This window comes from Kitasatospora sp. NPDC001095 (assembly GCF_053598615.1).
In genome coordinates this window covers 1-43,172 of sequence record NZ_JBSFKQ010000060.1, presented here as the reverse complement: position 1 = coordinate 43,172, position 43,172 = coordinate 1, and the positions used below count along the sequence as shown (strand labels likewise).

41 protein-coding genes and 1 riboswitch are annotated in these 43,172 nt (G+C 74.0%); of the genes, 24 read left to right on the top strand and 17 right to left on the bottom strand.

Annotated features, from left to right (window positions below; all coding sequences use genetic code 11):
• Positions 1–85 precede the first annotated feature (85 nt).
• Positions 86–1,291 carry a cytochrome P450 gene (locus tag ACWDBB_RS32100; RefSeq protein WP_449792923.1) on the bottom strand — a complete coding sequence of 402 codons (1,206 nt, stop codon included), beginning with the start codon at positions 1,289–1,291 and terminating at the stop codon, positions 86–88.
• A 498-nt stretch (positions 1,292–1,789) separates the two neighbouring features.
• Between ACWDBB_RS32100 and ACWDBB_RS32095 the strand changes: the two genes are divergently transcribed.
• Both ACWDBB_RS32095 and ACWDBB_RS32090 read left to right on the top strand, forming a co-directional pair.
• Entirely contained in the window at positions 1,790–2,596 is an 807-nt protein-coding gene (locus tag ACWDBB_RS32095) for an SDR family NAD(P)-dependent oxidoreductase (RefSeq protein WP_449792922.1), read from the top strand.
• Entirely contained in the window at positions 2,593–3,681 is a 1,089-nt protein-coding gene (locus tag ACWDBB_RS32090; protein WP_449792921.1) for an S-adenosylmethionine:tRNA ribosyltransferase-isomerase, read from the top strand. The genes ACWDBB_RS32095 and ACWDBB_RS32090 overlap by 4 nt, the downstream gene beginning before the upstream one ends.
• Before the next feature lie 115 nt (positions 3,682–3,796).
• Here the strand turns inward: ACWDBB_RS32090 and ACWDBB_RS32085 are convergent, their stop codons facing one another.
• From ACWDBB_RS32085 to ACWDBB_RS32055, 7 genes are all read right to left on the bottom strand, one after another.
• The gene (locus tag ACWDBB_RS32085) at positions 3,797–7,480 is read right to left on the bottom strand and encodes a SpoIIE family protein phosphatase (protein ID WP_449792920.1); all 3,684 of its coding nucleotides are present in this window, start codon (positions 7,478–7,480) and stop codon (positions 3,797–3,799) included.
• Between the two features lie 81 nt (positions 7,481–7,561).
• Positions 7,562–8,050: an Imm21 family immunity protein gene (locus tag ACWDBB_RS32080; protein ID WP_449792919.1), complete on the bottom strand. Its 489-nt coding sequence runs from the start codon at positions 8,048–8,050 to the stop codon at positions 7,562–7,564.
• 194 nt (positions 8,051–8,244) lie between these two features.
• Positions 8,245–9,435 (bottom strand): alpha/beta hydrolase family protein, encoded by a 1,191-nt coding sequence (locus tag ACWDBB_RS32075; RefSeq protein WP_449792918.1) that lies wholly within the window; start codon positions 9,433–9,435, stop codon positions 8,245–8,247.
• Positions 9,436–9,616: 181 nt separating this feature from the next.
• Positions 9,617–10,435 carry a hypothetical protein gene (locus ACWDBB_RS32070; protein ID WP_449792917.1) on the bottom strand — a complete coding sequence of 273 codons (819 nt, stop codon included), beginning with the start codon at positions 10,433–10,435 and terminating at the stop codon, positions 9,617–9,619.
• A 413-nt stretch (positions 10,436–10,848) separates the two neighbouring features.
• Positions 10,849–11,913 carry a serine hydrolase domain-containing protein gene (locus ACWDBB_RS32065; protein ID WP_449792916.1) on the bottom strand — a complete coding sequence of 355 codons (1,065 nt, stop codon included), beginning with the start codon at positions 11,911–11,913 and terminating at the stop codon, positions 10,849–10,851.
• Positions 11,914–12,099: 186 nt separating this feature from the next.
• Positions 12,100–12,513: an HIT family protein gene (locus ACWDBB_RS32060; RefSeq protein ID WP_449792915.1), complete on the bottom strand. Its 414-nt coding sequence runs from the start codon at positions 12,511–12,513 to the stop codon at positions 12,100–12,102.
• Positions 12,514–12,750: 237 nt separating this feature from the next.
• Positions 12,751–13,446 carry an MSMEG_1061 family FMN-dependent PPOX-type flavoprotein gene (locus tag ACWDBB_RS32055; RefSeq protein WP_449792914.1) on the bottom strand — a complete coding sequence of 232 codons (696 nt, stop codon included), beginning with the start codon at positions 13,444–13,446 and terminating at the stop codon, positions 12,751–12,753.
• 312 nt (positions 13,447–13,758) lie between these two features.
• Here ACWDBB_RS32055 and ACWDBB_RS32050 point away from each other — a divergent pair, with 312 nt between their 5' ends.
• From ACWDBB_RS32050 to ACWDBB_RS32000, 11 genes are all read left to right on the top strand, one after another.
• Positions 13,759–14,073 carry an antibiotic biosynthesis monooxygenase family protein gene (locus ACWDBB_RS32050; protein ID WP_449792913.1) on the top strand — a complete coding sequence of 105 codons (315 nt, stop codon included), beginning with the start codon at positions 13,759–13,761 and terminating at the stop codon, positions 14,071–14,073.
• Between the two features lie 142 nt (positions 14,074–14,215).
• A riboswitch (FMN riboswitch) is annotated at positions 14,216–14,343 on the top strand.
• A gap of 225 nt (positions 14,344–14,568) precedes the next feature.
• On the top strand, positions 14,569–15,324 hold the full coding sequence (locus ACWDBB_RS32045; RefSeq protein WP_449792912.1) for a riboflavin synthase: 756 nt from the start codon (positions 14,569–14,571) through the stop codon (positions 15,322–15,324).
• Positions 15,321–15,968 carry a nicotinamide mononucleotide transporter family protein gene (locus tag ACWDBB_RS32040; protein ID WP_449792911.1) on the top strand — a complete coding sequence of 216 codons (648 nt, stop codon included), beginning with the start codon at positions 15,321–15,323 and terminating at the stop codon, positions 15,966–15,968. The genes ACWDBB_RS32045 and ACWDBB_RS32040 overlap by 4 nt, the downstream gene beginning before the upstream one ends.
• A 5-nt stretch (positions 15,969–15,973) precedes the next feature.
• On the top strand, positions 15,974–17,263 hold the full coding sequence (locus tag ACWDBB_RS32035; protein ID WP_449792925.1) for a bifunctional 3,4-dihydroxy-2-butanone-4-phosphate synthase/GTP cyclohydrolase II: 1,290 nt from the start codon (positions 15,974–15,976) through the stop codon (positions 17,261–17,263).
• A 119-nt stretch (positions 17,264–17,382) separates the two neighbouring features.
• Positions 17,383–17,856 carry a 6,7-dimethyl-8-ribityllumazine synthase gene (gene ribH / locus ACWDBB_RS32030; protein ID WP_449792910.1) on the top strand — a complete coding sequence of 158 codons (474 nt, stop codon included), beginning with the start codon at positions 17,383–17,385 and terminating at the stop codon, positions 17,854–17,856.
• A gap of 102 nt (positions 17,857–17,958) precedes the next feature.
• A complete protein-coding gene (locus ACWDBB_RS32025) occupies positions 17,959–18,231 on the top strand; it encodes a phosphoribosyl-ATP diphosphatase (protein WP_097238956.1) in 273 nt (90 codons plus the stop codon).
• Between the two features lie 56 nt (positions 18,232–18,287).
• The gene (hisG, locus tag ACWDBB_RS32020) at positions 18,288–19,136 is read left to right on the top strand and encodes an ATP phosphoribosyltransferase (protein ID WP_449792909.1); all 849 of its coding nucleotides are present in this window, start codon (positions 18,288–18,290) and stop codon (positions 19,134–19,136) included.
• A 151-nt stretch (positions 19,137–19,287) separates the two neighbouring features.
• Positions 19,288–19,728, top strand: a complete 441-nt coding sequence (locus ACWDBB_RS32015) for a PH domain-containing protein (protein ID WP_449792908.1) — start codon at positions 19,288–19,290, stop codon at positions 19,726–19,728.
• Between the two features lie 331 nt (positions 19,729–20,059).
• Positions 20,060–21,403, top strand: a complete 1,344-nt coding sequence (locus ACWDBB_RS32010; RefSeq protein WP_449792907.1) for a hemolysin family protein — start codon at positions 20,060–20,062, stop codon at positions 21,401–21,403.
• Positions 21,400–22,446, top strand: a complete 1,047-nt coding sequence (locus ACWDBB_RS32005) for a hemolysin family protein (RefSeq protein WP_449792906.1) — start codon at positions 21,400–21,402, stop codon at positions 22,444–22,446. The genes ACWDBB_RS32010 and ACWDBB_RS32005 overlap by 4 nt, the downstream gene beginning before the upstream one ends.
• 106 nt (positions 22,447–22,552) lie before the next feature.
• Entirely contained in the window at positions 22,553–23,539 is a 987-nt protein-coding gene (locus ACWDBB_RS32000; protein ID WP_449792905.1) for an NAD-dependent epimerase/dehydratase family protein, read from the top strand.
• A 59-nt stretch (positions 23,540–23,598) separates the two neighbouring features.
• Here the strand turns inward: ACWDBB_RS32000 and ACWDBB_RS31995 are convergent, their stop codons facing one another.
• Positions 23,599–25,761: an AAA family ATPase gene (locus tag ACWDBB_RS31995; RefSeq protein WP_449792904.1), complete on the bottom strand. Its 2,163-nt coding sequence runs from the start codon at positions 25,759–25,761 to the stop codon at positions 23,599–23,601.
• A gap of 322 nt (positions 25,762–26,083) precedes the next feature.
• Complete coding sequence (locus ACWDBB_RS31990) at positions 26,084–26,740, bottom strand: uridine kinase family protein (protein ID WP_449792903.1); 657 nt, start codon at positions 26,738–26,740, stop codon at positions 26,084–26,086.
• 211 nt (positions 26,741–26,951) lie between these two features.
• Between ACWDBB_RS31990 and ACWDBB_RS31985 the strand changes: the two genes are divergently transcribed.
• Positions 26,952–28,115 (top strand): acyl-CoA dehydrogenase family protein, encoded by a 1,164-nt coding sequence (locus tag ACWDBB_RS31985; RefSeq protein WP_449792902.1) that lies wholly within the window; start codon positions 26,952–26,954, stop codon positions 28,113–28,115.
• Between the two features lie 75 nt (positions 28,116–28,190).
• Here the strand turns inward: ACWDBB_RS31985 and ACWDBB_RS31980 are convergent, their stop codons facing one another.
• The gene (locus tag ACWDBB_RS31980; RefSeq protein ID WP_449792901.1) at positions 28,191–28,709 is read right to left on the bottom strand and encodes a hypothetical protein; all 519 of its coding nucleotides are present in this window, start codon (positions 28,707–28,709) and stop codon (positions 28,191–28,193) included.
• Positions 28,710–28,938: 229 nt separating this feature from the next.
• Here ACWDBB_RS31980 and ACWDBB_RS31975 point away from each other — a divergent pair, with 229 nt between their 5' ends.
• The 5 genes from ACWDBB_RS31975 to fxsA all read left to right on the top strand — a co-directional run bounded on the left by ACWDBB_RS31975 (position 28,939) and on the right by fxsA (position 33,698).
• Positions 28,939–29,379 (top strand): Lrp/AsnC family transcriptional regulator, encoded by a 441-nt coding sequence (locus tag ACWDBB_RS31975; protein WP_045694655.1) that lies wholly within the window; start codon positions 28,939–28,941, stop codon positions 29,377–29,379.
• 50 nt (positions 29,380–29,429) lie between these two features.
• Positions 29,430–31,037: an amidohydrolase gene (locus ACWDBB_RS31970; protein ID WP_449792900.1), complete on the top strand. Its 1,608-nt coding sequence runs from the start codon at positions 29,430–29,432 to the stop codon at positions 31,035–31,037.
• Between the two features lie 42 nt (positions 31,038–31,079).
• Entirely contained in the window at positions 31,080–31,271 is a 192-nt protein-coding gene (locus ACWDBB_RS31965) for a hypothetical protein (protein WP_449792899.1), read from the top strand.
• A 146-nt stretch (positions 31,272–31,417) separates the two neighbouring features.
• Positions 31,418–33,037 (top strand): apolipoprotein N-acyltransferase, encoded by a 1,620-nt coding sequence (gene lnt / locus ACWDBB_RS31960; protein WP_449792898.1) that lies wholly within the window; start codon positions 31,418–31,420, stop codon positions 33,035–33,037.
• A gap of 82 nt (positions 33,038–33,119) precedes the next feature.
• Positions 33,120–33,698: an FxsA family membrane protein gene (gene fxsA / locus ACWDBB_RS31955; RefSeq protein ID WP_449792897.1), complete on the top strand. Its 579-nt coding sequence runs from the start codon at positions 33,120–33,122 to the stop codon at positions 33,696–33,698.
• A gap of 212 nt (positions 33,699–33,910) precedes the next feature.
• Here fxsA and ACWDBB_RS31950 read toward each other — a convergent pair whose 3' ends face one another.
• From ACWDBB_RS31950 to ACWDBB_RS31940, 3 genes are all read right to left on the bottom strand, one after another.
• Positions 33,911–34,285, bottom strand: a complete 375-nt coding sequence (locus ACWDBB_RS31950; RefSeq protein ID WP_049655293.1) for an RNA polymerase-binding protein RbpA — start codon at positions 34,283–34,285, stop codon at positions 33,911–33,913.
• Positions 34,286–34,597: 312 nt separating this feature from the next.
• A complete protein-coding gene (locus ACWDBB_RS31945) occupies positions 34,598–36,211 on the bottom strand; it encodes a hypothetical protein (RefSeq protein ID WP_449792896.1) in 1,614 nt (537 codons plus the stop codon).
• A 105-nt stretch (positions 36,212–36,316) separates the two neighbouring features.
• A complete protein-coding gene (locus tag ACWDBB_RS31940) occupies positions 36,317–36,511 on the bottom strand; it encodes a hypothetical protein (protein ID WP_392879911.1) in 195 nt (64 codons plus the stop codon).
• Positions 36,512–36,908: 397 nt separating this feature from the next.
• Here ACWDBB_RS31940 and ACWDBB_RS31935 point away from each other — a divergent pair, with 397 nt between their 5' ends.
• The 4 genes from ACWDBB_RS31935 to ACWDBB_RS31920 all read left to right on the top strand — a co-directional run bounded on the left by ACWDBB_RS31935 (position 36,909) and on the right by ACWDBB_RS31920 (position 39,626).
• Positions 36,909–37,325 (top strand): ankyrin repeat domain-containing protein, encoded by a 417-nt coding sequence (locus ACWDBB_RS31935; protein WP_449792924.1) that lies wholly within the window; start codon positions 36,909–36,911, stop codon positions 37,323–37,325.
• Between the two features lie 24 nt (positions 37,326–37,349).
• Positions 37,350–37,865 carry a GNAT family N-acetyltransferase gene (locus tag ACWDBB_RS31930; RefSeq protein WP_449792895.1) on the top strand — a complete coding sequence of 172 codons (516 nt, stop codon included), beginning with the start codon at positions 37,350–37,352 and terminating at the stop codon, positions 37,863–37,865.
• A gap of 52 nt (positions 37,866–37,917) precedes the next feature.
• On the top strand, positions 37,918–39,006 hold the full coding sequence (locus ACWDBB_RS31925) for a serine hydrolase domain-containing protein (RefSeq protein ID WP_449792894.1): 1,089 nt from the start codon (positions 37,918–37,920) through the stop codon (positions 39,004–39,006).
• 119 nt (positions 39,007–39,125) lie between these two features.
• On the top strand, positions 39,126–39,626 hold the full coding sequence (locus tag ACWDBB_RS31920) for an NUDIX domain-containing protein (RefSeq protein ID WP_449792893.1): 501 nt from the start codon (positions 39,126–39,128) through the stop codon (positions 39,624–39,626).
• Positions 39,627–39,633: 7 nt separating this feature from the next.
• Here ACWDBB_RS31920 and ACWDBB_RS31915 read toward each other — a convergent pair whose 3' ends face one another.
• The 3 genes from ACWDBB_RS31915 to ACWDBB_RS31905 all read right to left on the bottom strand — a co-directional run bounded on the left by ACWDBB_RS31915 (position 39,634) and on the right by ACWDBB_RS31905 (position 42,002).
• Entirely contained in the window at positions 39,634–40,284 is a 651-nt protein-coding gene (locus ACWDBB_RS31915; RefSeq protein ID WP_449792892.1) for a vitamin K epoxide reductase family protein, read from the bottom strand.
• Between the two features lie 88 nt (positions 40,285–40,372).
• Positions 40,373–41,176 (bottom strand): DsbA family protein, encoded by an 804-nt coding sequence (locus tag ACWDBB_RS31910; protein ID WP_449792891.1) that lies wholly within the window; start codon positions 41,174–41,176, stop codon positions 40,373–40,375.
• A gap of 151 nt (positions 41,177–41,327) precedes the next feature.
• Positions 41,328–42,002 carry a hypothetical protein gene (locus ACWDBB_RS31905; RefSeq protein WP_392879896.1) on the bottom strand — a complete coding sequence of 225 codons (675 nt, stop codon included), beginning with the start codon at positions 42,000–42,002 and terminating at the stop codon, positions 41,328–41,330.
• 201 nt (positions 42,003–42,203) lie between these two features.
• On the opposite strand from ACWDBB_RS31905, the gene ACWDBB_RS31900 reads away from it, so the two are divergent.
• A complete protein-coding gene (locus tag ACWDBB_RS31900) occupies positions 42,204–43,082 on the top strand; it encodes a CHAD domain-containing protein (RefSeq protein WP_449792890.1) in 879 nt (292 codons plus the stop codon).
• Positions 43,083–43,172 lie beyond the last annotated feature (90 nt).

The window sequence follows — 43,172 nt, the reverse complement described above, 5'->3', positions numbered from 1 at the left end:
GCACCTCGGAGGTGCGCGGGCCGACGTGCGCGGCGATGCCGGAAGCGGGGTGGCGGCAGGCCGGCGCCGTGGCGTGGGGGCACCGTCACCAGGTGACGGGCAGCGCCAGCGGATAGCGCCAGATCGACGTGGTGTTCCACGCCAGCTCCGCGGCCGGCTTCGCCAGCGCGATCCTGGGGAAGCGCTCCAGCAGGGTCCCGAGGGCGACTTCGAGTTCGGTGATGGCCAGCGGTTGGCCGAGGCAGTGGTGCGCGCCCCAGCCGAAGGTCATGTGGGAGGGGCTGGTCCGCTCCAGGACCAGCTCGTCAGGCCGGTCGAACCTGCGGCCGTCCCGGTTGGCGGTCAGGTAGGAGACGTGCACGATGTCCCCCGCCGGGATCGTCACCCCGCTCAGCTCCACGTCCTCAAGGGCCACCCGGGGGATGCCGACGCCCTTGCGGAAGGGGATGAAGCGCAGCATCTCGTGGATCACCTGGGTGAGCATCTCGGGCCGCTCGCGCAGGAAGGCGCGCACGTCGGGCCGGGTGAGGATGGTGTACGAGAGGTTGCCGAGCTCGTACGTCGTGGTGTCCTGGCCGGTGATCAGCAGGACCATGGCCATCACGGTGAGTTCCTTCTCGTCGAGGACCTCGTCGCCGTCGCGGGCCGTGGCCAGGGCGCTGATCAGGTCGTCACCGGGGTTCCTGCGCCGTTCGGCCGTCAGCTCGGCGAAGTACGCCCGCAGGTCGGCTTTGGCCCGCACCGCGTCCGGCTTGTTGGCCAGGCCCACGTTCATCATCGTCCGGGCGTTGGCGCGCAGTTGTGCGCTGTCGGCCTCGGGGATCGCCAGGACCTCGCAGATCGTGATCAGCGGGAGCGGGTGGGCCAGGTGCTCCATGAGGTCGGCCGGGGAGCCCTGGTCCCGCATGCGGTCCAGCAGCTCGTCGACCACGTGCTGGGTACGTTCCCTCATCCGCTCGATGTGGTCGGATGTGAAGCCCTTGGACACCAGGCTGCGCAGGCGGGCGCTGGCAGGCGGGTCCATGACGTTGATCGCCTCGGCCTGGACGATCGGCTCGGGAGTCATGCGCGGAAAGTCCCGGCCGACGACGGCGTGCCGGCTGAAACGCCGGTCGGTGGTCACCGTACGCACGTCGTCGTACCCCGTGACGAGCCAGGCCGCCCCCTCGCCGTAGGGGAGGCGGATGCGGCTGACCGGTGCCTCGTTCATGAGCTGCCGGAGCGTCGGGTCGAACTCGAGGGCCTCGGCGAAGTCGAACGGGCAGTTCCGTGGGCTGGAGTCGGTGGACATGCGGACCTCCAGGTCTGGGCCGTGCAGGCCGGATGGGAAGGTGGATGGAACGGGCGGAGCACCGGTACCCGCTCGGTCGGCCGTGCACACCGGTGAACGCGCGGGACCGCCGGTAATTCATCCGGGCTGATCAGCGGCAGGAGCGCCGGTACCCCGCGGACGGCGATCCGACAGCGGACGATCCGGCGATCACGGCCGCCGGGTACGGCGTCCCCGTCCGGCCGACCCGGCCCGGGCGGCCCTGCCCTCCACGCACGATGTCGCCCTGGCCGCCGGGCGCCGGCCCGCCGCGGCATCGACCACGTCCTGCACCGGTCTCGGCGGCGCCGCCGACGCCGACACCAGGCCCGCACCACCCACGGCAAACGCCGAGGCCACAGTCCCGGAACCGAACCCCGTCACATGGGACACCGTCGCAGTACTAGGCCCAACGGACGACGGGGTCCCCGGCCCGGTGGCCGATCCGCCGCCCGAGCCCGCGGCGCGATCGTGGGGGGCATGAACGCAGCACAGTGCACCGCCGCACCGCACGCCGCCCCCGTCGCCCTGGTCACCGGAGCCTCTCGCGGCCTCGGTCTGGCCCTCGCACACGCCCTCGCCGCCGACGGCTGGCAGCTGGTGATCACCGCCCGGGACGCGGCCGAACTCGCCGCCGCCGAGGCCGAACTGGCCGTCGTCACCAAGGTCGTCGCCCTGTCCGGCTCCGTCGTCGACGACGACCACCGCGCCCACCTGACCGAGGCCACCGAGGACCTCGGCGGCGTGAGCCTGCTGGTCAACAACGCCGGTACGCTCAACGGCGCCCCCGGCCCCGGCAGGGAGCCGCTGCCCCGGCTGGCCGACTTCCCGCTGCCGGACCTGTTGGAGACCTTCGAGGTCAACGTGCTCGCCCCGATCGCCCTCACCCAGCTCGTCCTGCCCCAGCTGCGCGCCCACGCCGGCGCCGTGCTCAACATCAGTTCCGACGCCGCCGTGGTGCCCTACCGCGGCTGGGGCGGCTACGGCGCCAGCAAGGCCGCCCTGGACCTCGCCAGCGGGGTACTCGCCCGGGAGGAGACGGAGTTGCGGGTCTGGGCGGTGGACCCGGGGAACATGCGCACCCGGATGCTCCAGGAGGCCAGCCCCGGCGAGGACATCTCCGGCGAGCCGCTGCCCGAGCAGGTGGCGCCGGTCCTGCTCGGCCTGCTGCGCGACCGCAGGCCCTCCGGGCGCTACCGCGCCGCGGACCTGGCCGCTCCGTCCGCGGACCTGGCCGGCCCCGCCGCGGACCTGGCCGTCCCCGCCGAGGACCGGGGCGGGCGATGACGGTACCCACCGACCTCGACCCCGTCGACCTCCCCCTCGGCTCCGACCTCGTCGTCCCGCCCGAACTCTCCGCCCGCGCACCGGCCGAGGCGCGCGGCACGGCCAGGGACGGCGTCCGGATGCTGGTCGGCCGGCGCGCCTCGGGCGGACTCGAGCACCGCCGCTTCACCGACCTGCCCGAGGTGCTGCGCCCGGGGGACCTGCTGGTGGTCAACAACTCGGCCACCGTCCCGGCCGCGCTGCCCGGCCGGCTGCCCGACGGCACCCCGGTCGTGCTGCACCTCTCCTCAGCCCAGCCGGACGAATCAGGAGCCCACCTGGTCGAGTTGCGCCGGGTGGTGCCGGGGGAGGCGGCGGCCCACTACCCGCCCGAGGAGTCGCCGGCCCGCCCGGGCCTGCGGGTCTCGCTGCCCTCGGGCGGGGCGGCGGTGCTGACCGGGCCGTTCACCGACCGCCTCTGGTACGCCGAACTCGTCCTGCCGGAAGAGCTGTTGCCGTACCTGGAACGGCACGGCCGGGCGATCCGGTACGGCTACGTGGACCGTGACTGGCCGATCGAGGCCTACCGGACGGTCTTCGCCACCGTCCCCGGCAGCAGTGAAATGCCCAGTGCCGCCCGCCCGTTCAGCTCCGAGATGGTGGCCCGGCTGGCCGGCCGGGGCGTGCTCCTCGCGCCGGTCACCCTGCACACCGGGGTGTCCTCGCCCGAGGCCCACGAGGTGCCGTACGCCGAACGGTTCCACGTCCCGGCCGCCACCGCCCGCCTGGTCGGCCACGTCCGGGCCGGGGGTGGCCGGGTGATCGCCGTCGGCACCACCGTGGTCCGCGCCCTGGAGTCCGCGGTCGCCCCGGACGGAACCGTCCAGGAGGCCCGCGGCTGGACGGAGTTGGTCGTCACCCCGGAGCGCGGCGTGCACGCCGTGGACGGACTGCTCACCGGCTGGCACGAGCCCCGGGCCTCCCACCTGCTGATGCTCGCCGCCGTCGCGGGTCGCCCGCTGCTGGCCTCCTGCTACCGCGAGGCGGTCCGACACCGCTACCTGTGGCACGAGTTCGGTGACGTCAACCTGCTGCTGCCGGACTGATCCGGGCCGCTCAGCACGGGTGGGACCGGGCCGGCGGCCGTCGCGGCGGCCCGACGTCCGTCCGTCGTTCACGCGGCGGCCGAACACGCGGGCGGCCGTTCACGAGGGCGGCCGTTCACGAAGGCGGTGTGACCCCCGGGGGCAGCTCCAGCTCGAACCAGACCACCTTGCCGTCCGGGGTCCGGCGGCTGCCCCAGCGGTGCGCGAGCTCGTTGACCAGGTGGATGCCCCGCCCGCCCTCGTCCTCGCTGCGGGCGCGGCGGATCCGCGGCACCTCGGGCTCCTGGTCGGCGACCTCGACGGTGAGCACCCGGTGGCAGTACAGCCGCAGCTGGGTGGGTGATCCGGCGTGCACCAGGGCGTTGGTGATCAGTTCGCTGGTGAGCAACTCGGCCCAGTCGGTGAGTGCTTCGAGCCCCCAGGCGGCCAGCGTCTCGCGGGTGAAGCGGCGCGAGTGGGCGACCATCGCGTGGTCGCCGGTGAGCGGCAGGGTGGCGATCCGGTCCGCGCCGCGCGGGCGGACCTGCGCCATGATGACGGCGATGTCGTCCTCGCCGGTGGTCTCGGTGAGCCGGGTCAGGACGGCGTCGCAGGTCTGCTCCAGTGAGCCGCGCCGGTCGGCGACGGTCCGGCAGAGCAACTCCAGCCCCTCGTCCAGGTCCTGGCCGCGGCGTTCGACCAGCCCGTCCGTGTAGAGGGTCAGGATGCCCTCCTCGGGGAGGGGGAATTCGGCGCTCTCGAAGGCGACTCCGCCCACCCCCAGGGGCGTGCCGGACGGCAGTTCGACCAGGTACGCCCGCCCCTCGGTGTCGGCGACCAGGGGCGGCAGGTGTCCTGCGCTGGCCGCGGTGCAGCGGCGGTCCACCGGGTCGTACACCACGCAGACGCAGGTGGCGAACTGTCCCTCGCCGACCGCCGCGGTCGCCTCGTCCAGGCGGTACAGCACCCGCGCCGGGTCCAGGTCAAGGGTGATCAACGTCCGTGCTGCTGTGCGGAGTTGGCCCATGGTCGCGGCAGCCCGAATGCCGTGGCCCATCACGTCGCCGACGATCAGTGCGACCCGCCCGGAGGTCAGCGGCACCACATCGAACCAGTCGCCGCCGACCTCGCTGACCACGCTGCTGGGCAGGTAGCGGTAGGCGATCTCCAGGCCGAGGGTGCGGTGCACCTCCTGGGGCAGCAGACTGCGCTGGAGGGTGAGCGCGGTGTCCCGCTCGCGGCGGTAGAGCCGGCCGTTGTCGATCGCCAGCGCGGTGCGGGCGGCCAGCTCCTCGGCCAGCGAGCGGTCCGCCGGCCCGAACGGCACCGGGTTGCGGGTACGGACGAACTCCGCGCCGCCCAGCACGTGCCCGCGCGCCACCAGCGGCACCATCAGGTACGAGTGCACCCCGGCGTCCAGGCTCGGCTGCACCCGGTCCGGCGAGGCGACGATCCGGCGCACCTCCTCCTCGGTCACCTCGGCGACCAGGATCGAACGCCGGGTGCGCAGGCTCTGCGCGTACAGGTCGGCCGACTCCGAGGTCTCGCCCACCAGGTCGGCCGCCCCCTGCAGGTTGCCGTCCTGGCCGGTGCCACCGACCGCCACCGCCCGCATCAGCACCGGGCCCGCCGCCGGGACCGCCCCGGGCTCCTCGCCGCTGAGCACCGCCTCGCGCAGGTCCACGGTCGCGAAGTCGGCGAAGCGCGGGAGCACCACCTCCACCAACTCCCGGGCGGTGCGGTGCAGATCGAGCGTCGTGCCGATCCGGTTGCTGGCCTCGTTCAGCAGCGACAGCCGCTGCTGGGCGGCCCAGGCCTCGTCCAGCGCCCGCTGCTGGGCGGCGGCCGCGTCCCGCTCGCGGGTGAACAGCAGCGCGTTGTCGATCGACACGGCCGCCCGCACCGCCAACTCCCCGGCCAGCGCCACGTCGTCCTCCTCGTACGGGCGCTCGACCAGGGTGCGGTAGAAGCCCGCCACGCCGACCGCGGCGCCGCGCGCGATCAGCGGGACCACCATGAACGACAGCACGTTCTGCTCCCGTACGGCTGCCGTGCGCACCGGGTCCTCGGCGAACCAGGCCATCCCCTCCTCGTCCATCCGCGGCACCAGTACCGGCTTGCGGTGAGCCAGGCTCCACGCGTACGGCGAACCGGGCAGGAAGCGGTGCAGGTTGCCGGTGCGATTGATCGGCGCCATGGTCGAGCCGGGCACCGAGTGGAAGGCCATCCGCCGCAGCAGCGCCGAACCGTCCGCCGGGGCGGTCGCCTCGCGCTCGCCCCGGACCAGATCCTCCAGCACCTCCACCACCACCGTGTCCGCCAGCGTCGGCGTCGCCACCTCGGCCAACTCCTCGGCGGTCTGGGCGAGATCGAGCGTGGTGCCGATCCGGGCGGAGGCCTCGTTGACCAGTGCCAGACGCTCCTGCGCCGCCTTGGCCTCGCGAAGCGCCTGCTGCCGGGCCAGCACGGTCTGGTGCTGGCGCAGGTACAGCCGGGCGTTGTCGAGCGCGACGGCCGCGCGCGAGGACAGCTCGTCACCGAGCGTGATGTCCGCCGCCGCGAAGGACTCCCGCGCGCCGCGCCGCGAGTACACCACCATGCCGAGCGTCGTCCCGCGTGCCACCAGCGGGGTGATCCGCACCGAGCGCGGGCGGTCGCCGAGGTAGGCCTGGCGGTGGCTCTCGTCGATGCGCTCGCCCAGCATCGGCAGCTCCCAGGACGGCACCACCACCGTGCGCCCGCCGGTCAGCGCCCGGGCGTACGGGGAGTCCGGCAGCAGCTCGTACACGGCGTCCACCGGCAGCGCCTCGGCCGGGTAGAGCGCGTCGGCGGAGGCGATCGCCAGACGGCGCACCCGCACCGGGGCGTCCGGCGCGGGCGGCTCGACGCTCAGGCCGGCCACCAGCTCCTCCAGCCCGAACACCGCGCTGATGTCGGCGACCCTCGGCACCATCGCGTCGACCAGCTCCCGGGCGGTCTGCCGCAGGTCCAGCGTGGTGCCGATCGAGGCGGTCGCGTCGACCAGCAGCGACAGCCGCTCCTGGGCGCGGGCCGCCCTGGCATCGGCGTGGAACCGCTCGGTGATGTCGATGACCGTGGCGCACACCCCGAGCACCCGGCCGCCACGGTCCTTCAACCGGAAGTAGGAGGCCGACCAGGCGTGGTCGTGGTTCGGATCACCCGGGGTGCGGCCGTGCGCGAGGTCGTCGACCACCGGCTCGCCGCTCTCCAGTACCCGGCGCATCACCGCCTCGGACTCGGGGCCGTTGATCCTCGGCAACACCTCGGTGAGCCGCCGGCCCAGCGGATCCTTCGTGCCCAGGCCGTTCGCCTCCGCCAGCGCTTCGTTCAGCCGGACGAACCGCAGATCGGTGTCGAACACCGCCATGCCGACCGGGGACTGGGTGAAGAACCCGTCCAGCAGGGCCAGGTCGGCCTGGAGCCGGTGCAGCGTGGTCACCTCGGAGGCGATCGCCAGCACCATCCGGGCGCCGCCCGGGCCACGGATCGGATGGGTGCGGAACTCCAGGTTCACCAGGTGCCCGTCCCGGTGCCGCACCGGGAACACCCCGGACCACGACCGGCCCGCCAGGATCTCCTGGAACAGCCCGAGCACCTCCGACCGCTGCTCCTCGGCAGCCAGCAGCGTCGCCGCCCGGGCACCCACCGCCTCCTGCGCGGGGTGTCCGAGCAGCGCCTCCGCGTCACTGCTCCAGTGCAGGATCCGCCCGTCGGCGTCGATCAGCGCCGTGGCGATCGGCACCATCAGCAGGGCGTCCTGCTGCGGTTGCCCCGCGCGCTGCGCGTAGTCGTCCACCATGGCCAGAGAACCGTCCCAGAAACCGTCCGGAGATCGTTCCCACCAGCCCTGCCATCTTCGCACGCGGCTCCGGGCGACCGCTCACCGTGGCAGCAGCCGCTCCAGGAGGAACTCCTGCCACCGCTCGGGTTCGGCCCGCAGCGACTGGACCAGGTAGCGCCCGGGCGGCACCTCGACGGTCAGGTACTCGCCGCTCTCCAGGGCGTCCGTACCGTCCTGGAACACGTCCACGAGCAGGTACCGCCCGGCGGCCAGCTCGAGGACCGGCCCGTCCTCCCAGATCCCGGAGCGCAGCGCCTCACGCACCAGCGGCCGGACGGCGTCCGAGCACTCGGCGAACAGCGGCCGCACGAACACCCGCTCCTCCGCCAGCCACCCGACCGGCAACGGCTCCCCGCCCAGCACCAGCACGTCCCCGTGCCCGGGCACCGGATGGCCGACCGCGTACTCCGCGGCCGCGTTCACCACCGCCTCCTCGCAGCCCGTCCAGCCCTCGACCGCACCCTCGGGACACAGCACGAAGAACCCCGAGTCGGTCCCGTCCAGCCAGCCCTGCTCCACCGTGATCACGCGGGCATCCTCGCACGTCACCGCCACCACGGGCCGGGCCGGGCCTGCCCGGGCCGGTGGCAGCACCGACGGCGGGGCCCTACGGGGGAAGGGAGCGGATGGGTGCCGCAGACCGCGGAGCGGCCCGACTCCGGGGCCCGAGCGTCGGCGGGGCCGCCGGCGCTCGGGCCGACGACCCCGCCAGGGGGTGTCCGTCACCGGGTGAAGCGCACCTCCGGGTTGGCGGTGCTCGGGCCGTCGAGCAGCGGCTGCGGGACGCCCTTCAGTTGGAGGTCGAGGAACGCCCCGACGTACTGCCGGGTCAGGGCGACGGCGCGCTGACCGGCGATGGTGGTGTCCGGGCCCTTGGGGATGCCGAGCCCGTCGAAGAAGATCGGGAAGTCGGTGAAGCTGCCGTGGTCGGTGCCGTCGATGGTCAGCCAGCGCTTCCAGCCGTCCAGCCGGGGCCAGCTCTTGATCCAGCTGTCGTCCTCGGCGCCGTCGGGGAGCGGGTGGCCGACCATCAGGTACGGCTTGCCGCCGATGCCGGACTCGGGCACCAGGTAGTCCATGCTGCCGTCCAGGTCCACCCCGGCCCGGATGCGGTCGTCGGTGAGCAGGGCCGGGACGGTGGCGGCGCCGCCGGCGGAGTGCCCGGCCATGGCGATCCGGTCGCGGTCGATCAGGTGGGCGTGGCGCCAGGCCGGGTGCGGGCGGTCGGTCAGCTGGTCGATGACGAAGGAGACGTCCTTGGCCCGGCTCGCGTCCAGGCCCGCCCAGGCCTCCTGGGTCCTCAGTTTCCCGCACAGGTCGCAGGGGAGCGTCCGCCCGTCGGGGAAGGTGGTTCCGGTGTTCTCGTAGGTGTGGTCGACCAGTGCGACGACGTAGCCGCGGCTGGTCAGGTCCTCGGCGAGGCTGCTGAGCGAGGCCCGGGGCATGGTGAAGCCGGGCGACAGGACCACCAGCGGGTAGTGGCCGCCCTGTGGCCGCGCCCCGGTCTCGGCCCACGTCCGGGTGCCGGACACCGCCTCGGTCGGGATGGTGTTGCCCGGCAGCTTCCCGTCGAGCAGCGCCCGGGCGGCGGCGGGTGTCATGTACGGGGCGGGGGTGCCCGTCCCGGCGTGCGCGGGGTAGTACATCGAGACCATGAGCTGGCGCGGACCGGCGGAGGGCACCCACGGGTCCGGACGGTTCCGGTCCACCAGGTGCAGGACCTCCTGCCCGACCGCGAACGGTCCCGTCGGGCGGGGGAGTTCGATCCGGGTGGTGACCTGGCCGGTCGGTGCGGCCGAAGCGGTGGCGGTGGCGGCGGGCGGCGCGGCCAGGGCGGGCGCGGCAGCGGCGAAGGACAGTGGCAGCGCGAACAGCAGGGCCGCCGCGGCGGCGGTCGTACGAAGTCGGCTCATGTCAGTGACGGTAGGCGGCGGGAAAGGGAGTTGACCTCCACTCAGCGGTGTACTGATCCCTTCCGGGATGGGTCCATGGCGCCCCTTAGGGGTGGCCTTGGGGAGCGGCGGCTCAGGCGGGGGCATCCGAGAGGGCGGTCGTCCAACGGCGGTCGTCCGAGGGCGGTCGTCCGTCGGTGGGTCAGCCGGGGGAAGCCGTCCGTAGGTCCTCCAGGAAGTCCGCGGCCGCACGGGCGTTGGGCACCGGGAAGGTGAGCGGCAGGCCGGCCGAGTGCGTCCGGATCTCCAACTCGCCGAGTCCGGACACCCGGGCCGAGCGCACCTCCGTCCACCGGTGGGCCTCCGTCGCGGCGAGCGGGTGCGGTGGCCGGTACACCAGCCCGTGGGCCGTGACCGTCAGCCGCCCCCGTCCGAAGCGGACGCTCCCCTCGGTGCGCAGCGTCTCGTGCAGCGCGGCCCGGAACCCGGGGGAGAGACGCTCCTCCAGCTCCCGGAACAGCCCGCCCAGCCCGCGCAGGTGCGCCAGCACCAGCGGCTCGTCCGCGCCCGCCGGCCATATTCGCCCGGACTCGTGCACCCCGCGCGGCCCTCCGGGGGAGTACTCCGTGGCCTCCACCGCGGACCAGGGCAGCGACTCCTCGCCGCCACCGGCCGAGATCAGCACCAGCCCGCCTTCGTGGACCCGTACGGACCGCAGCCCGCACGACGGCCGCAACCGTTCGTACCCCGTCACCGCCACCACCGCGACAGCGGCCAGCAGGGGCGCGGGCCACCAGTCGCCGAGTGTCAGGCAGATCGCCAGGGAGAGGGCCACCCCGCAGGAGCGCAACCACACCCGTGCCGACCGGGACAGCGGCCGGAAGCGCCGGTACACCCGCACCACCGGGCCGAGCCGACCGGCGGAACCGGCAGGGCCGGCCGAACCGGCCGGGCCGGCCATCTCGGCCGCGTCGGTGGCGCCGGCCGACCACACCCGCGTCGGCGACCACGTCACCGCCATGTCGGCCCCCTTTCGCTCGGTGGATTCCCCTGTCGGAACCGCGACTGACGGATCCCCAGCAGCGACCGCCCGCCGCCCCTGGCGGCAGTGCCAATCAGCACCTTTTGGCCCGAATCGCCCCCGCCATCATCGCGCCCCGGCCGAGAGCTCCCGTCACCGGGGTGGTGACGAACGGGACCGGCGCCTCCCTGGCCGGGCGCCAACGCCTGCCGGGGCACCAACCCCCACCCGGATGCCAACGCCCGCCCGGGCCGCAGCACAACCGCCGGCAGCACAACCGTCACACCGAGCTCCTTCCGCTCCACGGGCCCCTCGGGGGAGCCGCAACCATAGGATGCTCAGGATCGACTCCTCGCCGGGCCCGGCGACAGTGCCGATCGGCACATCCGGCGCAAGGGCGGCCCCCCGCGCCCTCACCCCGCCGGCGCGAACCCGTTCTGCAGCCTGCGTAGCAGCGCCGTGCCCACCGGATCGGCCGACCGGCGGGTGTTGACCAGCACCACCACGCCGACCTGCTTCTCCGGGTCGAAGGCCACGAACGAACGGAACCCGCCCGTGCCCCCGTTGTGCCAGACCTGGAGGTGTCCGCCCTGCTGGGTGTGCAGCCGGTGCCCGAGCCACCCCAGGTGCGTCCAGGCGAACGGGTTGACCCGGTGGCGGGTCTCCCGGGTGAGCGCGATCGCCGGCGACAGCGGTGCGTCCGGCGAGCGTTCGGCGGCCAGTTGGGCGCGCAGGAACACCACCAGGTCGGCGGCGGTCGACCGGAGCCCGCCCATGCCGGGCACGGCCGCGAAGCTCCATTGCGGCACCGGCCGGCCGCCCGGGGTGTGCCCGTGCGCCAGCCGCGCGGACCGCTCCCCGTCCGGCCGCACACAGGTGTCCACCAGGCCCAGCGGTGCGCAGACCTCGCGCGTCACCAACTCCTCGTAGCCGACGCCGGAGCGCTGGGCGAGGGCCAGGCCGAGCAGACCCGCGCCGAGGTTGGAGTAGCGGAAGCTCCGCCCGGGGGCTGCCCGCAGCCGTGTCCGGGCGAGCCCGTCGAGCACCCGCTCGACGGTGCAGTCGGCGTACGGATCGGCCTTGTTGGGGGACAGCAGCGACTGCCTCACCATGCCTCGGGGCAGCCGGGGGAGCCCCGAGGTGTGGGTGGCGAGGTGCCGCAGGGTGATCGGCTGCGGGCCCTTGGCCGGGACGACGGCCCGCCCGTCCGAGGCCCCGGTGAGCACCTCGGAGAGCGGCTCGTCCAGCCGGACCGTACCGTCGAGGGCCAGTCGCGCGAGCACCAGAGAGGTGAACACCTTGGTGACGGAGCCTGTGTCGAACAGCGTGTGCGGCCCGGGCACCCCGCCGTTCGGCCCCGTCCGCCCGGCGCCACGGATCTCCACCTCGCCGCCGGCCAGCCCGGCGACCACCGCCCCGACGTGTCGGTTCGCGAGCCGGTCGGCCGTCTGCTGCACGAGGCAGGCGAGTTCGTTCATGGTCGCGAGCCTAGGCGCCCCGACCGGCCGGATCGTCCGCCCGGAAAACGATATCCACCCCCGCCGATGCTCCCGCGGACGTACGCCCCGCCGGAGCCCGTACACCCTCGGCGCCTCGCCCGTCCCCCTCCGGTCCCCCTGTCGGTCCTCCTCCGGTACCCCTCCCGCACCCCCCTCGCTCCTCGCTCAGTCCTCCAGCGCCGCCCGCAGCCGGGCCGCGACCTCCGCCGCCCCCGCCTCGTCCGGGTACCGCCGCCGCGGCCAGAAGAACCCGCGCAGTCCGTCCTTCGGATTGCGCGGCACCACGTGGACGTGCAGGTGCGGCACGGACTGGCTGATCCGGTTGTTCGCCGCCACGAAGGTGCCCGCGGCCCCCAGGCCGCGCTCGACGGCCGCCGCCACCCGCTGCACTCGCAGGAAGAACGGCCCGACCTCGGCGGTCGGCAGGTCGGCCAGCGTCGGGTGGTGGGCGCGCGGAACGACCAGGACGTGCCCGGGGAAGAGCGGCCGACGGTCCAGGAAGGCCACCGCCGCCTCGTCGTCCAGCACCCGGTGCGCCGGCTCCTCACCCGTCACGACCGCACAGAAGACGCAGTCCATCCGTCCATTCAAACCACCGGCGGCAGTCCCGGCACCCCCGCAAACCCCCGGGGAGCCCGCTCCCCCTGTTCGGCTGCCGCCCGGGTGCGGCCGCCCCGGTGCCGGGCGCACGGTGGCGCCGGGGGCCGACGGCGGGCGCATCGAGCGTCCGCGAGGAGGCCCCGCGAGAACGTGGCCCGGATGTCGGGCAAGTTCGGGATCCACCCACCCCCGCCACCCCCGCGGCCGCCCGCTGCCTCACTCGTACCGGTACAGCAGAGCCTCCCGCTCGTACCGCTCGATGATCTCCAGCGTCAGTGACTCGTCCCGCAGGTGCGAGAGCGTGACCTCCGCCGAACTCGGCTGCGCGTCCGCGGCGGGCCAGTTCTCCGGTTTCCACGCCGAGGACCGCAGGAAGGCCTTCGGGCAGTGCCCGTACACCTCCTCGACGGCGACCACGATCGCGCTGCGCGGCGGCTTGCCGACGGCCGTCAGCTGCCGCAGCAGCTCCGGGTCGGTCGAGACGCAGGCCCGCCCGTTGACCCGCAGCGTGGCGTCCCGGCCGGGGACGACGAAGAGCAGCCCGACCCGGCCGGTCTCCAGGATGTTGTGCAGGGTGTCCAACCGCTTGTTGCCGGTGGCGTCCGGAATGGCCAGGGTGTACTCGTCGAGCACCGAGACCAGCCCGGCCGGCCCGCCGCGCGGGGAGACGTCGCAGCGCCCGGCGGCGTCCGAGCTGGCCAAGAACACCAGCGGGGAGCAGGCGATCAGGCGCCGGGCGACGTCGTGCAGGTGGTCGACCTGCTTGCGGCGCGCCTGGTCGCTCGGCTGCTCGTAGACCTCGCGCAGCTGGGCGGGGTCGCTGAGCGCGCCCGCGTGGAGGGCGTCGAACAGGCTGCCCGGCAGGTTCGGCACGGTGGTTGACGAAACGGCAGATTCCGGTGTGGTCGTCATACCGGGAATGTAGTCGAGGCCGCCCGGCGGTCCCCGTCCCGCCGGTGCCCCCGCCACCTCCTGCGCCCGCCGCCGCCCTTCGCGAAATCCTCTCCCCACCCCTCCCCACCAGCGGTTTTCCGCTCATAATGGGGGCCAGGGACCACTGGGTCGGAGCCCACCACGTCAGCGACCAGCAGATCAGGGACCAGCAGGTCGGCGACCAACAGATCAGCGATCAACAGGCCGGCGACCAGCCGGTCAGGGGGACCACCGGGCCAAGGGCCAGCGGGACCGGGTGAGGGACGCCAGCCGCAGCCGGAGGTGGTGGTCGTGATCGTCAGAATCTGGACCGGGCAGGTCCTGGCCGGGCGCATCGAGGAGTTCTGCGCGCACCTGGCCGCCCAGGTGATCCCGCAGCTCGGGCGGACCGACGGCTGCTTCGGCGGCGAGCTGCTGCGCTCGCTGTCCGAGGACGGGCGCAGGGTGCTGGTGCTGAGCCGCTGGCGCGACGAGGAGGCCCTGCGCGGGTACGCGGGGCCGATGTGGCGGATCCGGCCGGTCTGGTCGGAGGGCGAGTTGAGCTACCTCGCCCACCCGCCGGAGGTCACCCACTTCACCTCGATCGCCGACCCCGCCTCCCCATGAGCACCCGCCCACCCCGGGGCGCCGGCCGCACCTCGCTGCTTGCCGCGCATTCCCCGCGGGTCCGTGAAACAGGCCACAGCACGAGGGTCTCCCTGCCGTTGCGCCGCCCGTGGCACAATGACGGCATCAAGCAGTGACGTTCAGCGCACTCCGGGGTCGGTGAAAATCCGAACCGGCGGTTACAGTCCGCGACCCGTCCGCAGCCAGCGGCCGGTTGACCAGGTGAAATTCCTGGACCGACGGTTAAAGTCCGGATGGGAGGCGTGCGCGGGCGGACGAAGAGCAGTACCCGTGGGTCCAGCGGCAGGAGACTGCCTCCAGGGCCCCCGGTCAGGTGAACGACGGGAGCGGTGTCTCCCGTGCCGGGTGAGCGATCTCCCGGCGGCCTCGGCATCCCCGGTGACGGGTCGTGCCCCGGGCCCGTGCGCCGGTGCCCGTCCGTGTCATCTCCCATGCCGCCCCGGAGTCCGCGCCCCAAGCGCGAGGAGAACCCGGGTGTTCACCGGCATCATCGAAGAGCTCGGCGAGGTCGTGTCGATCCAGGAGATCGGCGACTCTTCCCGGATCCGTCTGCGCGGGCCGGTGGTCTGTACGGGTGCCAGGCACGGCGACTCCATCGCGGTCAACGGCGTGTGCCTGACCGTCGTCGACAGCCCGGACGAACTGGCCGCCGGCACCGGCGAGTTCAGCGCCGACGTGATGGCCGAGACACTGCACCGCTCCAGCCTCGGCGAGTTGGCGCCCGGCTCCCGGGTCAACCTGGAGCGCGCCATGGCGCTCGGCGCCCGGCTGGGCGGCCACCTCGTCCAGGGCCATGTCGACGCCACCGGGCGGCTGTTGAGCCGCGAGCCCGGCGAGCGCGACGCGGCGGGCAACCTGCGCTGGGAGGTGCTGCGGTTCTCGCTGCCCGAGAGCATCTCCCGCTACCTGGTGGAGAAGGGCTCGATCACCGTCGACGGCGTCAGCCTCACCGTGGTGGAGGCCGAGAAGGACAGCTTCACCGTCAGCCTCATCCCGACCACCCTCGCGCTGACCACGCTCGGCGCCAAGGGCGTCGGGGAGGGCGTGAACCTGGAGGTGGACGTGCTCGCGAAGTACGTCGAGCGCCTCCTGGAGTCCCGCACCCTGCCCGGTCTGCCCCACCTGTCGGACCTGCCCGACCCGTCCGGCGCGTCCGACCAGCCCAACCAGTCCGACCAGTCCAACCCGTCCGACCTCCCGGTCGGCGGAACCCCGGGGGAGTCCCAGTGAGCTGGCTCAGCGGCGAGGCGTTCACCGTCCTCGGCGAACACGTCAAGTGGGCCGACATGATCGGCAACATCCTCGGCCTCGGCGGGCTCGCGCTCGGCTGGCGCCGCTCGGTCTGGAGCTGGCCGGTCCAGCTGCTGTCCGGCGCGGTGCTGATCGCCGCGTACCTCGGCGGCCACGTCCCCGGCCTGATCGGCAAGCAGCTGATCGTGATCGCCACCGCCTCCTGGGGCTGGGCGCAGTGGCAGCGGGGCCGCCGCGAGGGCGGCACGATCGCCGTACGGTTCGCGCGCTGGCCCGAGCGGCTCGTGCTGGTGGCGGGCACGGCGGTCGGCACGGTCGCGCTCGCCCTGCTCTTCACCTCCTTCCCCAGCCTGTCCTGGAGCCCTTGGTCGGACGCCTACATCTTCGTCGGCACGCTGGCCGCGATGGTCGCCCAGGCCCGCGGCTGGGTGGAGTTCTGGTTCGCCTGGATCGCGGTCGACGCGATCGGCGTCCCGTTCGCCTTCAACAGCGGCTACACCTTCTCCGGCCTCACCTACTCCGTCTACTTCGTCCTGGTGCTGTTCGGCCTGCGCTCCTGGTGGCTGAGCACCCGTGAGTCGCGCGCCAAGTCCGCCTCCGTCCCCCAGGGAGCCACGGCATGACCGAGATGACCGAGAACCCGTCCAGCAGCGGCGCCACCCGGCCCGAACCCCAGTCCGAGCCCGAGCTCGTCCTCGACCCGGTCGAGCGCGCGATCGCCGACATCGCCCTCGGCCGTGCCGTGGTCGTGGTCGACGACGAGGACCGGGAGAACGAGGGCGACCTCGTCTTCGCCGCCTCCGCCGCGACCGCCGAGCTGATGGCCTTCACCATCCGCTACAGCTCCGGCGTGATCTGCGCCCCGATGACCGGCGAGGAGCTGGACCGGCTCAGGCTCCCGCCGATGACCCAGGTCAACGAGGACCGCAAAGGCACCGCGTACACCGTCTCGGTGGACGCCCGGGAGGGGGTCGACACCGGCATCTCCGCCGCCGACCGCGCCCGCACCGTACGGCTGCTCTCCTCGCCCGGCACCGAGCCCGGCGACCTCACCCGCCCCGGGCACGTCTTCCCGCTGCGCGCCGTCGAGGGCGGCGTGCTGGTCCGCCCCGGCCACACCGAGGCCGCCGTCGACCTGGCCCGGCTCGCCGGGCTGCCGCCGGCCGGCGCGATCGCCGAGGTGGTCAACGACGACGGCACCATGGCCCGGCTGCCCGAGCTGGTCGCCTTCGCCCGCGAGCACGGCCTCGCGATCATCTCCATCGAGGACCTGATCGCCTACCGCCGCCGCACCGAGCTGCACGTCGACCGGGCCGCCGTCACCGCCCTGCCCACCGCGCACGGGGAGTTCACCGCCGTCGGCTACAAGGGCACCATCGACGGCGTCGAGCACCTCGCGCTGGTGGCCGGCGGGCTGGACGGGGAGGGGCGGCTGCCGCAGGACGAGGACGTCCTGGTGCGGGTCCACTCCGAGTGCCTGACCGGTGACGTCTTCGGCTCGCTGCGCTGCGACTGCGGCCCGCAGCTGGAGGCCTCGCTGCGGCGGGTCGCCGAGGCCGGGCGCGGCGTGGTGCTGTACCTGCGCGGCCACGAGGGCCGGGGGATCGGCCTGGCGCACAAGCTGCGCGCGTACGAACTCCAGGAGCAGGGCCGGGACACCGTCGACGCCAACCTGGACCTCGGCCTCCCCGCCGACGCCCGCGACTACAGCATCGCGGCCCAGATGCTGGTGGACCTCGGCGTCCGCTCGCTCACCCTGCTCACCAACAACCCGCGGAAGCTGACCGCGCTCACCGACCACGGGCTCAAGGTCAAGGGGCGCGAAGCCGTCGAGATCGCGCCCGGCGAGCACAACGTGCGCTACCTGCGGACCAAGCGCGACCGGATGGGCCACGACCTGCCCGGCCTCGGTTCCTGAACCGACCCCGACCGGGTCCGAACCAATCCCGACCGCGCCTGAACCGACCCCGACCGGGTCCGAACCAATCCCGACCGAAGACAGCCAGCGACAGACCGCACAGACAGGAATTACGAGACATGAGCGGCCACGGAGCCCCCCAGCTGACCATCGACGGCGCCGCCGACCTCAAGGTCGCCGTCGTCGCCGCCCAGTGGCACGACACCGTGATGAACGGCCTGCTGGACGGCGCCCACCGCGCGCTCAAGGAGCTGGGGGTCGCCGAGTCGGCCGTGCTGCGGGTGCCCGGCACCTTCGAGCTGCCGGTCGCCGCCAAGCGCCTCGCCGAGCGCGGCTACGACGCCGTGGTGGCCCTCGGCGTGGTGATCCGCGGTGGCACCCCGCACTTCGACTACGTCTGCCAGGCCGCCACCTCGGGCCTCACCCAGGTCAGCGTGGACACCGGCGTCCCGGTCGGCTTCGGCGTGCTGACCTGTGACAACGAGGAGCAGGCGATCGACCGAGCGGGCCTGCCGGGCTCCGCCGAGGACAAGGGCCACGAGGCCGTCACCGCCGCCGTCGCCACCGCCGTGGTGCTGCGCGCCGCGCCCTGACCCCGGCCGCCCCGGTCCCGGAGCGTGAAACGTCCACTGGATTGTCCACGCTCCGGGACCGTTTACCATCTGTCCGCCCGCACGCCGTAAGGTGGCCCCATCATGGCTTCGAAGACATTCGAGGAGCTCTTCGCCGAGCTCCAGCAGAAGGCCGCCACCGGCGACCCCTCGTCCTCCCGTACCGCGCAGCTCGTCCAGCAGGGCGTCCATGCGATCGGCAAGAAGGTCGTCGAGGAGGCCGCCGAGGTGTGGATGGCCGCCGAGTTCCAGTCGGACGAGCAGACGGCGGAGGAGATCTCGCAGCTCCTCTACCACCTGCAGGTGATGATGATCGCCCGCGGCCTGACGCTCGACGACGTCTACAAGTACCTCTAGACCCCCCGCTCGCCCGAGCTCACCCATCCTCCCAACAGGTAAGGAAGCAACCTCCCATGCTGCGCATCGCCGTCCCCAACAAGGGTTCTCTCTCGGGTCCCGCGGCGGAGATGCTCCATGAGGCCGGCTACCGCCAGCGGAAGGATCCCAAGGAGCTCGTCCTCGTCGACCCGAACAACGAGGTGGAGTTCTTCTTCCTGCGTCCGCGTGACATCGCCGTCTACGTCGGCTCCGGCCGCCTCGACGTCGGCATCACCGGCCGCGACCTGCTGCTGGACTCGCACTCCAACGCCGAGGAGGTGCTCGCCCTCGGCTTCGCCGGGTCGACCTTCCGCTTCGCCCGTCCCGAGGGCGTGGCCGTCGAGGACGTCAAGGGCCTGGAGGGCCTGCGGATCGCCACCTCGTACACCGGCCTGGTCGAGCAGCACCTGGCCGACCACGGCGTGAAGGCGACGGTCACCAAGCTGGACGGCGCGGTCGAGACCGCGGTGCAGCTGGGCGTCGCCGACGTGATCGCCGACGTGGTGGAGACGGGCACCAGCCTGCGCAACGCCGGCCTGGAGGTGTTCGGCGACCCGATCCTGGTCTCCGACGCGGTGGTGATCCGGCCCAAGGGCGCGGGCGAGGACGCCCGGGTGGAGCAGTTCCTGCGCCGCCTCCAGGGCGTGTTGGTGGCCCGCCGGTACGTGCTGATGGACTACGACATCCGCGCCGAGAAGGTGGGCGCCGCCGTCGCGCTGACCCCGGGCCTGGAGTCGCCGACCGTCTCGCCGCTGCACACCGAGGGCTGGGTCGCGGTGCGCTCGATGGTGCTCCGCAAGGAGGCCCAACAGATCATGGACGACCTGTGGGGCATCGGCGCCCGGGCCATCCTGGTCACCAACATCCACGCCTGCCGCCTCTGACCTGCCCGCGCGCCCCGCGCCCCCCGGTGACCGGCGCGCCCGGGTGACCTGCCCGCCGGTCCACGGGTAAAGAACGGTTCAATGGGCGGGGACGCCGACCGCGTCCCCGCCCCTCGTGCTGCCGCAACCAGATCCACCCCGGAGACCCCACGTGTCCACGCCGCCCGTCCAGTTCCCCGTCACCTGGGCCCCGCGCCGCACCCGCGCCGTGCTGCTCCCGGTCTGCGTGCTGCTGGTGGTGCTGTTCTCCGCGATGGCCGTGCTGCTCCCGGAGAACTGGCAGCTGAACGACCGGATCATGATGACGGCCAGCGGGGTCCTGTTCGCCGCCGTCGGCCTGATGCTGGCCCGCCCGCGGGTGAGTGCCGACGCGGACGGCGTGACCGTGGTCAACTTCGTCCGCCGCCGCCGGCTCGCCTGGGCCGAGATCGTCCGGGTCAACCTCCGCCAGGGCGACCCGTGGGCCACCCTCGACCTCTCCGACGGCACCTCGCTCGCCGCGGTGGGTATCCAGCCCGGCGTCGGCAAGGCCCAGGCGATCGCGGACGCCCGCGCGCTGCGCGACCTGGTCGAACAGCACGCCCGGGCCTGAGCCCGCACCCGGCTCCGAGCCCGGAACCGAGCCGGGCCTGAACCCGGGCCTGAACCCGGGTCCGAGCCCGGAAGCGAGCCCTGATCCGGGCCCGGAGCCTGATCCGGGCCCTGATCCGCCTCCCACCTGCGGTTCCGTGGCCCCGGCGGGCCGCACGGCCTTCTTTCGCCATCCGGGTATGGTCTACGCTGGTAAAAACGGGGCAAAGTCCGCCTTGCCCCGAATCGAGTGCCCGAACCCGACCTGAGGAGTGACACTCCCCCTCGATGGACGATCCGTCCGGTAGTACCTGCGCCGCCTCGCTTCCGACCTCCGGAAGGCAGGCGGCACTGTGATCACCGCCTGGCTGCTGTTGCTCGCAGCCGTTCTCCTGATCCTCGCCAACGGCCTGTTCGTGGCCGCCGAGTTCGCCTTCGTGACCGTCGAGCGCAGCGAGGTGGAGCGCTCCGCCGAGGCGGGCGACGCCAAGTCCCGCCGCGTCGGCAGGGCCCTGCGGCACCTCTCCTTCGAGCTCTCCGGCGCCCAGCTCGGCATCACCGTCACCTCGCTGGTGGTCGGCATGCTCGCCGAGCCGGCCCTGTCCACCCTGCTCGCACCCGTCATGTCCGCCATCGGCGTGCCCGACTCGGCCGCCCGCGGGGTCTCCGTGGTCGTCGGCATGGTGCTGGCCACCGTCGTCCAGATGGTGATCGGCGAGCTGGTGCCGAAGAACTGGGCGATCTCCCGCCCGCTCCAGGTGGCCCGCGCGGTCGCCGCCCCGCACATGGCGTTCTCCTTCGCCTGCCGCCCGCTGATCAGCTTCCTGAACGGCGCCGCCGACCGGACCGTCCGGGCCTTCGGCATCGAGCCGCAGGAGGAGCTGGGGCACGCCCGTACCCCGGACGAGCTGGTTTCGCTGGCCCGCCACTCGGCCAAGGCCGGCGCGATAGACGAGGAGTCGGCGACCCTGTTCGTCCGCACCCTGGCCCTGAGTGAGCTGACCGCCGAGTCCGTGATGACCCCGCGCGTGGACGTGGCCGCGCTCCAGCGCAACGCCACCGCCTCCGACGTCATCAACCTGACCCGGGCCACCGGCCTGTCCCGCTTCCCGGTCTACACCGGCAGCCTGGACGAGGTCACCGGCATCGTCACGCTCAAGGACGCCCTGTCCGTCCCGGCCGACCGGCGCGGCCTGGTTCCGGTCGGCGAGCTGGCCTCGCCGCCGCTTCTGGTGCCCGAGACGCTGCCCGCCGAGCGGCTGCTCGACCGGCTGCGCCGGCTCCAGCCGATGGCCATCGTGGTCGACGAGTACGGCGGCACCGCCGGCGTCGTCACCGTCGAGGACATCGTGGAGGAGATCGTCGGCGAGGTGCAGGACGAGCACGACCCCGAGGACCACCCCGAGCTGCTGCCGCTGCCGCCCGTCGACGGCCTGCCGGTCTGGGAGGCCGACGGCCGCGCCCGGATCGACCAGCTGGAGCGGATCGGCCTGAACGCCCCGGACGGGCCGTACGAGACCCTGGCCGGCCTGGTCTCCGACCTGCTCGGCAAGCTCCCCGAGGTGGGCGAGCGGGCCGAGCTGCCCGGCTGGCGCTTCACCGTGACCGGTGTCGACCGCCACCGCACCACTGCGGTCCGGGTGGAGCGCACCACCGCGCCCGCGCTGTTCGACGAGGACCGGGAGGAGAGCCGGTGACCGCCCTGCAACTGGCCGTCGCGCTGCTGCTCCTGCTCGGCAACGCCTTCTTCGTCGGCGCCGAGTTCGCCGTGGTGTCGGTGCGCCGCAGCCAGATCGAGCCGCTCGCCGAGGCCGGGCACAAGCGCGCCCGCACCGTGCTGCACGCGCTGTCCAACGTCTCCGCGATGCTGGCCGCCGCCCAGCTCGGCATCACCGTCTGCTCGCTGGGCCTCGGCGCCCTCGCCGAGCCGACCATCGCCTCCCTGCTGGAGGGCCCGTTCCACGCGATCGGTGTCCCGTCCGGCCTGATGCACCCGCTCTCGTACGGGATCTCGCTCGCCGTCGTGGTCTTCCTGCACATGGTGATGGGCGAGATGGTGCCGAAGAACATGGCCATGGCCGGCCCCGAGCGGGCCGCGCTCTGGCTCGGCCCGCCGCTGGACCGGCTGGCCCGCTGGCTCACCCCGGTGATCCGTGCGCTGAACGCCTTCGCCAACGGCGTCCTGAAGCTCTTCCGGGTGGACGCCAAGGACGAGGTCGAGTCGGTCTTCACCACCGAGCAGCTGATGTACCTGCTGGCGGACTCCCGGGACGCCGGCCTGCTCGACGAGAGCCGCCAGGAGCGCCTGGAGGACGCCCTGGAGCTGGGCCGCCGCCCGGTCACCGAGGTGCTGCTCAAGCCCGAGCAGCTGGTCACCGTGGACACCAAGGCGACCGCCGCCGAGGTCGAGGAGCTGGCGCTGCGCACCGGCTTCTCGCGCTTCCCGGTCACCGACGGGGACCCGGCCGGCCACGGCTACCTCGGCTACGTCCACCTCAAGGACATCCTCGACGTGGACGACCCGTCGGCGCCCGTCCCGGCCCGCCTGTGGCGGCCGATCACGGTGCTGCGCGGCAGCCTCCCGCTGGACGACGCCCTCGGGGCGATGCGCCGGGCCGCCTGCCACCAGGCCGCCGTGCTGGACCAGGACGGGCGCACGCTCGGCGTGGTCATGCTGGAGGACGTGCTGGAGGAGCTGGTCGGCGAGATGCACGACCCGGACCACCGCGCCACGGCCTGACGACCGCCCTCGCGCGGGCCCTCACCGACGAGCGTCCGCCCCCGGCGATTCTGCTGACAGCAGGCAGCCGTTCCATGCCCACCACCCTGGCACCAGGGTGGTGGGCATGAGACTTCTCCTGCTGGGTGGAACCAAGTTCGTCGGACGGGCCGTCGCGGAGGAGGCGCTGGCCAGGGGCTGGGAGGTGACGGCCCTCAACCGCGGCACGCGGCCCGCGCCCGAGGACGTCCGGCAGCTGACGGGCGACCGCACCGCCGAGGACGGCCTCGCGGCGCTCGGCGCGGGGGAGTGGGACGCGGTGGTGGACACCTGGTCCTGGGCGCCCGCGGCGGTGCGCGACAGCGCCCGCCTCCTCAACGGCAGGGTCGGCCACTACGCGTACGTCTCCAGCCGGTCGGTGTACGACTACCCGCTGGTGCCAGGAGCCGGCGAGGCGGCGCCGGTGGTCGACTCCTCCCCGGACCTCACCGGTGAGGTGCCCTACGCCGAGACCAAGCGCGGCGCGGAACTGGCGTTGGAGGCGGAGTTCGGCGGGGGGGCGCTGCTGGCCCGCGCCGGGCTGATCATCGGCCCGTACGAGGACATCGGCCGGCTGCCCTGGTGGCTCAACCGGATCGCCGAGGGCGGCCCGGTGCTCGCCCCGGGCCCGCACGAGCTCCCCCTCCAGTACATCGACGTGCGCGACCTCGCGGCCTGGACCCTGGACGCCGTGGTCGCCCGGCTCGGCGGCCCGTACAACCTGGTCGGCCCGTCCGGCCACGCCACCATGGGCGCGCTGCTGGAGGCCTGCGTACGGGCCACCGGCTCGGACGCCGAACTGTGCTGGACGGACCCGGAGCGGATCCTCGCGGCTGGCATCGAGCCGTGGACCGAGCTGCCGATCTGGCTGGCGCCCGGCGAGCTGTACGACTTCCTGCACACCGGCTCGGTCGAGCGCGCGCTGGGTGCCGGGCTGCGCTGTCGCCCGGTCGCCGAGACCGTCGAGGACACCTGGGCCTGGCTGCGGTCGATCGGCGGCAGCGCGCCGCAGCGGGCCGACCGGGCCACGGTCGGGCTGGACCGGGCGCGGGAGGCCGCGCTCCTCCAGGGCTGAACGGTTTGCCCGCCCGCTTGCCCGCCCGCCCGCGGCCGCCGATCGGCCCCGGCCGTCGCTCAGCCCCGGCCGTCGATCAGCTCCCCGTACGCCTGGACCAGGTCCGGCAGCCGCAGGGTGGCCAGGTCCTCCCGGCCCGGCGGCTCGCGCAGCAGCGACAGCCGCAGGTCCCGGTACGCGCAGGACTTCTCGTACAGGGTGCGGATGAAGCGGCCGTTGCCCAGCTCGTCGATCCAGCCCTCGCGCACGACGTGGGTGCAGATGCTGGCCAGTTCCTCGGCGGCGTCCTCGTCCCAGCCGTCGCCGTCCCGGCCGGCCAGCGCCGCGCCGATCGCGGTCAGCTCGTCGGGGCGGTAGCTGGGGAAGTCGACCCTGGTGGTGAAGCGGGAGTTGAGGCCGGGGTTGGTGGCGAGCAGCCGGTTCATCCCCTCGGGGTAGCCGGCCAGGATCACCACCAGCCGGTCCCGGTTGTCCTCGGCGCGCTTGAGCAGCACCTGGAGCGCCTCGTCGCCGTACGCGTCGCCCTTGGTGTAGCCGGAGTTGGAGAGGCTGTACGCCTCGTCGATGAACAGCACGCCGTCCAGTGCGGAGTCGATCAGTTCGTTCGCCTTCACGGCGGTCTGGCCGAGGAACTCGCCCACCAGGTCGGCACGTTGGGCCTCCACCAGGTGCTCGCCGGAGAGCAGCCCGAGGGCGTGGAAGACCCGGCCGAGGATGCGGGCCACGGTCGTCTTCCCGGTGCCCGAGGGGCCGGAGAAGACGAAGTGGCGCTTCGGCGGCTGGACCGGCAGGCCCTGTTCGGCCCGCAGCCGGGACATTCTCAACTGGGCCGACAGCGCCCGTACTTGGCGCTTGACCGGCTCCATGCCGACCATCAGCGAGAGTTCCGTCAGGGCCGCGTCCAGCTCCCGCTCGTCGCCGCCGGCCCGGGGCTCGGGCACGGCGGCGGCGCGGGGCTGCGCCCGGCCGACGGCGGGCAGTGACGGTGGTACGGCGGCGCCGCCGGGCAGGGCGCCCGAGCCGGAGCGCTCCCCGGCGGCCCGCGGCGCGCCGTCGGCCGGCGAGCCGTCCAGCAGGGCGCCACCGGTCAGGCCGCCACCGTTCAGGGCCCCGTCCGCCGGGGGGCCGTCGACCGGTCCGGCGTCCACCAGCCCGGCGTCGACCAGTCCGGCCTCCGACAGGGTGGCGTCCACCGAGGGCCCGCCGTCGGGGAACCCGCCGGTCGGCACGGTGTCGTTCGACACCCCGCCGCCGGAGGCGGTCGCGCCGCTCGGCCCGCCCGTCGCGTCCCCGAACTCCCCGCCGTACCCGGGCAGTCCGGCGAACCCGGCCTCCTCCGGAAACCCGGCGCCGACACCCGGCCCGCCCGGTCCCGCGGCGTCGCCCGCACCCGGGCGCCCGCCCGTCGGCAGCCCGTCCGCGAGCACGTCGGCGAGTCCGTCCGCCAGCCCGTCCTCGGCCGAGATGGCCGCCAGCCGGGCCGCGGCGTCCATGAACGCCGGATCCGCCCGGTGCACCGCCCGGTAGAGCGGCAGTGCCGCGGCGCTGCGCCCGGCCCCCTCGTACGCCCGGGCCAGCCAGTACCGCAGCTCCTTGCGCTGCGGCTGCTCGGAGCGGCAGCGGGCCAGCGAGGCGGCCAGCGGGGCCTGCGCCTGGGCGCACATGTCGAGGCGCACCCGCGCCATGCCGGCGAACAGCCCGGCCTCGATGCCGAGCAGCGGGTCGTCCAGCAGCCGGTCGGTGTCCCGGATCAACTGCTCCCAGTCCTTGAGCAGGTAGGACCGGCAGGCGTACAGGAAGCGGGCGGACGGGTCCTCGCCGGGTGCCGGGCACTGCTCCAACGCCCCGTCCAGCTCGGCCAGGTGGCGGCCGTCCAGCCAGTGCGAGGCGTGTGCCAGCGCGAGGTCGCGGGCGTCCTCCAGCACCGGCTGGACCCACCAGCCCAGCCAGTACCAGGAGCTGAGCGGCCGTCGGTGCAGCCGCCGCTGCTCGCCGAACCGCTTCTGGTGGCGGTACATGGCCAGCAGGGCGGCCGAGGTATCGCTGCGCAGCGCGTGCAGTCCGAGCCAGGCGTCGGCCATGCCCGGGTCCAGCCGGACGGCGGCCCGGAACTCCTCCTCGGCCCGGGTGTACGCACCGGCCGTGTACGCGTCCATGGCGCGCAGCCAGGCGCGGTCGGCGAGCCGGTCCGGCCCACCCGCCGTGCTGTCGGAACTGTCCACCGTCGTCACTCACGCCCCCCGCGGTGCGGCCGGGGCTCGGCCGGCGAGTCGCCTGCGCCCAGCCTGGCCGGTGGTCGTCGACCCCCTGTCGCGCATATGCGCCTGCCAGGAATCGTACCGGCGCGGGGCTGATCCGGAAGGGTGCCGTACAGGGTCAAATGTGAACGCGCGAGCGGCTCTTGAGCGCTCGGACGAGGAAACGGGCGGTGGGGGAGCGAGTTTCGGAAACGGACCGGACGGCGCCCCCGGCTCACGGGGGAACAAGCCGAGGACGCCGGGTCCGAGGCGGCCGGAAGCCGTGGTTCCGGCGGCTGGGGAGAACCTAGATCCTGGCGACGTCGCAGGTCAAGGCGATGGTTGAATGTTCACCCACGGTGCCCGGGGCGATCCGGCCGGTCACCCCGTCGACCCGCGTCGCGGCGTACGGACGGCTCGGATCGGCGGCGAAATGCGCCGATTCGGCCCGGGCCCAGCCCGCCCAGAACTCGGCCAGATCCGGACCGTCCCGCTCCTCGCCGCGCCGCCGGGCCGAGGCCGCGTCCAACTCCATCCAGACCACCCGGGCCAGCCAGGGCCGCACCGCCCGCCGCCCGGCGCCGACCCCCTCCACCAGCACCACCGGGGCGGCCGGCACCCGCGCCGTGCCCGCGAAGCGGCGCAGCGTCCAGTCGTACACCCGGTACTCGGCGTCCCGCCCGGCCGTCAGTGGCTCCAGTACCTGCTCGCGCAGCCGTCCGGTCCAGCCGAAGAGCTCGCTGTGGGTGGCCAGGTCGTCGAGATGGACCACCGGGGCCCCGCCGAGCGCCGCCGCCAGCCGTCCGGCGAAGGTGGTCTTGCCGGAGCCCGCGTGCCCGTCCACCGCGACCAGCCGCACCGGCCCGCAGGAGGGCGGCAGCGCGCGCAGCTCCGCCGCGAGCGCGGTCAGCCGGTCGTCCGGAGCGGGCCGGGGGAGGGGCGGAAAGGGTTCGGATGCAGCCACAACGTCAACCCTACGGTGCCGTAGCCCGCCACTGCGGACAGATCATCTGTGCAGGTCGTGACGCCGACGCGGGTTTCGGGCATACTCGCCTTCGCCACGACTGTGAACGGCCGTTCACCGCAACCCGGTGCCGGTCGGTCCGACCAGCCACACCCCCGCCGGGTCAGCCGACACCTCGGTCCGGCGCCCGATCGAGGAGGCGACCACCGCCATGACCCCCTCCCCTGTGAAAGCCGTGGAGCGCCAGCTGCCCAGCGAGGAGGCCCGCGAGCTGCTGAGCCTCACCCGCGACCTGGTCCAGCGCGAGCTCCAGCCCCGTGCGGCGGAGGACGAGGCCGCGGGCCGCTTCCCGCGAGAGGTCTTCCGCACCCTCGGCGAGGCCGGCCTGCTCTCCCTCCCGTACGACGAGAAGCACGGCGGCGGCGAACAGCCCTACGAGGTGTACCTGCAGGTGCTGGAGGAGCTCGCGGCCGGCTGGCTGGCCGTCGGCCTCGGCGTCAGCGTGCACACCCTCTCCTGCCACGCGCTGGCCACCTTCGGCACCGACGAGCAGCGCGACACCTGGCTGCCCGCCATGCTCTCCGGCGAGCAGCTCGGCGCCTACTGCCTCTCCGAGCCGCAGTCCGGCTCCGACGCGGCCGCGCTGCGCACCCGCGCCGACCTCGACGGCGACGCGTACGTGGTGAACGGCACCAAGGCCTGGATCACCCACGGCGGCCGGGCCGACTTCTACAGCGCCCTGGTGCGCACCGGCGGCGACGGCCCCAAGGGCATCAGCTGCCTGCTGGTCCCCGGCGACCAGCAGGGCCTCTCGGCGGCCCCGCCGGAGCACAAGATGGGCATGCGCTCCTCGCCGACCGCGCAGCTGCACTTCGACGGCGCCCGGGTGCCCCGCGAGCGGCTGATAGGCGAGGAGGGGCAGGGCTTCCAGATCGCGCTCGCCGCGCTGGACTCCGGTCGCCTCGGCATCGCCGCCTGCGCGGTAGGCGTCGCCCAGGCCGCGCTCGACCTCGCCGTCGACTACGCCCGCACCCGGCGCCAGTTCGGGCGCCCGATCGCCGAGTTCCAGGGCCTGTCCTTCATGCTCGCCGACATGGCCACCCAGATCGAGGCCGGCCGCTCGCTCTACCTGGCCGCGGCCCGGCTGAAGGACGCCGGTCGGCCGTTCTCCAAGGAGGCGGCGATGGCCAAGCTGTTCTGCACCGACGCGGCGATGCGGGTGACCACCGACGCCGTCCAGGTGCTCGGCGGCTACGGCTACACCCAGGACTTCCCGGCCGAGCGGTACATGCGCGAGGCCAAGGTGCTGCAGATCGTCGAGGGCACCAACCAGATCCAGCGGCTGGTGATCGGCCGCCACCTCACGAAGGCCTGAGGCCTTTCCTCCACACGGCCTCCGGCCGTCACTCCAGGGTGCGGAGTGACGGCCGGAGGCGTTCCCGGTGGCGTGTCAGCTCGCCTTGGCGGTGCGGCCGGCCAGCGCCGGACGGCGGCGGCGCTGCTCCGGGATGGCGGCCCGCAGCGCGGCGACGGTCGGGACGGCGGGCGCCGCCGGAGCGGGGGCGACCGCGGCGAGCCGCACCGGCCGGTGCGCGACCGCGTGCGAGAACGGCTGCGTCCGCCAGTCCAGCCCGCTCGGGAGCTTGAACAGCGCGTCGAACCGGGCCGGCTCGGCGTCCTCCGGGACCTCGACCTCGGCCAGGTCGTCCGTCGGCGTGCCGGAACCCGGGCAGATCGCGGGGGAGAAGGGGTTCCAGGCGGTCGGCAGCAGCGCGTGCTGCGGCAGCCGCTCCTCGTCCGCGACCAGGGCGATCGGGCGGCGGCACTCGGGGCAGTCGACCCGGAAGATGTCCCAGTTCTCCGCCTCGCCCGGGTCGGTGCCCGGCATGTGGTCGACCGCGAGGCCCTCGCGGTCGGTCATATCGTCGGTCTCGTCGGCGCCCAGCACGCGCTGGTCAGTAGCAGGCATGAGGATCCCCCTAGGATCGGGCCCGGCGTGGTCATCCAGGGCCACAACCAGCAATTCCCTGTGATCCGGACTCATAACCCTGCGCTCCCGTGCACCGTGATGCACCGGGTGTGTCCTTGGCCACACCGGATGCCACATTCGCCCGGCATGTGCCCGCCCGGCACCTGCGGTCCTGTCCTGTGCCACCGCGTGCGCCCCCCGTGCTCCCGACCGGGTAGGTTTGCGCACTGTGGAGGATCTCGACCAACGCATCGTCCAGCTGCTCCTCGAAGACGGCCGGATGAGCTACACGGACCTGGGCAAGGCCACCGGCCTGTCCACCTCGGCGGTGCACCAGCGGGTGCGCCGCCTCGAACAGCGCGGGGTGATCCGCGGCTACACCGCGATCATCGATCCCGACGCCGTCGACCTGGCACTGACCGCGTTCATCTCGGTCAAACCCTTCGACCCGAGCGCCCCGGACGACACCCCCGAGCGGCTGGCCGGCCTGCCCGAGATCGAGGCCTGCCACAGCGTCGCCGGCGACGAGAACTACATATTGAAGGTCCGCGTCGGCGCCCCCGGCGACCTCGAGGACCTCCTCGCCCGCATCCGCAGCGCCGCCGGCGTCTCCACCCGCACCACCGTCGTGTTGTCCACCCCGTACGAGGCGCGCCCCCCGAAGCTCTGAACCGCGGGCCGGTCTCCGCGGAGGAACCGGTGACGTGCAGACTTGGCCGCATGACCGAACGCAATCTCCGGACCGTCCTGCTGCGCGGCGGCGCCGTCTACAGCCCCGCCGACCCCTTCGCCACCGCGATGCTCGTGGAGGGCGAGCACGTCGCCTGGGTCGGCAGTGACGGCGCCGCCGAGGCGTACGCCGCGACCGCCGACGAGATCGTCGAGCTGGACGGCGCCCTGGTCACCCCCGCCTTCGTGGACGCCCACGTGCACGCCACCGCCACCGGTCTGGCACTCACCGGTCTGGACCTCACCGGCAGCCCCTCGCTGGCCGCCGCCCTGGAGGCCGTCACCGCTTTCGTGGACGCCCGGCCCGAGCCCGGCGGGGTGCTGATCGGCCACGGCTGGGACGAGACCGGCTGGCCCGAGGGCCGCCCGCCCACGCTGGCCGAACTCGACGCCGCCGCCCGCGGTGCCGCGCTCTACCTCTCCCGCACCGACGTGCACTCCGCGCTCGCCACCACCGCGCTGCGCAGCCTCGCCGAGGGACTGGCGGAGGCGCCCGGCTTCGATCCCGAGGGCCCGCTCACCAAGGACGCCCACCACGCCGTCCGGCAGACCGCGCTGGCCCACCTCACCCCCGAGCAGCGCCGCCGCGCCCAGCGCGCCACCCTGGCCCGCGCCGCCGAACTCGGCATCGGCGCCCTGCACGAGTGCGCCGGCCCGGAGATCTCCTCGGAGACCGACCTGGCCGCCCTGCTGGCCCTGGCCGCCGAGCACGAGGGGCCCGAAGTCTTCGGCTACTGGGGCGAGTTGGGCGGCATCGACACCGCCCGCAGGCTCGGCGCGGTGGGCGCCGGCGGAGACCTCTTCGTGGACGGCGCGCTCGGCTCGCACACCGCCTGCCTGCACCAGCCTTACTCCGACGCGGAGCACACCGGCACCGCCTACCTGACCGCCGAGCAGGTCGCCGACCACGTCGCCGCCTGCACCGAGGCCGGGCTCCAGGCCGGCTTCCACGCCATCGGCGACGCGGCCGTCGCCGCGGTGATCGAGGGCGTCCGGGCGGCCGGCGCCCGGGTCGGCGCCGACCGGGTCAAGGCCCTGCGCCACCGCGTCGAGCACGCCGAGGCCCTGGACGACGAGGCCGTCGCCGCCTTCGCCGACCTCGGCCTGACCGCCTCCGTCCAGCCCGCCTTCGACGCCGCCTGGGGCGGCCCCGAGGGCATGTACGTCCAGCGCCTGGGCGCCGAGCGGGCGGCCGCCCTCAACCCGTTCGCCGGGCTGCTGCGGGCCGGCGTCCCGCTGGCCTTCGGCTCGGACGCCCCGGTCACGCCGCTCGACCCCTGGGGCACCGTACGGGCCGCCGCCTTCCACCAGACCCTGGACCACCGGATCTCGGTGCGGGCCGCCTTCACCGCCCACACCCGGGGCGGCTGGCGCGCCATCGGCCGGGACCAGGACGGCGTCCTCGTCCCCGGCGCGGTCGCCAGCTTCGCGATCTGGGCGGCCGGCGAGCTGGTCGTCCAGGCCCCGGACTCCCGGGTGGCCGGCTGGTCCACCGACCCGCGCTCCGGTACCCCCGGCCTGCCCGACCTGACCCCGGGCCACCCGCTGCCGACCTGCCTGCGCACCGTGGTCCGCGGCCGCACGGTGCACCAGCGGTAGACCCCGTGGAGCGGCGGGCCGCCGAGTCCTAGGTTGACCACCATGACCGAACCGGTGCCCGCCGACTTCACCGTCCCGCGCGACCTGCTCGCCCCGGAGTTCGGCCTGGAGCCCCTGGGCGAGCGGCACAACGCCTCCGACCGCGCCCACCTGGACGCGCCGCTGTACCGCGCCGTCTCCGACTGGCTCACCGACCGGTGGCCCCCACGGGAGTTCCGCTACGCCCCGCGCTGACCCCGGATGCCGTACCACCGGTCACTCCCGGGTCCGCGCCGACCGGTGGGACGGCCGTACCACCCTCACCTCACGGGGCACCGACGTTCCGGGGTACCTTCTTCGCACAGCGTCCGAACAGCAAGCCCCAGGAAGATGGTGCGCCGGTGGCCACTCCCGTCACCCAGGAACGGTCCGAGGCCGTCCCCGAGCCGCAGGAGCCGGCGCCCCGACCGAGCCGCGGAGCCCGCGCGCTCGCCAAGGTCCGCGCCGGGCTGCCCCGCACCGGCCTCGCCGCGCTGGCCGGCCTGCTGCTGGCCCTCGCCTTCCCGCCGTACGACCTGTGGCCGCTGTCGCTGCTCGGCGTCGCCGCGCTCTCGCTGCTCACCCGGGGCCGCACCTTCCGCCAGGGACTGTGGACCGGCTTCGTCTTCGGCCTGCCGTTCTTCCTGATGCTGCTCAGCTGGCTGCGGGTGGTCGGCTGGGACGCCACGATCGGCCTGTCCGTCGTGGAGGCGCTGTTCCTGGCCCTGCTCGGCGGCGCGCTGGCCGTCACCTCCCGGCTGCCCGGCTGGCCGCTCTGGGCGGCCTGCCTGTGGATCACCCAGGAGTGGGCCCGGGACCGACTGCCGCTCGGCGGGTTCCCCTGGGGCCGGCTCGCCTTCGCCAACACCGCCACCCCGTACACCCCGCTGGCCGCGCTCGGCGGCGCCCCGCTGGTGACCTTCGCGGTCGCCCTGTCCGGCGCCCTGCTGGCCTGGGCCGCGCTGCGCCTGCGCGGGCCGGCGAAGGCCCCGAAGGCCGCCGCGCTGGCGGCGCTCGGCGCGGTGGCCGCGCTGCTGGCCGGCTACCTCGTCCCGGTGCCCACGGCCGCCGCCGACACCGTCAAGGTCGCCATCGTCCAGGGCAACGTGCCCAACCCGGGCATGGACTTCCTGGGCCGCCCGATGATGGTCCTCAACAACCACGCCTCGGCCACCGAGCGGCTCGCCGCCGACATCAGGGCCGGCAAGGTCGAGCGCCCCGACATCGTGATCTGGCCGGAGAACTCCTCCGACCTCGACCCGTTCAGCGACCCGCTGGCCCGCAGGCGGATCGACGAGGCGGTCAAGGCGATCGGCGTGCCCACCTTGGTCGGCACCCTGGTGGACGGACCGGACGCGCAGCACGTCCAGAACGAGGGCATCGTCTGGGACCCGGTCACCGGCCCCGGCGCCTCCTACACCAAGCAGCACCCCGTCCCGTTCGGCGAGTACGTCCCCTTCCGCGCCCAGCTGATGACGGTGATCACCCGCCTCCAGCGGGTCGCCCGGGACTTCTACCCCGGCGACCACAACGGCGTGATGCAGCTCGGCCCGGCCCGGATCGGCGACGTGATCTGCTTCGAGGTCGCGTACGACGAGATCGTCCGCGACACCGTGGACAGCGGCGCCCGGGTGCTGGTCGTCCAGACCAACAACGCGACGTACGCCAAGACCGGCCAGCCCGAGCAGCAGCTGGCGATGAGCCGGCTGCGGGCCGTCGAGCACGGCCGGGCGGTGCTGATCGCCGCCACCAGCGGCATCAGCGCGGTGATCGCTCCGGACGGCAGCGTCCAGCAGCGCACCGAGGAGCTGACGGCGGCCGAGCTGTCGGCCACCGTCCCGCTGCGCGACGGCACCACGGTGGCCGACCGGGTCGGTGCCGCCCCGGAGTGGACGCTGGCCCTCGGAGGCCTGCTGGCCTGCGGCGCGGCCGTGCTCATCGGTCGCCGCAAGAAGGACGCTGCCGGAACACCGGCCGAGTAGGAATCGTTGGACCAGGTGGTGCCGTAGCCGGCCCGGACCTCCCGTGCGGCGCGCAGAGCACCGCCTGGAGTGGATTCGTACCGTGACCCAGCAAGCTACCCCCACCCGTCCGGCCCCGCGTAGCAGGCTCCGCCGGGTGCTGCCGCTGCTGATCACCGCCTGGCTGGTGCTGGAGATCTGGCTGCTGGTCCAGGTCGGCTCGTGGCTGGGCGGCTTCACCGTCCTGCTGCTGCTCATCGGGGGCGCCCTGATCGGCGGCTCGCTGATCAAGCGGGCCGGTCTGAAGGCGTTCTCGGCGGCGGTCGAGCAGAGCAAGAACCCGCAGTCCGAGCAGCCGCAGACCGGCACCAGCATGACGGTGCTGGCCGGCGTGCTGCTGATCGTCCCCGGCTTCCTGTCGGACCTGGTCGCCCTGACCCTGGTCCTCCCGCCCACCCGGGCGCTGTGGCGGGCGGTCGGGCGCCGGGTCGCGGACAAGGCGCTGCGCAGCGCCTCGCCGGCCGGCGCCGACCCGTTCGCGGACGCGATGCGGCTCCAGGAGCAGCTGCGCATCCACCGCCCGGACGGGAAGGTGATCCAGGGCGAGGTCGTGGACCAGGACTCCGGCCCGCGCGGACCGCAGGGCCCGGACACCACCTACCGCCCGCCGATCTCGGGCTGATCCGACCCGTTCCCACCGGGCCGCCCGGGGCGCACGCCGCCCCGGGCGGCCCGTCCTTCGCCCGGCGACGGCTCCCGGCCCGTGCCGGACAGCCGACCGGGACCGGACAGCGGCGACCGGGAGCGGACAGCGGACCGGCCGGGCAACGCGAAAGGGACCCTGGTCACCAGGGTCCCTTTTCGCGTCCTCCCGCTCGGGGCGGGAGCGAGGTGTCAGGCGCTCTTACGGGTGTCCCGCGGGTGCACCGCGAGGTTCATCCCACCGGAGCGGAGCACGGCCAGCCGTTCGGCCAGCACCTCCTCCAGCTCCTCGCGCGTCCGGCGCTCCATCAGCATGTCCCAATGGGTGCGCGTCGGCTTGATCTTCTTCTCCTCCGGCTCGTCGCCGTCGAGAAGCGCCGCCTCCTGGCCACAGAAGCGACATTCCCAGGTCGCGGGGATCTCCGCCTCGACCGAGAAAGGAACCTCGAAACGGTGTCCGTTCTGACATGCGTACTCGACGGTCTGGCGGGGAGCCAGATCGATACCACGGTCGGTCTCGTAGCTAGTGGCCCCGAGTCGCGTGCCGCGGAGAGCTCGCTCGCTCATGAATCGTGCCTCCCGGGCTTATGGCCCACAGGACTAGTGGTCGCTGTTCTTCGTCGTTCGGTCAACGCTCGGCTTCCGACGAAGATTCCCGTCCCGGGACATGCGTCGTCTGTAGTGCCGCCCCTGTTTGTACCCACCTGCGCCCGATTTGTCACATCTGACCGGTGATATCACCCCAGGTGTCACCTATTTCACAACTGGTGATCGGGCGGACTTTCCGTGACGAGCCTACCGGGACGGGTTTCGACGGCGAGGGCCGCCCCCCGGGCGGAGGCCGGAGAACCGGCTCCGGGAGGCGGGTCGGCCTGGTGGTCAGGAGATCGGCCGTGGGCGGATCATCGGCTCGCCCTTGGCCAGCTCGACCGGGTGGGCCGCGGCGGCCGGGTCGGCCGCGGGGACCGTCGGCGGGTGCTCCGGGCGGGGCGGCACGGCGGCGGCCTCGGTGCGGGTGTCCCGGTGCGGCAGCAGGGCGATCACCGCGTCCCGCAGCGGCGCCGGGGCCTCGTCGTCCAGTGGGTCGACGGTGGCGGGCACCTGGAGCCGGACGGGGGCGCCGTTGCCGATCCGGGCGTAGCCGCGGCCGATCGGGGCGTGGGCGGCGGGGGCGATGTCCAGTGGCGCGCCGAGCGCGTCGTGCGCCTCGTCGGGGCCGGCCGGGCCGAGCACCACCCGGGCCCGGGTGGTGGCGCGGACGGTGGCGGTGATCCGGTCCCGGGCGTCGAGGTCGTCGGCGACCACCACGGTGACCCGGGCGGCCCGGCCGTGCCGCAGCGGGAGCTCCAGCAGGTCCTGCGGGTCGGGGCGGCCCTCGGCCCGGGCGAGCTCGCTCAGCTCGGTCGGGTGGTCCAGCAGCAGCCACAGCGGCCGGGTGACGTCCTCGGGCGGGGCGCTGCCCGCGTGCCGGGCGGCGTTGAGTGCGGCCAGCCGGCGCTCGGTCTCGCCGACGGCCCAGTCCAGGGCGGCGAGCGCGCCGTGCAGGCTGGTCTCCACGGTGTGCACGCCGGGCCGGTTCACCAGGCAGGCGTGCTCGCCGGTGCCCGCACCGTCGACCACCACCAGGTCGGCGTACGGGAGGGCCTGGAGCGCGACCGAGCGCAGCAGGCTGGAGGTGCCGTAGCCGGCGACGCCGAGCACCAGCAGGTGCGGCTCGGAGGAGCGCGGGCCGGTGCGCCAGACCACCGGCGGCTGCTGGACCGTGGCACCGCCCCGGGTGACCGGGATGGTCCGGGCGGTGCCGTCCTCGTCGGTGAAGCCCAGCACGATCTCGCCGGGCGCGGCCACGAAGCGCTGGGCGGCGATGTCGGCCGGGAGCGGGGCGAGCGCGACGATCCGCAGCCGGTTGGACTCCTCGTCCCAGTCGAAGCGGTACTCGCGGGCCCGGCCGGCCTTCCCCTGGACCACCTGCTCGATCCGGGCCCGGGCGGTCGGCTCGGTGTCGGTGAAGTAGGCCGGGTAGCTCATGTCCAGCCGGGCGAGCCGGCCCTCGCGGTCGAACTCCCACGCGCTGAAGGCGTTCTTGTGGCTGCCCGTGAAGTGGTACAGCGGGTTGGCGTCCTCGGGGCCGCACAGGTACGGGGTGAGTGCCGCGTAGAGGGCCGCGAGCTTGACGTCGGCGACGTCCGGTGCGGGCGGTGCGGGCGCCGCCTTGGGGGGCCGGCCGGCCCAGGCGGCGCTGGCCATCAGGGCGATCAGGGCGAACAGCAGGCCGTGCGGCAGCAGGTAGACGCCGATCAGCAGGGCGGCGGTCAGGAACAGCGTCGGACCGCGGCGATCCTTCGGGGTGTCCTGCCAGCGGGCCTTGGCCCAGTCGACGTGGTGGCGCAGGCCGCGGCCGATGACGGAGAGCGGGGCGAACATGTCGGAGGCGTGGTCCCCGGCGGTCCGGGCGATCGCGCGGCCCTTGCTGAAGTTGCGGTGGAGCGGCATTCCTTGACTCCCCGGGCGGTGGGACGGGTGGGGTGGCGCGGGTGCGGAACGACGGGGCCCGGGGCGGTGGGACCCGCGCCCGGGCCGGTACGGGGGAGGACGGGGCTAGAACTTGATGCCGCTGAGCAGGCTGGCGAGACTGGCGCCGCCCGCGGTGATGCTCGGTGCGATCGAGGAGCCGGCGATGTAGAAGCCGAGGAGGGAGCAGACGATGGCGTGGGAGACCTTTAGTCCGTCCCTGCGGAAGAAGAGAAAGGCGATGGTGCCGAACAGGACGATGCCGGAAATCGAGAGGATCACGTTCCGCTCCTCAGGAAGGGGGACAAGCAGGGGTGCTACGGAAAGTGCACTAATCGTGACAAAAAGTAATAGATGATGGAACGGCGCAAATGGGTGGTTCTGCCGTTCAATACCGTTCCGGCGGCCGGGCCGCGGTATGCGGACCGGCCGGGGTGGGGGCCGGGCGTCGCGGGGATTCGGTGTGCCGAGACATTCCCGGGCGGCGGGCGGGAAGTTTCCGGGGGGTCCGGGAAGTTCGCTCGAATGGCTGCGCGACGCGCGCGGTCGCGTGTCGTGGCGGTCGCGGGCCGTCATCCGGATTCCGGACGCCCGCTGGTCCGCGCCGGCAGCGGCCGTTACCGTGCCCTGGGTGCAGTCCCTCCGACCGCCCGACGATCCGACCGGAAAGGCCGCCGCCATGACCGACGCCGCCAGCCGACAGCCCGCCGACGCCCCCGACGCCGAGGTGATCGCGCTCGCCGGGAAGCTCTTCGACGCCGCCCGGGCCGGGGAGACCGACACGCTGTCCGCCTACCTGGACGCCGGCGCCCCGGCGGACCTGACCAACGGCCGCGGCGACACCCTGCTCATGCTGGCCGCCTACCACGGCCACGCCGCCACCGTGGCGGAGCTGCTCCGGCACGGCGCCGACCCGAACCGTGCCAACGACCACGGCCAGACCCCGCTGGCCGGCGCCGTCTTCAAGGGCGCCACGGACGTGCTCGACGTCCTGCTGGCCGGCGGCGCCGACCCGCGGGCCGGCTCCCCGAGCGCCGTGGACACCGCGCGGATGTTCGGCAAGGACGACCTGGTCGCCCGGTTCGAGGTCGGCTGAGCGGGGACCGTAGGCTCTTCGAGCATGAGCACCAGCACCACCCAGGACATCGGCACCGTCGAGTTCCGCATCACCGGCTACGCCCACCCCGACGCCCAGGCCCTGTCGGCGGAGGTGCAGCAGGAGTACGTCCGCCGCTACGGTGACCCGGACGAGACCGTCATGCACCCCGAGGACTTCGAGGCGCCGGCCGGACTGTTCATGATCGCCTACCTGGACGGCCGCCCGGTCGCCTGCGGCGGCTGGCGGGCCAAGCAGGCCGGCCCGGACGACCTGCGCGACGGTGACGCCGAGGTCAAGCGGATGTTCGTGATCCCCGAGGCCCGCGGCCGCGGCCTGGCCCGCGCGGTGCTGCGCCGCCTGGAGCGGACCGCGGTCGAGGCCGGGCGGGGCCGCTTCGTCCTGGAGACCGGCACCGAGCAGCCCGAGGCCGTCGCGCTCTACCAGTCCGAGGGCTACGCCGCGATCCGGAAGTTCGGCATCTACAAGGACCACCCGCAGAGCATCTGCCTGGGCAAGGAGCTGACTCCGGCGGTCTGAGCCCCCGCCGCGCGGGGAAGGCTTCCCTCGGCCAGGGGCGAGGAGGGGACGGATGAGTCGGCGAGCACCTGGACCCGGGGCGCCCGGAGCGGACCGGCTCCCCGGCCTGGCCGCGCCCGGCGGGGAGCTGGACCGGCTGGTCGGGGACGGCGTCCGCACCGTCGGGGCGGGTGCCGTCTGGGCGGTCGGCGATGCCGGCGGCACGCTCGGCGGGGGTGCCCACGGCGTGCTCGGCCAGGGCCCGTACGCGCGGCTGCGACCCGGGCCGGACACGCTGTACGATCTCGCCAGCCTCACCAAGGTCGTCGCGCTCTGGCCCTGCGCTGGGGTGCTGTGGCAGTCCGGCCGGCTCCCGCTGGACGAACCGCTCGGCCGCTGGTGGCCGCCGGCCGCCGGGCGCCCCGCCGGGGCCGTCACGGCCCGTCAACTCCTCGCCCACACCGCGGGGATGCTCCCGTACACCCGCTTCGAGCAGCTCTACGGGCGGAAGTCCGCGGCGATCCGGGCCGGGGTCCTCGCCGCGCCGCTGCACCGGACGCCGGGCACGGTCGTGGAGTACACCGACCGGGCCGCCGTCCTGCTCGCCCACCTGGTGGAGGACCTCGGCGGCGCGCCGCTGGACGAGCTCGCCGCGCGCCTGGTCTGGGCGCCGCTCGGCATGGCCGACACCCGCTACGGTCCGCTCGACGCGGCGCTCGCCGTTCGTACCGCGCCCACCGAGTACGAGGAAGCGGCCGGCACCCACCTGTGCGGCGTCGTCCACGACCCCTCCGCCCGGCTGCTCGGCGGGGTCTCCGGCAACGCCGGGGCCTTCTCCACCGCCCGCGACCTCGCCCGCTTCCTCACCGCGGTGCTCGCCCCGCCGCCCGGGCTCCGCTGGGGCGGGGCGTGGATCGAGGAGTCGCTGCGCGAGCAGACCGGCGGCCTGCTCCCCGCCCGCGGCCTGTCCTGGCTGTACGCCCCCGGCACCGACCCGGCCGAGGGCACCTTCGTCCACTACGGCTTCACCGGCACCGGCTTCTGGGTCTCCCGGCGGCTCGGCCGCTGGGCCCTGCTGCTCACCAACAAGGTGCACTACGACCGGGGCATCGAGCGGCTCACCGAACTGCGCAACGCCTTCCGGCGGGCCGTGTTCGGCTGACGCGCGTCCGAGGCAAGCCGGCGGCACCCATTCGGGTGGATTCGGCGCGAACCGCCGTTTCGCGGAGGGGGATTGCGGCAGATTGTCCTCCGAGAGCGGCAGTCGGCGGAGGAGGCGCGATGACGGACACCTGGGCACTCTCGGAGCAGGAGTGGCTCGCCGGGCTGGTGCGCGCCTACGTCGGGTGCAGTGTGCTGCTCACCGACGAGGCGGGCAAGATCCTGCTGCTGAAGGCCAGTTACCGCGACCAGTGGCAGTTCCCCGGCGGCGGGATGGACCCGGGGGAGGGTCCCGCCGAGTGCGCGGCCCGCGAACTGTACGAGGAGACGGGGCTGTTGGCCGGTCCGCTGCGGCTGCTCGTCGTGGAGTGGCGCGACGCGATCCCCGACCAGGGCGAACACGCCCACCCCGCCGTGCAGTTCATGTTCGACGGCGGAACGGTCGCGGCCGGCGCGGTGATCCGGGCCCAGGCCGAGGAGATCGCCGACCACGGGTACTTCACCCCGGCCCAGGCGGCCGTCCTGCTGCAGCCCGGTGCGGCACGCCGGCTCACCGCGGCCCTGGAGGCCCGGCGGACCGGCGCCGCCGCGCTGCTGCACTCGCCCGGGTACGTCGGGTGAGGGCCGGTCAGAGCAGGGTGCTCCAGTAGTACCAGAACCGGTTGAGGATCAGCAGCGCGATCACCGCCGCCCACAGCACCGGCAGCGCCCAGTGGTACCGGGCCGCCTCCCGGACGGCCGCTCGCAGCCCCGGGCCCACCGGGATCACGCCCGAGCGCAGGTTGTGCAGCGTGGTGTACCAGAACAACACCACCACCGTCGCCCACACCACCATGCAGTACGGGCAGAGCGCGCCGATGTCGTACAGCGCCTGGTAGATCAGCCAGTGCGCGAACACCACGCCCACCGCGGTGCCCGCGTTCAGCCCCAGCCAGAACCAGCGCCGGTACGCGGCACCGGCGACCAGCCCCGCGCCGATCGCCGCCAGCGCGCCGAAGGCGGCCAGCCCGAGCAGCGGGTTCGGGAAGCCGAAGACCTCCGCCTGCTCGGTGCGCATCACCGAACCGCAACTGATGATCGGGTTGATGTTGCAGTTGGGGACGTAGGAGGGGTTCTCCAGGAGGCGGAGCTTGTCGAAGGTCAGGACGGCCGAGGCGGCCAGCCCGACCAGCCCGCCGAGGAACAGCAGGAAGGCGTAGGCCCGGCCGGCGGCGACCGGGGCCCGGCCGGCGTCGTCGGGGGCGGAGCGGGACGGGTGCACGGTGGTAGCAGCGGACATGGCAGCACACTCCGATGGCTGGCTGGGAGGAGCCGGCCCGGCCGGGAGTCGGCCGGGCCGGGTGGTGCCGTACGTGCGGGGCCGCGGCCTACTGGAGGCCGGCGGCCTGCTTCACCTGCGCGGTGAACTGCTCGGGCGAGACCGAGGCGTTGCCGGCGAACAGGTTGATCTGCTTGCCGTCGACCTTGACGGTCGGCGTGCCGGTCACCCCGCTGTCGTTGAACGCGTCGGAGACCTTGGCCGCCCACGGGGCGTAGGTCCGGTCGGTGACCGCCTTCACGAAGGCGTCCGTCTTCAGGCCCGGCACCTGGCCGGCCAAGTCCAGGATGTGGTTGACGTCGCCGAAGGCGTCGCTGCGCTCGTCCGGCTGGTTGGCGTACAGCACGTCGTGGAACGCCTTGAACTGGTCCACGCCCTCGTTCAGCGCGGCGCCGACGGCGGCCAGCGCGGTGCGCGAGCCCTTGCCGCCGAGGTTCTTGTCCAGGAAGGCCGCCAGGTGGAAGTCCACCTTGATCTGGCCGTCCTCGGTGAGCTTCTTGACGGTCTCGCCGTTCGCCGCCTCGAAGTGCTTGCAGACCGGGCAGCGGAAGTCCTCGTAGATCTCCATGGTGTGCGGGGCGTCCGCCTTGCCGTAGGTGACCACCGTGCCGTTCGGGCCGGAGGCGTTGGCGGGCACGACCAGCGGAGCCGAGGCGGCGGCGGAGGACTTGTCGTTCTTGTCCGAGGCCGAGCCGATCGCGACGGCCACGCCGCCCGCGAGGGCCAGGACGACGACGGCGGAGACCGTCACCACGATCCGCTGACGACGCTTGGCGGCCTGCTTCTCGCGGCGCTGCGCCTCCTGGATCCGCTCACGGGCACTGACGCGCTTCTTGTTCTTGTCCTGCGACATGGGGAAGTCAACTCCTGTACGCGGCGCGCGGGTGCGCGCGGGGAGCCGCACCGGGTGCGGCTTGGTCGGTGAACGCGGGAGTCGTGCGCACTGCCTGCGGGCGTGCCGGGGCCGTTCGGCCGGGTACGGGGGGATCAGCCGGGAGAGGTGATCAGCAGGCAGGCGCGAAGGCGGGCGGGCCGCGCCGGGGCGCCGGGCTCAGCACCACGTCCTCGCGGCGCGGCCGGGCACGGTCCGACTCCGGCAGCGGCACCCGCAGCACCGGACGCACCGGAGCCGGGACCAGCAGGACGACCAGGGCGTGCAGCGGGGCGGCCAGCGACTGGCGCAGTGCGCACAGCGCCCGGGCCAGGCCCGACAGGGCGGCGTCGCCCATCCGCAGCCAGGCCGAGGCGGCCAGGGCGATCACCACGTGCACCAGCAGGAGCAGCAGCTGGGTCGCGGCGGGGGCCAGCTGCCCGGCGTGGCCCAGCGGGCCTGCCAGCAGTGAGCCGTCCACCGAACCGCCGCCACAGACCAGCAGGTTCACCCCGCGTGCGGGCACCTGACCGGTCAGCACCGGCGAACAGCCGGCTTGGCCCAGGTTGAACGTGGTGTTGAGCAGCAGCTCGACCGGCACCATCACGCCGGAGATGTGCAGCATCCGCCGCTCCCCGCCGGCCAGCACGGCGGCGACCAGGAAGACGACGGCACCGGCCGAGGCCACCAGCGTCAGCGGCAGCGGGCGGCCCGTGATGACGACCTGGCCCAGCGCGGCCATGGGCACGGCGAGCGCGGTGAACACCGCGGCCCGCAGGGCCCTGGTCGTGGGGGAGGAGGTCGTCACGCTCCGGAGTATGTCATGGGGTCCGCGCCCGGCACGAGGGCCCGTAGGTCCCTGGTGCGGCTGACGCGCGCTCAGTAGCCTGCGAGGTCCGCCACGAGTTCGGCCGGGGATCACCCGCCGGGTTGCCGCCCGGTCGACAGCGGCCGTCCGCGGATTAGTCTGGAAGACGTTCCCGCTGACCCGACGAGGGGGCGAGCGCGCATGGCGAGACCCGATCCCACGGTGGGGGAGGTGCTGCTGGCCCGCATCGGGGCGCAGACGGCGGAACTGGCCGGCCTGGACGACGCCGTCCGGGCGGACGAGCCGGACGCCGTGCACCGGATGCGGGTCGCCTGCCGCCGGCTGCGCAGCGCCCTGCGGACCTTCCGACGGCTGTTCATCCCCGGTGCCACCGACGAGCTGGTCGCCGACCTGCGCTGGCTCGCCGCCGCCCTCGGCGCGGCACGGGACCGCGAGGTGCTGGCCGAGCGCCTGGCCGCCGAGGCCCGCGAGCTGCCCGCCGAGTGCGAGCCGCAGCGGGTCGCCGCCGCGCTGGAGCGGTGGGGCCGGGCCGAGTACCGCGAGGTGTGGCCCGAGGTGGTCGCCGCCCTCGACAGCCCCCGCCGCCGCGCCATGGGCGAGGCCCTCGCCACCCTGCTGGCCGACCCGCCGCTGCGACCGCGCGCCGCCCGCAGCGCGGTCCCGGAGCTCTCCCGGATCGCCGCCCGCGAGCAGCACCGCACCGCCGAGCGCGTCCGCACCGCCCTCGCCGCCGCCCCCGCGGACCGGGCCGTCGCCCTCCACCAGGCCCGCAAGGCGGCCAAGCGCGCCCGCTACGCCGGCGAGACCGCCGCCGCGGCGATCGGCGCCCGGGCCGAGCGCTACGCCCGGCGGATGAAGGCCGTCCAGGACGTCCTGGGCGAGCACCAGGACGCGGTGGTCGCCGCCGGCACGCTCGCCGCCCACGCGGCGGGCAGCGGCGAGCCGTTCGGCTACGGGATCCTGTACGGCCGCCAGCTGGCCACCGAGGAGGCCGCCCGGCGACGGCTGCCGGACGTCTGGCGGCGGGCGGGCAAGCGCAAGCTGGCCCGGTTCGGCTAGCCGGTGACTTCGCACATGGGGTTTTAGGTCTCCAGCCAGCGGGGTCGGGTTTCGTCGGTACCGAGGAGTTCGAGCAGGTGTGCTTGGACT

Excerpts from the sequence above, each read along its gene's own strand:
- ACWDBB_RS31900 (WP_449792890.1), top strand. The coding sequence starts at position 42,204 with ATGGCGAGACCCGATCCCACGGTGGGGGAGGTGCTGCTGGCCCGCATC.
- ACWDBB_RS32065 (WP_449792916.1), bottom strand. The coding sequence starts at position 11,913 with ATGAACGAACTCGCCTGCCTCGTGCAGCAGACGGCCGACCGGCTCGCG.
- ACWDBB_RS32060 (WP_449792915.1), bottom strand. The coding sequence starts at position 12,513 with ATGGACTGCGTCTTCTGTGCGGTCGTGACGGGTGAGGAGCCGGCGCAC.
- ACWDBB_RS32100 (WP_449792923.1), bottom strand. The coding sequence starts at position 1,291 with ATGTCCACCGACTCCAGCCCACGGAACTGCCCGTTCGACTTCGCCGAG.
- ACWDBB_RS31965 (WP_449792899.1), top strand. The coding sequence starts at position 31,080 with ATGACCGAACCGGTGCCCGCCGACTTCACCGTCCCGCGCGACCTGCTC.
- ACWDBB_RS32075 (WP_449792918.1), bottom strand. The coding sequence starts at position 9,435 with ATGAGCCGACTTCGTACGACCGCCGCCGCGGCGGCCCTGCTGTTCGCG.
- ACWDBB_RS31985 (WP_449792902.1), top strand. The coding sequence starts at position 26,952 with ATGACCCCCTCCCCTGTGAAAGCCGTGGAGCGCCAGCTGCCCAGCGAG.
- hisG (WP_449792909.1), top strand. The coding sequence starts at position 18,288 with ATGCTGCGCATCGCCGTCCCCAACAAGGGTTCTCTCTCGGGTCCCGCG.
- ACWDBB_RS31930 (WP_449792895.1), top strand. The coding sequence starts at position 37,350 with ATGAGCACCAGCACCACCCAGGACATCGGCACCGTCGAGTTCCGCATC.
- ribH (WP_449792910.1), top strand. The coding sequence starts at position 17,383 with ATGAGCGGCCACGGAGCCCCCCAGCTGACCATCGACGGCGCCGCCGAC.
- ACWDBB_RS31935 (WP_449792924.1), top strand. The coding sequence starts at position 36,909 with ATGACCGACGCCGCCAGCCGACAGCCCGCCGACGCCCCCGACGCCGAG.
- ACWDBB_RS31980 (WP_449792901.1), bottom strand. The coding sequence starts at position 28,709 with ATGCCTGCTACTGACCAGCGCGTGCTGGGCGCCGACGAGACCGACGAT.
- ACWDBB_RS31915 (WP_449792892.1), bottom strand. The coding sequence starts at position 40,284 with ATGTCCGCTGCTACCACCGTGCACCCGTCCCGCTCCGCCCCCGACGAC.
- ACWDBB_RS31950 (WP_049655293.1), bottom strand. The coding sequence starts at position 34,285 with ATGAGCGAGCGAGCTCTCCGCGGCACGCGACTCGGGGCCACTAGCTAC.
- ACWDBB_RS31920 (WP_449792893.1), top strand. The coding sequence starts at position 39,126 with ATGACGGACACCTGGGCACTCTCGGAGCAGGAGTGGCTCGCCGGGCTG.
- ACWDBB_RS31925 (WP_449792894.1), top strand. The coding sequence starts at position 37,918 with ATGAGTCGGCGAGCACCTGGACCCGGGGCGCCCGGAGCGGACCGGCTC.
- ACWDBB_RS32095 (WP_449792922.1), top strand. The coding sequence starts at position 1,790 with ATGAACGCAGCACAGTGCACCGCCGCACCGCACGCCGCCCCCGTCGCC.
- ACWDBB_RS31910 (WP_449792891.1), bottom strand. The coding sequence starts at position 41,176 with ATGTCGCAGGACAAGAACAAGAAGCGCGTCAGTGCCCGTGAGCGGATC.
- ACWDBB_RS32090 (WP_449792921.1), top strand. The coding sequence starts at position 2,593 with ATGACGGTACCCACCGACCTCGACCCCGTCGACCTCCCCCTCGGCTCC.
- ACWDBB_RS32085 (WP_449792920.1), bottom strand. The coding sequence starts at position 7,480 with ATGGTGGACGACTACGCGCAGCGCGCGGGGCAACCGCAGCAGGACGCC.
- ACWDBB_RS32025 (WP_097238956.1), top strand. The coding sequence starts at position 17,959 with ATGGCTTCGAAGACATTCGAGGAGCTCTTCGCCGAGCTCCAGCAGAAG.
- ACWDBB_RS32000 (WP_449792905.1), top strand. The coding sequence starts at position 22,553 with ATGAGACTTCTCCTGCTGGGTGGAACCAAGTTCGTCGGACGGGCCGTC.
- ACWDBB_RS32035 (WP_449792925.1), top strand. The coding sequence starts at position 15,974 with ATGACCGAGAACCCGTCCAGCAGCGGCGCCACCCGGCCCGAACCCCAG.
- ACWDBB_RS32055 (WP_449792914.1), bottom strand. The coding sequence starts at position 13,446 with ATGACGACCACACCGGAATCTGCCGTTTCGTCAACCACCGTGCCGAAC.
- ACWDBB_RS31945 (WP_449792896.1), bottom strand. The coding sequence starts at position 36,211 with ATGCCGCTCCACCGCAACTTCAGCAAGGGCCGCGCGATCGCCCGGACC.
- ACWDBB_RS32070 (WP_449792917.1), bottom strand. The coding sequence starts at position 10,435 with ATGGCGGTGACGTGGTCGCCGACGCGGGTGTGGTCGGCCGGCGCCACC.
- ACWDBB_RS31970 (WP_449792900.1), top strand. The coding sequence starts at position 29,430 with ATGACCGAACGCAATCTCCGGACCGTCCTGCTGCGCGGCGGCGCCGTC.